A 55,436-nucleotide genomic window follows, 5' to 3' on the forward strand; every position below is an offset into this window, starting at 1 on the left:
GTCGTTCGACGAGGCGTCCAGCAGGCTGTTAGCGGTATCGGTATTAGAGGTGCTCGAGGCGACCAAGAGGGATCCTTCCACAGACCTTCAGGCTTGTCCTGCGCTTCCGCACCGCCGGCACCCCGAATGGGGTCCGGACATCACCTGGATCCGCTATATGATCCTTGCCCGCCGCACGATCTGCAGTTAAACACAGATAGGGCGTGGCGAAGCCCACCGCTATATGAAGGCCAAAGGTTTTGAGGGAAGACGCAAATACTTAGTGTACGGCACCGCGTCGCGGCTTGTCCAACATGCCGGGCAGGCACCAGTCACCGCTCCCCCGCCATCGGGATTCGAGCGGCCTGCGGTGCGAAACGCGGTGCGAAAGGGGCGTCTTCGCGGTTGTCTTCCCCGGGACAACGCCACCAGCATATACCGGCCCGCCCGCAATTTCCGGCCCGCGCTCCAGGCGAGTTGCCCAAACACGGGTAATCTGTGAAGCAGATCATACCCACGGCAGCAGCCATGTGGCCCCTGCTTGCGCAGGCCACAGGCGCGGAAAAGAGGCATCGACACCATGGCCGAGAACAACAGCAGCCGCGACGACGTCGTCATCCTGAACGGCGCACGCACGCCCACGGGACGACTGAACGGCCAGCTCGCGTCCTTCACCGCCGTCCAACTCGGCGGCAAAGCGATCGCCGCGGCGCTGGACCGCTCCGGCGTCGCCCCCGAACAGGTGGACGCGGTCATCATGGGGCACGTCATCCAGGCGGGCGCCGGCCAGAACCCCGCCCGGCAGGCGGCCATCGCCGCCGGACTGGGCTGGAACGTGCCGACCGTGACGATCAACAAGGTTTGCCTCTCCGGGCTGGCCGCCGTCACCGACGCCGCCCGGCTGATCCGCTGCGGCGAGGCGCAGGTGGTGGTGGCCGGCGGGCAGGAGTCGATGACCAACGGCCCGCACCTGCTGCCCGGTTCCCGCCAGGGCTGGACCTACGGCAGCCTGACCGCCCTCGATGCCACCGCCCACGACGGCCTCACCGATGCTTTCGACCACGAGTCGATGGGCGTCTCCACCGAGCGCCGGAACGCCGAGCTGGGCATTCCCCGCGAAGCGCAGGACGAAGTGGCCGCCGCCTCCCACCAGCGCGCCGCCGCCGCCGCCAAGAACGGGGTCTTCGACGACGAGATCGTCCCCGTCGCGGTGCCGCAGCGCAAGGGCGAGGACCTGGTGGTCGACAGCGACGAGGGTGTCCGCCCGCAGACCAGCGTGGAAAGCCTGGCCCCGCTGCGCCCGGCGTTTGCCAAGGACGGCACCATCACCGCCGGCAACTCCTCCCCCCTGTCCGACGGCGCGGCCGCCGTCGTGGTCGCGACCCGCGGCTTTGCCGAGGACAACGGCCTGGACTGGCTCGCCGTCGTCGGCCGTCCGGGGCAGGTGGCCGGACCGGACACCTCGTTGCAGTCGCAGCCGTCCAACGCAATCACCCAGGCGCTCAAGCGTGCGGGCTGGACCACGGCCGACCTGGACTTCATCGAGATCAACGAAGCCTTCGGGGCCGTGGCGGTGCAGTCGCTGCAGGACCTGGACTACCCGCTGGAGAAGTGCAACATCCACGGCGGGGCCATCGCATTGGGCCATCCGATCGGCGCCTCCGGCACCCGGCTGGCGCTGACGGCCGCCTTGGAACTGCGCCGGCGCGGCACCGGCAAGGCCGCGGTCTCCCTGTGCGGCGGCGGCGGCCAGGGCGAGGCGCTGCTGCTCTACCGGGACTAGCGGTTCCGGGCGGCCCCCGGCGGCCCGGCCGGGAATACCGGGCGGGCGCCGGGGCTTGAACCGGGCATGAGCAACGACTCCGGTGCACCTGCCCTGCCGGCCGGCCTGCAGCGTTTCCTGGCCGGCGCCCAAGCCCACTCCCTGAAGGTCGACGTCGCCGAACGCGCCGGCGCCCGCAGCCTCGCGGAGGCCGCGCAGCTGCTGGGCATCGCCGAGGCCGACATCGTCAAGACCCTGGTCATCAAGCACAAGGACGGCTCGTTCCTGTTCGCCCTCATTCCCGGCGACCGGCAGATCTCCTGGCCCAAGCTCCGCTCGCTGCTGGGGGTCAACAAACTTTCGCTGCCGCACGCCGATGTTGCCTACACGGCGACGGGATACCGGCGCGGCACCATCACCCCGCTGGGCAGCAGCACGGCCTGGCCCGTGTACGCCGACGAGTCCATCCGCGGCCGGCGGATATCGCTGGGCGCCGGGGAACACGGTTACTCCGCCTTCGTCGACGCCGATGCGCTGACCTCCGCGCTCGGCGCCACCGTCGCCGACATCTCCGACCCGGCCTGAGCCCGCCGGGCCCGCTGAGCCGCCGGGGCACCGGCTGCTGGTTCCGGCCCGCACAGCACAAAGCCCCGCCGCCCGGTGGGGCGGCGGGGCTTTGCGGAAGCTAAAGAGAGCTTACTTGAGGGTGACGGTCGCGCCGGCAGCCTCGAGAACTTCCTTGGCCTTGTCGGCGGCTTCCTTGGTGGCGCCTTCGAGGACGGCCTTCGGAGCACTGTCGACCAGGTCCTTGGCTTCCTTGAGGCCCAGGGAGGTCAGCGCGCGGACTTCCTTGATCACTGCGATCTTCTTGTCGCCGGCAGCTTCGAGGACGACGTCGAACTCGGTCTGCTCCTCAGCAGCGGCTTCGCCGGCGCCGCCGGCTGCGGGGCCCGCAACGGCAACGGCTGCAGCGGTGACGTCGAAGGTCTCCTCGAACAGCTTGACGAACTCGGAGAGCTCGATGATGGTCAGTTCCTTGAAAGCTTCAATGAGCTCTTCGTTGGTGAGCTTCGCCATGGTTGGCGTCCTTCCTGATAGGTGATGCGGCTGGTGTGTCCGCACCAAGAGTTGGTTGGTGAAGAGTCTTACTGCTCTTCGGCGGCAGCCTCGGCCGGGGCCTCGGTTGCTTCGGCAGCGGGAGCTTCGGCTTCGGCAGCTTCGGCCGGAGCTTCGGCAGCGGCGCCGCCGTTCTCCTCCTGCTTGATGCGCAGCGCATCGAGGGTGCGGGCCAGTGCGGACATCGGCGCCTTGAGGACACCGGCGACGCGGGCCAGCTGGTGCTCGCGGGATTCGAGAGCGGCCAGCGCAGCAACGGCGGTTGCATCCAGGGCCTTGCCCTCGAAGATACCGGTCTTGATGATGAGCTGCGGGTTGGACTTTGCGAAATCCGTCAGGGACTTGGCGGCTGCAACGGCGTCACCCTTGATGAAGGCGATAGCAGTGGGTCCGGAAAGCTGGCCTTCGAACGCGTCGATGCCGGCTTCCTTGGCTGCAATGCCAGTCAGGGTGTTCTTGACGACCGAGAACTTGGTGTCCTGGCCGAGAGAAACACGCAGCTCCTTGAGCTGTGCAACGGTAAGCCCGCGGTATTCGGTTAGGACTGCAGCGCTGGATTCCTTGAAATCGCTGGTGATTTCTTCAACGGCTGCCACCTTGGTTGGCGTTGCCATAACCCTCCTTCCGGGGAATAGTGCCGGTGGTTCGGGTCGCACGCATAAAAAACGCCCCATGCAGGCGCACGGGGCTTGGTTCCCGCACCGGAGTTACGGCGGCGGGGCAATGCTTCGTTCACCTGCGCAGGCCGTCCCAGGCATGGGACTTTCGGTTGAAAACGTGGAGGATTTCAACGACCGACGGTCTTTGGTTCTTCAAGGTTACGGGATCCTGCCGCCGGACGCCAAATCGGCGGCCCGGAGCCGCGCCCACGACTGCACCCCCGGACGGATCAGCCGGCGGCCGACCGCAGCGCGGAGGCTCTCGCCGGGCCGGCGGCATTGGCGTCGAGGTCGTCCTGGACCTGGTCCACGTGATCCTCCATCGCCTCGCGGGCTCCATGGGCGTCCCCGCTTTCGACGGCGGCGAGCACCCTGCGGTGCATGGCGAGGGTGCGGGTGCGCACAGCCTGCGCCCCAAACGCTTCCCGCCGCGCGTCGGCCAGCACCCGACCCATCGGCACGAAGACCGCCGGAAAGAGGATATTGCCGGACGCCTTGAGGACCACCGTGTGGAACAGCCGGTCGGCTTCGACGAAGGCATCCGCGTCGCCCGCGGCGTCCGCGGCGGCCATCGACTCCAGCTCCCCGCGCAGCAACTCCAGGTCCGCAGCGGTGCGGCGGAGCGCAGCCAGCGCGGCGGCCCCGGACTCGACCAGGCGCCGCACTTCGAGCAACTGCCGCGAGGCGGCGGAGTCGCTCATGCTGTGCGCCGCGGCGCGGACGACGGCCTCGACCGAGGTCCACTTCCCGGGCGGATTGATAAACGTGCCGCGGCCCCGCTGGATGCTGATCACGTTCATCGCCCGCAGCATGGTGAGGGCTTCCCGGACGGTCAGCCGGCTGACCTGCGACCGGGCGGCGATCTCGGCTTCGGTGGGCAGCGCGTCGCCGGGCGCCATCCGGCCGGCGATGATCTGCTCCAGCAGGTCTTCCGCCACCGTGTCAACCAGCGTCCTGCGTTCCATCGGCCCTCCCGCCACACCCGGCAGCATGCCGGCGCGCTGACATCGTAACCGCCGCTGCCGGTTACCGGCGCGTAGCATGACGCTCCGGCGACACGTGTACGAACACGCCCGGTACGCCGTCACGCGGCGCCGGCCGGGCGGGTCTCCCCGGCCTGCGGCCCCGGACGCAGCTTCTTCTGCCAGGCGGCCTCGTACCCGGCCGGAGCGAAGCCGAGGGCGGTGTTGATGTCCAGCATGTGGCTGTTTTCGTCGGCGTTCCAGGTGTAGAGCCGGCGCCCCTGCGGCCACGCCTCCGCCACCCGCTGCAGGTTGCGGGCCTTGATCCACAGGCCCAGGCCGTTGCCACGGTGGGCCTGCAGCACCAGCGTGTCCTCCTGGAAGACCACCTCGGGCTGCTCCGGGAAGAATTCCAGCACGGTGTGGCCCACCAGCCGGCCGCTGGGCACATGCCCGGCCGCGACCACCAGGCAGCGGCCGCCCTTGCGCCGCAGCTCCTCCTCATGGTGGCGGACCCGGGCGGCATCCCACGCCTCTTCCTCGTAGTCCAGGTCACCCAGCGGGACGTCGGTGCTCATCCGCTGCCGCAGGGCCGCGTACTGGTCCACCCAGTCCGGCGGGCAACTGTCGGCCCACTCGACCAAGCGGTAGTCCGCGCCGGCCTTCCCCGCAGCCGCCGACGCGCGGGCCGCCAGACTGTCCTGGTCGGCGGGGAGCGGCATCCTGCTGCACCGCTCCACCTGTTCGAGCCGGAATCCGCCGGCCAGCGCGAAGCGCACGGCCGGCGCGGAGGCCGGCAGGGCCCCGGCCCCGGTCCCCGGCCGGAGCATGTCCGGGCCTCCTGGATCAAATCCGGCGGGATGTTCGCTCCAGGCCTGAAGCGTGGTCCGGCCCCGGCGGGCGGCACAGGCCTCGGCTTCGGCCAGCAGTCTGCTTCCCACGCCCCGCCGCCGGTAGTCGGGATGTACGGCCACAAAAACGTACCCGTTGCGCGGGTTGTCTTGCAGCGACAGCTCGAGCAGTGCACGCCCGACGTGCCGGTCCCCGTCCCTGGCCGCCCAGAGATACGTCACCGAGTAGTCGTTCGGCCGCGCCCCCTCGAGCCGCACCGCCGGGCTCACCCAAAAATCGTTGTTGCCCCAGATCAGCCCGTTGACCAGGTTGGCCAGCTCGGCGGAGGCGGCAAAGTCCGCGCCGCCCGGGCCCTGAAGGGCGGGCGGGATCGGCAGCGGCGCGATCGTGATCGAGGTCTTGGGCATGCGTGCTCCTCGGCAGCGAGGCAGTGATTGAGTAGTGCCAATCACATTACTGCATCCCGCCGCGCCGGACTATCTCCCGCTTAAGCCGCACTACCTTCCGCTTAAACGGGCTATGGCCGCAGCATGTGCTGCGGCCATAGCCTAAGTGTGCGCCGTTGCCGGCGAACCTGAAGTCCCGGTTAGGCCTCCACGGCCACCTTGGTGACGTTCGGGTCCACGGAGATGCCAGGGCCGAAGGTGGTGGTGATGGTGGCCTTCGCGATGTACCGGCCCTTGGAGGCCGACGGCTTCAGGCGCAGCACCTCTTCCAGGGCGGCGGCGTAGTTCTCCACCAGCTTGTTGGCGTCGAAGGACACCTTGCCGATGATGAAGTGGAGGTTGGCGTGCTTGTCGACGCGGAAGTCGATCTTGCCGCCCTTGATGTCGTTGACGGCCTTGGTAACGTCCGGGGTCACCGTTCCGGTCTTCGGGTTCGGCATCAGGTTGCGGGGGCCGAGGACCTTGCCCAGGCGGCCGACCTTGCCCATCAGTTCCGGGGTCGCCACGGCGGCGTCGAAGTCGGTCCAGCCGCCCTGGATCTTTTCGATCAGGTCGTCAGAGCCAACGAAGTCGGCGCCCGCGGCGATAGCGGCCTCGGCCTTGTCGCCGGTGGCGAAGACCAGCACGCGGGCGGTCTTGCCGGTGCCGTGCGGCAGGTTCACCGTGCCGCGGACCATCTGGTCTGCCTTGCGCGGGTCGACGCTGAGGCGGAAAGCCACCTCGACGGTCGCGTCGAACTTGGACGGGTTGGTCTCCTTGGCGAGAGTGATTGCCTCGACCGGGGCGTAAACCTTGTCCGCCTCGATCTTGGCTACAGCTGCCTCATATGCTTTGCTGCGCTTTGCCATCTGCTTTTTCTCCTTGTGCAGTTGTGGTCTGCGGACCGCGCCCGGCCCTGCCACAACGACGGCTGTGTTCCCACCTGTGGCGAGCTGTGTCGCCGTCGTTTTGTGAATTGTCTTGGTGAAGGCCTTGCTGGACATCTGTCCTTCGGCCTCCGGGTTGAGGGTGTTTAGCCCTCCACCTCGATGCCCATGGAACGGGCGGTGCCGGCGATGATCTTGGCGGCAGCCTTGATGTCGTTGGCGTTGAGGTCAGCCATCTTGGTGCCGGCGATCTCATCGACCTGCGCCTGGGTCAGCTTCGCAACCTTGTTGGTGTGCGGGGTAGCCGAACCCTTCTGCACGCCTGCGGCCTTCTTGATCAGCTCGGCGGCCGGCGGGGTCTTGGTGATAAAGGTGAAGGAACGGTCTTCGTAGACCGTGATTTCAACCGGGATCACGTTTCCGCGCTGGGATTCCGTGGCGGCGTTGTACGCCTTGCAGAATTCCATGATGTTGACACCGTGCTGACCAAGCGCCGGACCGATAGGCGGGGCCGGGTTGGCGGCGCCTGCCTGGATCTGGAGCTTGATGAGGCCGGTGACCTTTTTCTTGGGGGCCATATCGGGTCCTTCTCTCACATTACGTACCGGCGGCACAGGAGCGTGCCGGCGGTGGTTGGCCGCCATGGCTTGGCGGCCGGCCGTGCGGATTCGGACAAAGCGGGTCCGTATCCGCACGAAGTCTTGGTTAGTGGATCTTGGTGACCTGGCTGAACGAGAGCGTCACCGGGGTTTCGCGCTCAAAGATGGTCACCAGCACCACCAGCTGCTGGGATTCCGGCTTGATTTCCGAAATCGTTGCCGGCAGCGTCTCGAACGGCCCGTCATTGACGGTGACGGACTCGCCGACCTCGAAGTTGACGGTGATCGGCGTGCTCGGTGCCGCCGACTTGCCCGCAGCCTTGCCGCCGGCTTCCGTCTTGGTGCCCGTGATGGTGTGCTCCAGCATGGAAGCAACTTCCTTCAGGCTCAGCGGCACCGGGTTGTGGGCGTTGCCGACGAACCCGGTCACGCCGGGGGTGTGGCGGACGGCGCCCCACGAGGCGTCGGTCAGGTCCATCCGGACCAGCACGTAACCCGGGATGCGCACGCGCTTGACCAGCTTGCGCGTGGTGTTCTTGATCTCCACGACCTCTTCCATCGGGACCTGGATCTCGTAGATGAAGTCTTCCATGTTCAGGGTCTGGATGCGGGTCTCCAGGTTGACCTTCACACGGTTTTCGTAGCCGGCGTAGGAGTGGATGACGTACCAGTCGCCGGGCTGGCGGCGCAGCTTGGCACGGAATGCTTCGAGGGCTTCCTCTTCGGTCTGCTCAACCTCTTCGGCTTCTTCGGCCGGCCCGGTCTCCTCCGGGGCCCCGTCGGCGGCCTCGGCTTCGGTCAGGTCCGCCTCGGCGGCGGCTTCGGCGGCCTCGTCGAGGACGGGGGCGTCGTCGGCGGCCTGGTCAAGCTCGCTCGCCAGATCGGCACCGGCAGCCTCTTCTGCGGCGTCAACGCCAAAAGCCGGCACCTCGTCGGCGCCGGTCCCGGTAACCTGCTCGTCGGCTTCCAGCTCCGCGTTCTCTTCGGAGTTCTGGGCTTCGAGTTCCTGGTCGGACACTTAGCTTCCTGCTTTCTTCTTCAGCTCACTTGACTCGCGGCGGCTTTGCGCCGTCGTCGTATCCATCCGTACGGCTGCCGCAACGCGGACGTTACTGTTCGGGTATGCCGTCTCCGAAGACGAAGAACGCGCCCTGGCCGAAAACCAGATCCAGTGCCGTGACGATCAACATCATGACCGCCACAAAAGCGATCACCACCAGCGTGTAGTTCAGCAATTCCTTGCGGGTCGGCGTGACGACCTTTTTGAGTTCGGCAACGACCTGGCGGACAAACAAAATGATCCGGGCGAAGAGACCGCGCTTCTCGGTCTTTCGTCCGGTGGGGCGTCCCTGGGGACTGCTGGAAGACGTATCGGTCAACCTGGCCTCACTCATTCTGTCCGGTGTCCGGCCTCCGGACGGCCTCGGCCGGCCTGGACCGCTGCTTCGTGCTGGGATGCTGAACTGCTGCAGTTTATGCCTGCGGCGGTTCTGCGCAGGGCAGACAGGACTCGAACCTGCAACCTGCGGTTTTGGAGACCGCTGCGCTACCAATTGCGCCACTACCCTATGGAGCCGAATACTGCCGGATGCCCCCGCCGCGCGGGCATGGAACATCATGGCGTTTTCAACACCGAAGATCCAGTTTACGCCAGCGATGCGCCGACGTCGAACCGAACCCCGTTTGCCGCCCACAAGGCGACTGATCCATTATGCAACATTTCCGCCGGCCCGCTGACCAAGGGGCCGGGCGGGCACCGGCAACGGGCCGTACCCCCGACGGGCTGCACCCGGACTCGGCCTGCACCTAGACTAAGGAACAGTCCTACACGCTACTGAAGACGGGAACACCATGCCTGCCAACGCCCGCGTCTCCCGGCGCATTGCGTCCATCGCCGAATCCGCCACCCTCGCCGTCGATGCCAAGGCAAAAGCGCTGAAGGCTGCCGGGCGGCCGGTGATCGGCTTCGGGGCGGGCGAACCGGACTTCCCGACCCCGGACTACATCGTGGAGGCCGCCATCGAGGCCGCCCGCCAGCCGCGCTTCCACCGCTACTCCCCCGCCGGCGGCCTGCCCGAACTGAAGCAGGCCATCGCGGACAAGACGCTGCGCGATTCCGGCTACCGGGTGGACCCCGCCCAGGTGCTGGTGACCAACGGCGGCAAGCAGGCCGTGTACGAATCCTTCGCCACCTTGTTGGATCCGGGCGACGAGGTCCTGGTCCCCACGCCGTTCTGGACCACCTACCCCGAGGCGATCCGGCTGGCCGGCGGCGTCCCGGTGGAGGTCTTCGCCGGGCCGGAGCAGGGCTATCTGGTCACCGTCGACCAGCTCGAAGGCGCGCTGACCGACAAAACCAAGGTGCTGCTCTTCGTCTCCCCGTCCAACCCGACCGGTGCCGTCTACCAGCCGGAACAGGTTGCCGAGATCGGCCGGTGGGCCGCGTCCAAGGGCCTGTGGGTCATCACCGACGAGATCTACGAGCACCTCACCTACGACGGCGTGCCCTTCACCTCCATCGCGACGGCCGCGCCGGAGCTGGGCGACAAGGTCGTCATCCTCAACGGCGTGGCCAAGACCTACGCCATGACCGGCTGGCGGGTGGGCTGGATGATCGGCCCGAAGGACGTGGTCAAGGCCGCCACCAATATGCAGTCCCACGCCACCTCCAACGTGGCCAACGTGTCCCAGATGGCGGCGCTGGCCGCCGTGTCCGGACCGCTGACCGCGGTGGACGAGATGAAGGTTGCCTTCGACCGGCGCCGCAAGGCCATGGTCGAGGGCCTGAACGCCATAGCCGGCGTCGAATGCCCGACGCCGGAGGGCGCGTTCTACGCCTACGCCGACGTCCGCGGGCTGCTGGGCAAGGAATTCCCGACGGCGGACGGCACCATCCGTCCGGCGACCTCCGCCGAGCTCGCCGCGCTGATCCTCGACGAGGTCGAGGTCGCCGTCGTTCCCGGCGAGGCCTTCGGGCCGTCCGGCTTCGTGCGGTTGTCCTACGCCCTCGGCGACGAAGACCTGGCTACCGGCGTCGGTCGGCTGCAGGATTTCCTGGCGAAAGCCAAGTAGCCGCCGGATACGCTCCCGGCCGGACTGCCGAGGGGCAGCCCGGCCGGGTGGCGTTCCGGCTACTTTTCCGGCTGGGACTGGTGGGCCGGATTGCCGTGGAACGGCGGCACGACCCGTGGGCCCGAGGTTTCCGGCTGCGCCGCGGAGCCGCCTTGGCTTCCGCCGACCTCGGGCATGTCCGGCACCGTGGTCCCGCTTGGCTCTGCTCCGGCGCGCAACTCCTCGAGCCGGCGCTCAAGGACCTGGACGACCGGGAGCCGGTTTCCATGCTCCCGCTCGTAGGTCAGGAGCTCCGTCATTCCCTGCTCGTCCAGCCCGGTGATCCGGGTCGGGAGCGTGCCCAGGGGTATGTGGTCGTAGTCCGGCAGCGGAAGTTCGTCGTGCCGTGGGGAGTCGGTCATGAATCCTCCTGCGCTCGTCGGTCCTGACAGTTCCCCCAAGCTACCACCGGCGCCTGGGGGTACGACAGGGCCCGGTGCCCCTGCTATAGGATCCGGCGGTCAACAGCCCAGCGGGTCAGTTCGTGCCGGGAGGACAGCTGGAGCTTGCGCAGCACGGACGAGACGTGCGTTTCGACGGTCTTGATGGAGATGAACAGTTCCTTGGCTACTTCCTTGTACTGGTAGCCGCGGGCGATGAGCCGCATGACCTCCAGTTCGCGCGCGGAGAGCTTGTCCAGTTCGTCGTCAACGTTGGCTACGGCTGCGGTGCCGAAGGCGTCCAGGACGAACCCGGCCAGCCGCGGCGAGAACGCAGCGTCGCCTCCGGCCACGCGCTCCACGGCGTCGGATATTTCGGCGCCGGAGATTGTCTTGGTGACGTACCCGCGGGCGCCGGCCCGGATGACGGTGACGACGTCTTCGGCGGAGTCGGACACGCTCAGCGCCAGGAATTTGGTCTCCGCCAGCAGGTCGGCGCAGCCCGCGACAACCTCGGCCCCGCCGCCGCCCCTGCCTCCGGGCAGGTGCACGTCCAGGAGGACGACCGCGGGCCGCTGCTCGTGGATGGCCGCGATCGCTTGCTCCACGGTCGCGGCCTCGGCGACCACCTCGATCCGCCCGTCCAGGTCCGCTTTCAAGCCGGAACGGAAGATGGCGTGGTCGTCGACGACGACCACGCGGATGGGTTCGGTCACGATGCGGTTCCTTCCTGGGGGTGCTGCAGGCTGAGATGGACTTCGGTGCCGCTGCCGGTGTTGCGGATTTTTGCCTGGCCGCCGTGCCGCTCCATCCGGCCGATCAGTGATTCGCGCACGCCCATCCGGTCCGGCGGCACGGCGGCGGGCTCGAACCCGGGACCGCGGTCCCGGACGAAGATTTCGCTGCTGCCCGGCGTGCATTCAACGTAGACGGAGATGGGGCCGCCGGCGTGCTTCGCCGCGTTCTGCACCGCCTCCCGGGTGGCGTGCACCAGGACCTCGTGCCGGTCGGTCATGTCGCTGTCGCCCACGGCGACCACGTCCACGGGATGCCCGTAGGCGTCTTCGATTTCCGCGGCCACCGCCTTCACGCGGTCCACCAGGTTGCCCTCTTCCTGCCGCCTGTCCCGGTAGAGCCATTCGCGCAGTTCCCGTTCCTGGGCGCGGGCCAACCGGGTGACGTCGTGTTCCGAACCGGCGCGGTTCTGGATCAGGGCGAGCGTCTGCAGCACCGAATCGTGCAGGTGCGCGGCGATCTCCGCGCGTTCGGTTTCCCGGATCCGGCCGGAGCGTTCCGTCTCCAGGTCCCGCCAGTACTTCAGCACCCACGGCGCCAAAACCAGCAGGACCCCGGCCAGGACGGCCAGCGAGGCAAACAGCGTGGGCCACATGGCCTCCCAGGTAATCGAACCGGACACCATGGTGACGATGCCGGCCACCACTAGGACCAGCCCGGCCAGCAACCGCACGGCGCCTTGCGCCCCGGTCGCCCCGGCGCGGTCCATCAGGCCGCTGCGCCGGGAATCATCCAGCTGCATCCAAGCGATCACCGCGCCGGCCGCGATGGCGAGGACCGGCAGCCAGGTCCCCCACGGCAGGTTGATGCCCGCCAGTTGGGCGACGACGGCGCCGCCCGCGAGGACCAGGGCCGCGCCGATCAGGATTTCCTTGCCGCCGCGCTGCATCAGCCGCGGGGCGCCGGCGGCCTGTGGAAGCGCTCCGGGTTGCCCGCCCGGGCGGTGCGGGGGCGGGCCGGGCTGAGCGACGGGGCGGCCCGCAGGCAGGCCGGCCGCCTGCACGACCGGTCGGCCGTTCCCCTCCTGGCCGGGACGCGGCGGGCCGAATCCCCGTGCAAAATTCTCCGCGATGCCGCGGGGATTAAAGGCGCGCTCGGCTGCCAGGGCCTCGTCGGCCGCGGTCGGCACCAGCAGCCAAAGCCAGACATAGAGCAGCACACCCGCTCCCCCGGCGATCGCCAGGACCACCATGCCGACCCGGACGATCCCGACCGAGGTGTCCAGGTGCCGGGCCAGGCCGGTACACACGCCCGCGATGATGCGGTCCTCGGTGGAGCGGACGAGCGGTTCTCTCATGGGTCAATCCAAGCACGCGTGGGCGCACCCGACCTACCGCCGGGCGCCGAATCAGGGGAACCCGGCCGGCCGGTCAGGGAAGGGTCAGGGTGGCACCCCATAGAGGAGAGGGCTGCCGGTTGGAATGATCAAACCATGACCTCACACGCACCGAGCCCGTCGGATAACGACGGCACCGACCGAACAGACGAACCGGACCAGCAACCGGCAGTTCCCGAATCCGGGCAGGAATCCGCCCCGGCAGCGCCCCAGGCGCCCGCTTCCGCAGAGCCCCGGACCGTCCAGGCGGCAGAGGACGACGACGCACCCGCCAATCCGACCCAGCCCATCCTTCCGGGCACCAACCCCACCCTGCCGCTGGGCGCCGGCTACCACGATCCCGGCTACGCAAACGCGGCCGGGGCCGACGGGACCGGCTACGCCGGCCATGACGGAGGCGGCGGTAACTTCCCGCCGCCGCCTCCGGGCAGCGCCGGCGCTTACCCGCCGCCGCCCGCCGGCGGCTTCCCGGCGCAGAGCAACGCGTTCTTCAGCTGGTTCCGCAACCTCGGGGTTTCCCGCGGGCAGGACCGCTGGATCGGCGGGGTGGCCTCCGGCGTCGCGCACCGGATCGGGCTGGACCCGATCCTGGTCCGCGGGCTGTTCATCCTGCTCGCCGTCTTCGGCGGCATCGGCGTGCTGCTCTACGGCGTGGCCTGGGCCCTGCTGCCCGAGCCGGACGGCCGGATCCATGCCGAAGAAGCCGGCCGCAGCAACTGGACGGCAGGCATGACCGGCGCGGTGATCTTCACGGTCCTCGGCGTGTTCAGCCGCCCGTTCAGCTGGATCTTCGGGTTCAACAACGACGGCGGCTGGGGCTTCGGCGGCTTCGTCTGGGCCGTGATCTGGCTGGGCGCGGTGGGGTTCTTCATCTACTGGCTCGCCACGCGCAACAAGGCAGGCGCACCGGATTCGGCACCGACCGGAGCGGACGGCTTCCCGCCCGCACCGGCCACCGGCAGCGGTACCTCCGCCTACTACGGTGCCCCCGGCACCTCCGGCACCACCGGCACTGCCTACGGTTCGACGCCGGCTTCCGCGACCGGATACGGTAACGCGGGCCACGGCGGCCACCAGGGCCCGCCGCGGCAGGCCTATCCGCAGCCGCGCCCGTATCCCCAGCCCGCGCCGCGGCCCTACAAGCCCGCCCCCCGCGGCCCCTCGGGTGCGGCCATCGCCCTGACCCTGGGCGCCGCCATGCTGGCCGCCGGCGTGGTCCTGGGGCTCAACGCGCTGGAATTCGTTGAGCTGGGCCGGAATGTCGTGCCCGTCGCCATCGCCGCGGCGCTGGTCGTGATCGGCATCGGCGTCGTGGTGCTGGGCGCCGTCGGCCGCACCTCCGGCGTCCTCGGTTTCCTGGCCGCTGTGGGACTGGTCCTGGCGCTGGCCTTCTTCGCGGGAACGCAGTGGACGGCCTCCAACTACGCCATCGCCTCGAGCCGGACCTGGACCTCGGCCGCGACCCCGGCCCAGGGTGACGGCTACAGCGTCGTGGCCGGCGACGGCACCGTGGACCTGCGCGCCGTCTCCGGTTCCCGTTTCGGCGGCCCGGCCCTCGTCCCGGTCAACGCCGTGGCCTCCTCCATCACCGTCATCATCCCCGACGACGTCCCGGTGAAGGTGGAAACGCAGATGGCGCTGGGCAACGTCGAATACGTCACCGGCGCGGACAGCGGACGGCAGTCCGGGTTCTGGCAGCCGGGAAGCTACACCATCAACGACGACGGCGGGGCGCCGGAAATCGTCCTGGCCGTCCGGGGCGTGGCCAGCAACGTCGACATCGTGACCGTCAGCGAACTGGAGGAAATCCGATGAGCAGCCAACTGAACCGCGACCAGGACCGCCGTCCCCGCGTCGGCACCATCATCTGGGGCTTGATCGCCGTGGCCGTCGGCCTGCTGGTGCTCGCCGGGACCTGGTGGGACATCAGCTTCAACTGGGCCTATGTGATGATCGCCCTGCTGATCGGCTCCGGCATCGCCCTGGTGGTCGCCGGCGTCCTGAGCGCCACCCGCAACCGGGACCGCTAGCCCGGGACCGACAGGACCGCACCCCACCCAGACCGACAACCAAGGCGGCCCGCGCCACCCGCGCGGGCCGCCTTCGACGAACCGGCAGTGACAATAGCTCCCGAACACGAAAGCATGGTGCCATGGATACCTTTTACCGAGTGCTCCGCTCCAGCCCCGTCCGTCGCGGCCCCGACCGCTGGGTCGCCGGCATTTGCGGCGGCATTGCCGCCAAGTTCGGCTGGGACGTGATGTGGGTGCGGATCGCCACCCTGCTGGTCTTCCTCTTCCCCGGCGTCGGCATCGGCACCTATCTCGTGTTGTGGCTGCTGCTGCCGAAGTACGACGGCAGCATCGCGCTGGAGAAGCTGCTCGCCCGCAAATCCTGATCCGCTGTCCACCGGCCGGAGGACAAGAGAGTCGGCAGGACGGACGTGCCGGCCACGGCCCCGGGCGGAGCATGCTGGAAGCATGAGAACACCCGCCACCGCCCGCGCCGCGCAGGACGCCCCGGGCGCACCGGCCCCCGGCCGCCCGGAGCCAGCCGCCTCCGATCCTGCCCCGCCGGGCGCCGCCGTCGTCCTCGACCGGTTGGTGAAGGAGTACCCCCGTGCCGGCGGCGGAACCTTCCGCGCCGTGGACGGCATCACGCTGCAGATCCGCACGGGCGAAACGTACGCGCTGCTCGGGCCCAACGGGGCCGGCAAATCCACCACCATCGAGATGATGGAGGGCCACCGGAAGCCGACTTCCGGCCGCGCCGCCGTGCTCGGCGTCGACCCGTACCGGGCGGCGCCATCGTTCCGTGCACGCATCGGAGTCGTGCTGCAAGAGGCCACCGATGCCGGCGAGCTGAAGGTGGCCGAATCGCTGCGCGCCCTCGCCGCCTACTACCCCGCCCCGCGCCCGGTCGACGAGGTGATCGCCGCCGTCGGGCTGGAGGAAAAGGCCGGCGCGCGGATCGGCGCCCTCTCCGGCGGCCAGCGCCGGCGGCTGGACGTGGCCATGGGCCTGATCGGCAATCCCGACCTGTTGTTCCTGGACGAACCGACGACCGGCTTCGACCCGGAGGCCAGGCGGTCCTTCTGGGAGCTGATCCGCCGCCTGGGTTCCGACGGCACCACGATCGTGCTCACGACGCACTACCTCGACGAAGCCGAGCAGCTGGCGGACCGGCTGGGCGTCATCGCCGCGGGACGGCTGGTGGCCGAAGGCACGCCCGCAACGATCGGCGGGGCGGCACTGCGCCGGCCCAGGGTCAGCTGGACGGACGAGGCCGGCGACCACCTTGAGACCACCGACGAGCCGGCGGCGCTGGTGCACCGGCTCAGCGGCGGCGGGCGGCACGAGCCGGCCAACCTGCAGGTGCGCGTGCCGCACCTCGAGGACATCTACCTGCAGTTGCTGCAGCAGCACGGCACGGACAGGACCGACGCCGCATGAACGCCCCGTCCCCCTCGACATCCGGCCCCTCAACGTCCGCCCCCTCGACACCCGGCCGCCCCGGGGCAGGCCGGGCCTGGCGGCCGAACGCCGTGCTGCTGGGCTGGAAACGGACGCTGCTGGAGGTGCGGATGTTCTCGCGCGACCCGGCCGCGGTGGTCTTCACCCTGCTGTTCCCGCTGATCATGATGGCCCTGTTCAGCACCGTCTTCGGCGAGGACGCGTCGATGGGCGATCCGGCGCGGCCGGAGTCGCTGCTGCGCCCGGCCGAGTACTTCCTGCCCGCGATGCTGGCGCTGGGCACGGTCCTGAGCGGCTTCCAAAACCTCAGCGCCTACGTGACCACCGAACGGTTCAACGGCAGCATCAAGCGGCTGGCCGGAACGCCGCTGCCCAGCCTGTCCTACTTCCTGGGCAAGACCGGCATGACGCTGGTCCTGATCCTGACGCAATCGGCCCTGCTGTTGCTGGGCGCGCGGTTCCTGTTCGACGTGCCCCTGCCGGCGACGGCGGACGCCTGGCTGACGTTCGCGTGGCTGCTCCTGGGCTCCACGGCGGCCTGGTCGGCGGCGGGGATCGCCTTCGCCTGCCTGGCCAGGTCCGGGCCCTCCGCCTCCACCATGGCCGCCGTGCCGCCGCTGCTGCTGTCCTTCATCTCCGGCATCTATTTCCCGTTCCCGCAGATCCCGGACTGGCTGCGCGGCCTCGCGGACCTGACGCCGCTGCGCTGGACGGCCAGCGGCATGCGCTCGGTGTTCCTGCCGGAGGGCTGGGAGGCCGTGGAGCCCGGCGGGAGCTGGAACCTGGGGATGTCCGCCGTCGTGATCCTCAGCTGGCTGGCCGCCGGCCTGGTGCTGACCCGGCTGATGTTCCGTTGGCCGCCGCAGAAGTAGTCCCCCGCGGCAGGGCGCCGCGCCGGCCGGGCGGCGGGGCCGTCGTAAGGTGATGCCATGAGTGAATCAGCGGTCCCGCCGGCGACTGCCCCGCCGTCCGTTGGGGACTCGATCTGGTTCCGGGGCCTGAAGTGGTGGCACCTCGGGTTTTACGTGGCGCTGGCGACCGTCGCCGTCATCGTCTGGGTCAGCGCCGAGGCGGGGAATCCCGCCAAGGCATCGGCGGTGGCGTCCCTCGTTCTGCTCGGGGCCGCCTACCCGTTCCTGACCCGGGCGAAGGACCTGCACACCTGGAAGCCGAAGCTGTACGTGGTGCTGCTGATCGCCGTGGTGACCTACCTGGCGTTCCTCTCCGGCGCCGGCTCGATCATCCTCTTCATCGCGTTCCCGCAGGTGTGGATGTTCGCGGGGTCGGAGCGCAACGGCGTTGCCGCCTCCGCGCTGATCTGCGTGCTCGTGGCCGCCGGCCAGCTGCACCTGTACGGCACCGGCGCCGCCGGATTGCTGGCCGCCGGGCTGCAGGCGGTGATCTCCTTCCTGGCCAGCACGCTCCTGGGCCTGTGGATCTACAAGATCATCGAACAGAGCGAGCAGCGGGCGGACCTGATCGCGGAGCTCAACGCCGCCCGGGCGGAACTGGGGGCCGCGCACGAGCGCCAGGGCGCCATGGCCGAGCGGGAGCGGATGGCCCGCGAGATCCACGACACGCTGGCGCAGGGCTTCACCTCGATCGTGATGCTCTCGGAGGCGGCCCAGGCGCAGCTGCGCAAGGCCGGCACCCCGGTCCCGGCGGTGCTTGCGTCCTCCCTGGCCGGGATCCGGGACACCGCACGGGACAACCTGCAGGAAGCGCGGGCCCTCATCGCGGCCTCCGGCCCCACGCAGCTGGCCGGCGGCGACCTGCTCGGCGCGCTGCGGCGGCTCGAGGCCACCGGCCTGGACGGCGCCCGGCTGAGCGTGGAGCTGCCGGCGGCGCTGCCGGAACTGACGCCGGCGCAGCAGGTGGTGGTGCTGCGGGCCGCGCAGGAGGCCCTGAACAATGTCCGCCGGCACGCCGGGGCGGGCTCCGCGCGGCTGCGGCTGCACCTCGACGGAGCGTCCCTGGTGCTCTCCGTGGACGACGACGGCGCCGGCTTCGTCCCCGCGGCGCGGACCTCAGGCGACAGCTACGGGCTGCGCGCCATGGCCGAGCGGCTGTCCGAAATCGGCGGCAGCCTCGACGTGCGCTCGGCGCCGGGCGTCGGCACCCGGCTGACCATGAACATCCCGCTGCAGCTGCAAGGAGCCGGCAATGTCCGCTGAACCCCGACCGGACAGCCCTGGCAACGACACCGGGGCCGCCACCGAAGCCCCGCGCATCCGGGTCGTCATCGCCGACGATCACCCCGTGGTCCGCGCCGGGCTGGCCGGCCTGCTGGGCACCGAGGACCGGCTGGAGGTGGTGGCCCAGGCTCCCGACGGCGCCGCGGCGGTGAGTGCCGCGCTGGAGGTGGGCGCCGACGTCGTGCTGATGGACCTGCGGATGCCGCGGCTGGACGGCGCCGACGCCACGGCGCGGATCGTTGCCGCCCGGCCGGGCACCAAGGTGCTGATCCTGACCACCTACGACGGCGACGCCGACATCGTCCGCGCGGTGGAGGCCGGCGCGGTGGGCTACCTGCTCAAGGACACCCCCGGCGAGGCGCTGATCGCCGCGGTCTTCGCCGCCGCCCGGGGCGAAACGGTCCTGGCCCCGCCGATCGCGGCCAAGCTGGTCTCCCGGCTGCGCTCGCCCGCGCCGCCGGCGCTGTCGGCCCGGGAGACCGAGGTGCTGGGGGCCGTGGCCGACGGCCTGAGCAACCCGGAAATCGCCGCCCGGCTGTTCATCGCCGAGACCACGGTGAAGACGCACCTGCTGCGGATCTTCGCCAAGCTCGACGTCGACGACCGCACGCGCGCCGTCGTCGTCGCCATGCAGCACGGCCTGCTGCCCGCCTGAGGCGCCGTCCCGCCCGGCAGGGCTCCCCGCCGCCGGAGCCGCTCACGGCCGGAATGACTCGGGCCCCGGTTCCTGCATAGGATTGAGGCGGGCTCAATGGGGTGCTCGCGCCGACCGGCCAGCAACCGAGAAGGAGTACCCATGAGGATTGGCATCATGACCAGCGGCGGGGATTGCCCCGGCCTGAATGCGGTGATCCGCGGCATCGTGCTCAAGGGCATCACCGCGCACGGGCACGAGTTTGTCGGCTTCCGCGACGGCTGGCGCGGCGTGCTGGAGGGCGACATCATGGAACTGCCGCGGCACCAGGTGCGCGGCATCTCCAAGCAGGGCGGCACGATCCTGGGCACCTCGCGCACCAACCCGTTCGAGGGCCCCAACGGCGGGCCGGAGAAGATCCAGCAGACGCTGGACCGGCTGGGCGTGGACGCGGTGATCGTGATCGGCGGCGAGGGCACCCTGGCCGGCGCCTACCGGCTCACCCAAAGCGGGCTGAAGATCGTCGGCGTGCCCAAGACCATCGACAACGACCTGGAAGCCACCGACTACACCTTCGGTTTCGACACCGCGGTGCAGATCGCCACCGAGGCGATCGACCGGCTGCGCACCACCGGCGAATCGCACCACCGCTGCATGATCGCCGAGGTGATGGGCCGCAACGTGGGCTGGATCGCGCTGCACGCGGGCATGGCCACCGGCGCGCACGCCATCCTGATCCCCGAGCAGAGCGTGAGCATGGATCAGGTATCCGACTGGGTGCTGCACGCGCAGAAGCGCGGCCGCGCGCCGCTGGTGGTGGTGGCCGAGGGCTGGGTCCCCGACGGCGAACTGGGCCCGCATGCCGAGCGCGGCGTGGACAGCTTCGGGCGGCCGAGGCTCGGCGGCATCGGCGAGCGGCTGGCCCCCGAACTTGAGGCGCGCACCGGGATCGAAACGCGCGCCACCACGCTGGGGCACATCCAGCGCGGCGGGGTCCCCTCCGGCTACGACCGCGTGCTGGCCACCCGCCTGGGCATGGCGGCCGTGGACTCGGTGGTGGAGAAGCGCTGGGGCTCCATGGTGGCCCTGAAGGGCACGGACGTCGTGCATGTGGGCTTCGAGTCGGCGCTGAACAATCTAAAAACCGTCCCCCAGCATCGTTACGACGAGGCAAGGGTTCTCTTCGGCTAAGCGTTCAGTAGTGTGGCAGGTATGCGATTGGACGCAGGGACGGCTGACATTGTGCTGCTGGCGTGGGCGCGGTTGCTCGGATTCTCCGACAACGCCTTCACCGCGGCCGGCGACCGGCTGACCAGGATCAACGAGGACGCCGGGACGCTCACCTTCGTGCGCTTGTTCGGCCGCTCAGCGCTGGTGGGGCCGGAATGGGCCGTCGCCGCGGCCGCCCGGTACTCGGACGACGACCTGGCCGAACACCAGACGCTGATGCTGCTGAGCCGGGAGCACGGCGGGCACGGTCTGGGCAAGGCCGTGCTGTCCTACGCCGAAGACCTGCCGGTGGTCCAGCCCGAACGGGAGGCCCTGGTGTCCACGGCGGGCAGCGACGTCGCCCGGCTCGAAGACAGGTGCCCGCCCGATGACACGCACGAAGCGGGGCTGGCCGGCATGGACAAGTCGTTCGTGCTGCTGGACGGCAGCACCCCGATGGCCGGCGCCGGCTACCAGGAGTGGCAGCAGATCCTCGGCCACGTTGGCGTGCTGACCGCCCCCGCCTACCGGCGCCGCGGAGCCGGCGCGTTGATCGCGGCGATCGCCGGCCACGAGGCGCTCTCCTCCGGACTCATTCCGCAGTGGCGCTCGCACGAAGAGAACAGGGCCTCCCGCGCGCTGGCCGCGAGCCTGGGATTCTGGGACGCGGGCACCCAGACCTCAGTGATCCTGCAGAAGCGGAGCTGACCGCGGCGCAGCGCATGCGCACCTGCGGGCCGCGACGCGGCTGGGTGCGCGCCGACGCGGCTCAGCGCGGCGGGCGCAGGAACCCGGTCTGGCGGCCGACCACCTGGCCGGCATCGGGAGTGACAATCACTTCCTGGGCGGCGTCGTAGCTCTCGCCGTCGTCCAGCACGGTCAGCTGCGCCTGCGGATCGACCGAGCGCTTGACCACGGCCAGCGCAATCGGTCCCATCTCGTAGTGTTGAGCCGCGGACGTGACCGCCCCGACGCGCTTGTCGCCGAGCATCACGTCGCTGCCCGGGACCGGCAGCGTGTGCTGCGAACCGTCCAGCTGCAGGAACACCAGCCGGCGCGGCGGGCGGCCCAGGTTGTGCACGCGGGCGATGGTTTCCTGGCCCTTGTAGCAGCCCTTCTCCAGGTGCACGGCGGTACGGATGAGGTCCAGTTCGTGCGGAATGGTCTTCTCGTCGGTCTCGGCCCCGACCCTTGGCCGCCACGCCGCAATCCGCAGCGCCTCGGCGGCCCAGACCCCGGCCAACTGCAGCCCGGAGACGGCCGATTCCAGGTCGGCTGCCGGCAGCAGGTATTCGTACCAAGACCGTTCCAAGCCGGGGTGCTTGGGTTCCTCGATGCCGGTGTAGGCATAGCCGCCGGCACCGATCTGCGGCCACGGATCCTGCCACACGAGGCGGCCCTCGAAGGCCGGGACCGGCCTGACCGACCCCACCACGGCCCAGTCGGCGGAGACATCGGCAACCTCTACCCGCAGCATGAACTTCATTCTGTCCAGCCATGCGGCCAGCGGCGCCGCCTCGAAGGATTCGACGATCAGCCAGGTGCGTTCGCCGTCGTCGATAATGCGGGCGTCGTATTCGATCCGGCCCTGCACGGTGAGCAGCAGCGCTTCGCTGGACTGGCCCGGCTTCAGGTTCAGCAGCAACTGCGAGGAGAGCGTGTTCAGCCAGCTCAGCCGGTCTTCGCCGGCCACCGTCACCACCCCGCGGTGGGAAAGGTCCGTGACGGCCTCGCCGCGGGCCAGGGCGCGCTGTTCGCGCAGCGGGTCGGAGTAGTGGGCGGCGACGCCCGCGTCGGCCCCGGAGGCTTCGACGGCGCCGTGTTGCAGGAGCAAAGGGCTGCGGTAGGTCATACCGGCGTCAACTCCCGGCGGCCGTGCCAAATTCCCTCCCCGGTCAGGCGCGCTTGGCCAGGATCGCCGAGGCGTGCGGGGCCAGGTCCTTGCCCTTGGCCTCGGCAACGTCCCAGCGCCAGTAAAGATCGTTGTTGACCAGGCCGAAGATGCGCGTGGCCGCGCTGTAGTCCTTGGACTGCGAACCGCGCATCACCATGTCGGTGCTCAGCTGCACGCGGGGACCCTTGATCTGCCCGTAATAGAGCTCGGAGATACCGCCCGGGTGCACGATGGTCGCGGTGATATCGAAGCCGCCGTCGGCGTTGCGCAGCTCTTCGACCTCGTCCGCCGACCTCAGGGCCGGCACGATTTCGGCGGGGACCAAGCCCGGGCCGACGTCGGCGTCGTTGAGCTTGCGGTCCAGCGCCCAGAAGCCGGTTTCCACGGACAGCGGGCGCAGCCGGTTGCCATCCTCGTCGGTCAGCCAGCTCTCGGCGGTGTACTGCAGGTAGGGCAGGCCGTTCTGCGTGAACGTGGCCTTCTGGACGAAATGTTCGTCCCCCTCCTCGCCCGCACCCAACCGGCCGGCACCTTCCCAGGTACCCAGCAGCCAGGACAGCGGCACCAGTTCCGGGGTCAGCTCCGTCGGGAGTTCAATCGGCATCGTTAAGCTTTGGTCGCTTACTTCTGGCCCTTGAACAGGCGGTAAACCACCAGCGAGGCAAAGCCCGCGATGCCAAGGCCGGCGAGGACCAGCAGGGACAGGTAGAAAATTTCAAGACCGAGATACGACATGGCTCCATAGTAACGGCCCCGGCCGCAGGATGCCTGCCCGTGACGCCGGCCCGCACTGTGACCTCGCTCATTCGGCCCCGCTCATTTCAGCGCAGCAGCATCCGCTCCAGGAAGTAGACCAGCGATCCGGCGGCCATGACCGGGGCGGCGCCGACGGCGAGCATCGCCGGCAGCCGGGTGGGACCGCCGTCGGCCAGCACGAGCCGGCGGAAACTGACCAGGATGATGCCGGCGACGGCGCCCACCGCCGCGGCGGGCAGCATGTGGACGGTGGAGAACAAGGGGGCGGCCAGGGCCCCTGCCAGCGGGGCCAGGACCACGCCCAGCGGCGCGACGATCCGGTCGGGCCAGGGCAGCAGGCAGACGCCGATGGCCACCAGCATGCTGATCCCGGTCACCAGCATCATTCCGCCGTTGTTTGCATTGGCCGAGAGCCGGTCGGCGGCCACCCAGCCGGCGCCCAGCGAGGTGAGCACCAGGCCGGCGCTGGCGCCGAAGGTCGATTCGAGCCGCCGGGGCTGGCCGGTGCCGCGGAGCAGCTGGATCAGGAAGACGGCCATCACGCCGAGCGCAATCACCACGGCCATCCAGAGCAGCGGCATGCCGGCGGGCGCGATCCCGGCGAGCACCGCCGTCGCAATCCCGGCCAGGGAGATGACAGCGGCAAGGGTCTTCTTGGCGGGCACGCCCAGCAACACCGGCCAGCCGATCCCGATCACTACCGCGGCGACGCACACCGCCGCCGTCAGCACCGGGAGGGAGAGGTAGGAGGCGCCGATGACGGCGCACAGTACGGCGGCAGCGGCTGCGGCGACGATCCACGTTTTCACGCTAGTCATACTGCCCTATGACGCAGGGGCGGGGCGAGAAACCGCGGCCCGGCGGGGCGCGGCGCTATACTTATGCCACCGTCCGGCAGGCTGCGCCTGCGTGTGTGAGGACCTGCCGGGCCCGGCCCGATGATGTGCGCCGCGAAACCCCTGGAGGAACCATGCCGCACATTCTGCTGTTGACCAACAGTTCCGGCTCGTCGATCGACGTCCTGCCCGCCCTCGAGCTGCTGAACCACAAGGTCCACATCCTGCCGGCCGAACCGACCGCCCTGCTGGAGACCGGCCCGGCCGACGTGGTCATGGTTGACGCCCGCAAGGACCTGGCCGGGGCGCGCTCGCTCACTCAGTTGCTGAAGGCCACCGGCCTGGGGGCACCGCTGATGCTTGTGCTCACCGAAGGCGGCATGGCCGCCGTCAGCGCCAACTGGCTTGCCGACGACGTGGTGCTGGCAACCGCCGGACCGGCCGAAGTCGAGGCGCGGCTGCGGTTGGTCATCGCCCGCGCCCGTGCCGGCGACCAGGACACCCGCACGGAGATCCACGCCTCCGGCGTGGTGATCGACGAGGCCAGCTACAGCGCGCGCGTCGGCGGACAGCCGCTGAACCTGACCTACAAGGAATTCGAACTGCTCAAGTACCTGGCCCAGCACCCCGGCCGGGTGTTCACCCGCGACCAGCTGCTGCACGAGGTCTGGGGCTACGACTACTACGGCGGCACGCGCACGGTCGACGTGCATGTGCGGCGGCTGCGGGCGAAGCTGGGCCCGGACCACGAGCAGCTGATCGGCACGGTCCGCAACGTCGGCTACCGGTTCACGCTGGTGCGCGAGGCGGAAGAAGAACCCAGCGGCGTCGGCTGAGGCGGCCGGGTCTGCACCGGACCCCGGCGCCCTCCCGCCGCCGGAGGCCGCTCGGATAGTCTGTGCTCATGACTGCATCGGATTCGGACCTCTGGCCCGTGCTGACCATCAAGGGCGCCCCCGACGCCGAGACCCTCGCGGACATCAAGGCGCTGGCCGCCGCCGCCGAGGAGGCCGACGGCAATCCCCCGCTCTCCGAGCAGACGTGGGTGAACCTGCGGGCCGCGGAGTCGGCCGACGTGCTGGTGCTGGCGACCTACGCGGGCGAAGAGCGCTCCGATCCCGCCACCGCGACGGCGATGGCCGGCGTCGCCGTCGTCAGCCTTGCCACCGCTGCCGGCACCGACAACGTCCTGGAACTGGTGGTGCACCCCTCCTACCGGGCCGAAGGGGTGGGGACCCGGCTGGTCGAGGCCGTCCGGCAACACACCGAGCTGACGGGCCTCAAGGCCTGGTCGCACGGCGGCCACGAGGCCGCGGGGCGGCTGGCCGCGCGCTTCGGTTTCGCCCCGGTCCGGGAACTGTGGCGCATGCGCCTGACCCACCCGACCGGATTGCCCGCCGTCGAAATGCCGCCCGGCGTGGCCATCCGTTCCTTCGTGCCCGGCAGGGATGAGGAGGCGTGGCTGGCCGCCAACGCCGCTGCCTTCGCCGACCACCCCGAACAGGGCGCGATGACGCTCTCCGACCTGAAGGCGCGGATGGCCGAGGACTGGTTCGACCCGGCCGGCTTCCTGCTGGCCGAGCGCGAGGACGGCGGCGGCCTGGTCGGGTTCCACTGGACCAAGGTCCACCCGCGCTCCGGCAGCCACCCGTCCATCGGCGAAGTGTACGTCGTGGGCGTCACGCCGCAGGCGCAGGGCACCGGGCTGGGCAAGGCGCTGACCATCGCCGGCATCAAGCACCTGCAGGACGCCGGCGAGCACGCCATCATGCTCTACGTCGACGCGGACAACGAGCCCGCCGTCGGGCTTTACCGCAAGCTGGGTTTCACCCGTTGGGACGCGGATGTGATGTACGCACCGCAGGAAGAGGCCGGCGGGCAACAGTCGGTAACCTTGTAGCTACCGGAGGCCTCTACGATGAGGTGAGTCCGGCCCACCCCAACGCCCCAGGAGAGAGCATGGTCATCGAACCCGAAGCCGCAGCCATTCCCCGGCTGGGTTCCTCGGAAATGGTCCCTGCCCGCGCCACCCAGGACCGCATCGACATTCCGGAATTCGCGCCCTCGCTGGCGCCCGACGGGGACTTCACGCTGGAACGCTTCCTCGACCGGGAAATCAGCTGGCTGGACTTCAACGCACGGGTCTTGGAACTGGCCGAGGACGAGGACCTCTACCTGCTGGAGCGGCTGAACTTCCTCTCCATCTTTGCCTCCAACCTGGACGAGTTCTTCATGGTCCGGGTGGCGGGCCTGAAGCGCCGGATCGCCACCGGGCTGGCCGTGCCGTCCGCCGCCGGGCTCTCCCCGATCGAGCAGCTCGAACAAATCAAGGTCGCCGCGCACAAGCTGCAGCAGCGCCACGCCCGGATCTTCGCCGAGCAGATCCGCCCGGCGCTGGCCTACGAACACATCCACATCGTGCGCTGGGACGAACTGGACGAGGGGGCGCGGACCGAACTGTCCGTGATGTTCCGGGAGCGGGTGTTCCCGATCCTGACGCCGCTGGCCGTGGACCCGGCCCACCCCTTCCCCTACATCTCCGGGCTCTCGCTGAACCTGGCCGTGATCGTGCGCAATCCGGTGAGCGAAAAGGAACTCTTTGCCCGCCTCAAGGTCCCGGACCAGCTCTCGCGGCTGATCCCCGTGGACGGCCCCCGCGCCGGCTCGATCCCCGGCCGCACGGCCCGGTTCATCACCCTGGAAGACGTCATCGCCCAGCACCTGGACCTGCTCTTCCAGGGCATGGAAGTGCTGGAGCACCACACGTTCCGGGTGACCCGCAACGAGGACCTGGAAGTCGAAGAGGACGACGCCGAGAACTTGCTCCAGGCGCTGGAGAAGGAACTGCTGCGCCGCCGGTTCGGGCCGCCCGTGCGGCTGGAAGTGGCCACGGACATCAACCCCAGCGTGCGCGAGCTGCTGGTGCGCGAACTCGGCGTCGAAGAATCCGAGGTGTACGCGCTGCCCGCGCCGCTGGACCTTCGCGGGCTGGAGGCGATCTACCAGATCGACCGGCCGGACATGAAGTATCCGAAGCAGCTGGCGCACACCAGCCGCCACCTGAACGAAAGCGAAACGTCCAAGGCCGCCAACGTCTTCGCGGCCATGCGCCGGCGCGACATCCTGCTGCACCACCCGTACGACTCGTTCTCCACCTCCGTGCAGGCCTTCCTCGAGCAGGCCGCCGCCGACCCGAAGGTGCAGGCGATCAAGCAGACGCTGTACCGGACCTCGGGTGACTCGCCGATCGTGGACGCGCTGATCGACGCCGCCGAAGCCGGCAAGCAGGTGCTGGCGCTGGTGGAGATCAAGGCCCGGTTCGACGAGCAGGCCAACATCGACTGGGCGCGGAAGCTGGAACAGGCCGGCGTCCACGTGGTCTACGGCATCGTGGGCCTGAAGACGCACTGCAAGCTCTCGCTGGTCGTCCGCCAGGAAGGCGACGGGCTGCGCCGCTACTGCCACATCGGCACCGGCAACTACCACCCGCGCACCGCCCGCTATTACGAGGACCTGGGCCTGCTGACGGCGAACTACCAGGTGGGCGAGGACCTGTCCAAGCTGTTCAACCAGCTCTCCGGCTACGCCCCGAAATCCACGTTCAAGCGGCTGCTGGTGGCCCCGCGGTCGGTGCGCTCCGGCCTGATCGACCGGATCGAGAAGGAGATCGCCAACAGCAAGGCCGGCCGCGCCGCGCGCGTGGTGATCAAGGTGAACTCGATGGTGGACGAGGCCGTCATCGACTCGCTCTACCGCGCCTCGCAGGCCGGCGTGCGGGTCGACGTGATCGTCCGCGGGATCTGCGCGGTGCGTCCGGGCGTCCCCGGGCTGAGCGAAAACATCCGGGTCCGCTCCGTCCTCGGCCGGTTCCTGGAGCATTCGCGCGTGTTCGGGTTTGCCAACGGCGGCGAACCGGTGGTCTACATCGGCTCCGCCGACATGATGCACCGCAACCTCGACCGCCGCGTGGAGGCGCTGGTGCAACTGAACTCCCGCGAGGACATCAACGACCTGCTGTCCCTGATGGACCGCTACATGGACCCCGGAACCGCCAGCTGGCACCTGGACAGCGACGGCGCGTGGACCAGGCACCACAAGGACGACGACGGCAACCCGCTCTCGGATATCCAGTCCTGGCTGCTCGCCTCCCGCTCCCGCCAGCGCACCGCCACCCGCCGCTGATGACGCAGAGCAAGACCAGCGACGCCGGCGCTCCCCCGGGCGCCAGGATCACCGCCGCCGGGGCTTTGTGCTGGCGCGTCCGCCAGGGCCGGCTGGAAGTGCTGCTCATCCACCGGCCGCGCTACGACGACTGGTCCTGGCCCAAGGGCAAGCTGGACAGGGGCGAAACCACGCCCGAGTGCGCGGTCCGCGAGGTCCACGAGGAAATCGGCGTCCAGGTGCGCCTGGGCATCCCGCTGCCCACCATCCGCTACCGGGTCAGCGCCGGACTCAAGCAGGTGGTGTACTGGGCCGCCAAGCTGGAGAAACAGGACCCCGTGCCCGACGGCGACGAGGTGGACCGCGTGCTGTGGTGTCCGCCCGCCCGGGCCCGTGAACTCTTGACCAACCGTTCCGACGTGGAACCGCTGGACGCGTTGGAGGCCGCGCACCGGCGGGACGAACTCGATACCTATCCGTTCGTCGTCGTCCGCCATGCCAAGGCCAAACCGCGGTCTGCCTGGTCGCAGGCCGAGGGCGAGCGCCCGCTGGTCGCCACCGGGCGGCGGCAGGCGCTGGCCGTGTGCCGAATGCTGTCCGTGTGGAAGCCCAAACGGATCGTCTCGAGCCCCTGGCTGCGCTGCGTCCAGACCGTCACCCCGTACGTGCTGCACACCCAGACCAAGCTGCGGACCGTCGAGGCCATCACCGAACACAACAACGAGCGCAACCCGAAGAAGGCCCGGGCCGCCCTCATCCAGATGCTCGACAAGGGTAAGCCCACCGCCGTCTGCAGCCACCGGCCGGTGCTGCCGAACCTGTTCCAGGTGCTGGCGGACCGGATGGATCCCGAACTCGCCGCGCAGCTGCCCACGGACGATCCCTACCTGCGGCCGGGAGCCGTGCTGGTCTGCCACATCGCCAAGCACCGGGGCGGGCGGATCGTCGCGCTCGAAATACTCGACGCCTACGACGACTAGCGGCACCTGACGAGTGCTCGTGCCGCCGCCCGGCAACCCCCACCCTTGACCCCTTGCCGCTTTGTATCAAATACTTGATCCATTGATACAGCACGAGGGGGATCGTGGACTTACTGACCAGCACCATCACCGGCCTGCTGTTCGGCGCCGTCATCATCTACGGCGTGCTGCGGATCATCGCTGGCAGGGCCGGCGCCAGTGCAGCCATCCTCGCGGAGGCGGGCTCCGGCGTGGACACCGATCCATCGGACGGGGCCGGACTGGACGCCGCCCGGATGCATGCGTTCTGGACGGCCCTCATCGCGTTCTTCGCCAGCGGGCTGTCTGCGGCCTCGAAGGTCGGCGATATTCCGGCCGCCTACTACGCCGGACATACACCGGCGCCTTCCTGGCCGGCTGACCTGCTGACCGTCCTGGTGCCGCTGGTCAGCCTGGCCGGAATCTACATCATCGGCCAATACACCTGGCCCAAGCCCCGCGGCAGGGTCCGCCGCGCCGACATCACTATCCGGCGCATCCGCGACTACATCCCCTCGGCGCTGCTCTCAGTCATGATTTCGGCGGCCGTGCTGGCCGTGATCGCGGCGATCGTCGTCCGGGAGTTGCCGGGCATCGACGGATTCAGCGGTTCCCAATCCTTCGCCGGTGTTGAGGTCTCCGGCGGGCACAACGGCCGCCAGCCCGGCAGCTACTTTGCCCCGATCCTGCTGATCGGCATCCTGACGCTCGCGGCCGGCGTCGCCGCGGCGACGGCGGTCATCGTGCGCAGACGCTCCGTGGACTCGCTCAACCGCGAGGACAACGACATCTTGCGGCGCATCCTCATCAATCGATTGTTCCGCACGGCCACCTTGCTCTTCGCCACGCTCGGCACCATGGCAGTCAGCTTCGCCAATCACCAGGCGCCGGCCCTCATCCTCGACGGACCGGCACCGGCCACCGGCTGGGAACCCGCCCAGCAACTGGCAGGCTGGCTCACGGTCACGCTGATGATCGCCATGGCCCTGTGGCGCCCTCCCCAGCTGGCCCCCGACGGCACTCCGGGCCGTCCGGTCATCTACCGCGGCAGCTATGCCGCGGGGCAGGAGATCACGGAGTCCATGCATACCGTCGCGATGGTCTTCACCGCAGTTGCGCTGGTTGCTGTCGGTGGGTGGGCCGGTTTCGCGGTCCAGCCGGCCACCGTCTCCGACGACGGGAACCCCATCTTCCCTGCTTCGCCCTTACTATTGCTGCCTCTGGCGTTTGCGGTGCCGGTGGCCGTGTTTTTGGCCGTTGTCGCAGCCGGGGAAGTTCGGCTCTGGCGCGGCCACACCAGATCGTCCGACCAAGCCACTTCCGGCCCGCCCTCTTACGACCGGATGATGCCTGCGACCCGGCTGGTTCCGCGCCCGCTCCTTGCCGCCGTTGCCGCCGGCGCGGTGCTGCTGGCCGTCGCCATCGGCTTCAACGCCGCCGCCCCGGGCCGACAGCCCGACCTGCTGGCAGCCTTCGCCGTGGCCGGTCTTGCCCTGCCCATGCTCGGGGCAGCGGCCGTCCTGTTGGTGCACCGCCGTCCCCCGCTGTTCGAGGCAACGCCGGAGGCGGACAACTTGCTCCGCTGCGTTTCCGGCTTCCGCGTTGCGCGGATGACCGCCGGCGGGCTGTTCGCCCTGACCGCCCAACTGCTCAACGCCCATCCGGCGGCCTGGGGCTGGTTCCTGGACGGCGGCATCTCGTCCTACCTCCACCAGCTTTCCCCCGGCCTGCATACAGCGCTCCGCATCACCACGGCCGTGCTCTACCTGGCCGCCATCGTGCTGGCGCTTCTACCGGGAGCATCGCGGCCGCGCCGTTCGATGGCCAGCTATGTCGGCCACCCCGTCACGCAGCCCTCCGGCAACGCCGTCGGCGGGCCGCGCGACCTCGGCCGGGACCGCGACGAGCCCGCTGTTCGCCAGGACCGCACACCGTGAGCACCCAGATCCGGGTGGATCTGGCGGCACCGACTCCCCCGTACGAACAGATCCGCAGCCAGGTCGCCTCGCTCATCGCCGTCGGCACCTTGGCTGCCGGACAACGCCTGCCCCCGGTGCGCAGCCTGGCCGCAGATCTGGGTGTGGCCGCCGGCACCGTGGCCCGTGCGTACAAGGAGCTTGAGGCCGCGGGCCTGCTCGTCAGCCGCCGGCGCCATGGCACTACCGTGGCTGACACGGCAGCCGCCACGCACCAAACCGCAGCGGGATCCGCCGAGGTGGGCCTCGCCGTCGTACATTTGGTGCGCGCCGCCCGCGACGCGGGACTGGACGATGAGACGGTCCTGAACCTGGTTCGCGGCCAGTTGCGGCGCCCGCGCGGGTTCGCACCGGACGCACCGGACGCACCGTGAGCCTGCCGTCCCTCGGCAGCCGCCGCAGCACCCCTCAACTACACTGGACGCTGTGAACGCGATTCCCACCCCGTACGAGGACCTGCTGCGCGACGTCATGGCCAACGGCCGGGCCAAATTCGACCGCACCGGCACCGGCACCCGCAGCGTCTTCGGCCGCCAGCTCCGTTACGACCTGGCCCAGGGGTTCCCGCTGATCACCACCAAGCGCGTGCACTTCAAGTCCGTGGCGCTGGAGCTGCTGTGGTTCCTGCGCGGCGACTCGAACGTGAAATGGCTGCAGGAGCGCGGGGTCAAGATCTGGAACGAATGGGCGGACGCCGACGGCGAGCTCGGCCCGGTCTACGGGGTGCAGTGGCGGTCCTGGCCCACGCCCGACGGCGGACACATCGACCAGATCGCCCAGCTGGTCGATGACCTGAAGAACAATCCGGATTCGCGCCGCCACATCGTATCCGCGTGGAACGTGGCCGAGATCAAGAACATGGCCTTGCCGCCGTGCCACGCGTTCTTCCAGTTCTACGTGGCGGACGGCCGGCTGTCCTGCCAGCTGTACCAGCGCAGCGCCGACATGTTCCTGGGCGTGCCGTTCAACATCGCCTCCTACGCGCTGCTCACCCTGATGCTGGCCCAGCAGGTGGGCCTGGAACCGGGCGACTTCGTGTGGACCGGCGGCGACGTGCACGTCTACGACGACCACGTGGACCAGGTCCGCGAGCAGCTGTCGCGCGCCCCGTACCCCTACCCCACGCTCAACATCCTGCGGAAGCCCGAGAGCATCTTCGACTACTCGCTGGAGGACTTCGAGGTGGCCGGCTACCAGCACCACCCGGCCATTAAGGCACCGGTGGCCGTATGAGCGCCGACCACCCAGCCGCGCGCCCGTACCCGGACAGCGTCGCCGAAGCCGTACTCGGGGCCGGACGGACCGGGGCGCTCTCCGCTCCGGTGGTCGGGATGATCTGGGCACAGACCAGCAACGGCGTCATCGGCCGCGACGGCGGCATGCCCTGGCACCTGCCCGAGGACCTGGCACACTTCAAGCGGACCACGCTGAACCATCCGGTGATCATGGGACGCAAGACCTGGGAGTCATTTCCCGACAAGTACCGGCCGCTGCCGGGGCGCACCAACATCGTGGTCAGCCGGAGGCCGGAACTGCGCGGGCAGCTGGCCGCTGCGGGCGCCGTCGTCGTCGAAACCATCGAAGACGCCCTGGCGGAGGCGGCGGCCAGCCCGGGCAGCGACCAAATCTGGATCCTGGGCGGCGGCGAGATCTTCAACCTCGCCAGGCAGCACGCGAACGCGGCCTCGGTGACGGTCATCGACCTGGAGACGGACGGCGACACGTACGCCCCCCAGCTCGGCCCGGAATGGAAGTTCGAGGGCGTCAGCCCCACCGAGGACTGGCACACCGCGGCCAACGGCACCCGCTACCGCATCTCGCTCTGGGTCCGCGGCCCGGAGTAGGAGCGCTAAGGCCCTACGTGTAGGCCCGGCCGGAGCGGACAGGCCGGGCCTATGGAATTGCCGGCGCCGGGCAACGCCGTCGTCATGGTGACGCTTGCGCTCCACCCACTCTGTGCAACTCACAGCGCCACCTCGTGTAAGCCGCCGCGCCTACTTTGTGTAACCCGCAGCGCCTACCTTGTGTAACTCACAGCGCTTAAATTGACCCGGTCCGTAAAATGGAATGCATGACTTCCCCAGCAGCCACTTCATCTGCCCAGTCCGTCGGCCTGATCGGTTGGCGCGGCATGGTCGGCTCCGTCCTCATGCAGCGCATGCAGGATGAAGGCGACTTCGACCTCATCAACCCCGTGTTTTTCTCCACGTCGAACGCCGGCGGCGACGCTCCGTCCTTCGCCGCGGGTGCGGGCAAGCTGCAGGACGCGTACGACATCGAGACGCTGGCAAAGCTGCCGATCATCCTGACGGCGCAGGGCGGCGACTACACCGCCGAGGTGTACCCGAAGCTGCGCGACGCCGGCTGGGACGGCCTGTGGATAGACGCGGCGTCCACCCTGCGGATGCAGGACAGCTCCATCATCGTGCTGGACCCGGTCAACCGCGACGTGATCGACGCCGGCCTGGCGCGGGGCGTGAAGGAATTCATCGGCGGCAACTGCACCGTCTCCTGCATGCTCATGGGCCTGGGCGGACTGTTCAAGAACGGCCTCGTCGAGTGGGGCACGTCCATGACCTATCAGGCGGCCTCCGGCGGCGGCGCCCGGCACATGCGCGAACTGCTGAACCAGTTCGGTACGCTGAACGCCGCGGTGGCCGACGAGCTGGCGCAGCCCTCCTCCGCCATCTTGGAAATCGACCGCAAGATCCTCGCCCAGCAGCGCAGCCCCGAACTGGATGCTTCCCAGTTCGGCGTGCCGCTGGCCGGTTCCGTGATCCCGTGGATCGACAAGGACCTGGGCAACGGACAGTCCAAGGAAGAATGGAAAGCCCCCGCCGAGACCAACAAGATCCTGGGCTTGAGCGACGACAAGCGGATCCCGTTCGACGGCCTGTGCGTCCGTATCGGCGCCATGCGGTCGCACTCGCAGGCCCTGACATTGAAGCTCACCGAGGACCTGCCGGTGGCCGAAATCGAGCGGATCATCGACGCCGACAACGAGTGGTCCCGCGTGGTTCCCAATACCAAGGAAGCCACCATGGAGCACCTGACGCCGGTGGCGGCCAGCGGCACGCTCGAGATCCCGGTAGGCCGTATCCGCAAGCTGGAAATGGGTCCCGAGTACATCAGCGCCTTTACCGTGGGCGACCAGCTCCTGTGGGGCGCGGCGGAGCCGTTGCGCCGCATGCTGCGCATCGCCACCGGCAACCTTTAGGACCTGCCGCCCGAGGCCGGCGGAAGCCATGAGCCACGAGGAGCCCGTCCCTTTGGGGACGGGCTCCTGCTGTTGTAGGGGTGGGCTCCCGCTGGTGGCAGTTCGCTTTTCCGGCGGCGCAGGCTGCCCATGGAAGTCCCGCTACGCCGTATCCTGAGCTGTCCACATCAGGACACTATGCAGGGGACGCCGTCCTCCACAGGCAGTGGACGGCTCCGCTTCGAATCGTTCGCCTTCCGACTTGTCCTGCACGGGCAAGGTCGGCTCCGCGTTCAGCCGTCCACCTACTCAGTTGTCCTACACAGGGCAGGACGGTCCCCCGTTCAGCTGTCCGCCTGCTCAGTGTCCTACACAGGGGAATGACGGTTCCCCGTTCAGCCATTCGCCGGCTGAGTTGTCCTACACAGGCAGGTGTCGGGGGCAGGGCATGCACTTTCCTCGAAGACCCGTTCTACCCGGGGCGTGGGCTGCGTAGCGTTGAAGTATGGCAGCGGAACCGTTGGACGATGCGCAGGAGCCGGAGGAATCCTCCGGCACCCCTGCCGCGTCCGACGACGGTGCCGCGCCGGACAATGGTGCCGCGCCCGACAATGGTGCCGCCGAACCGGTACCGGTGCGGCGGGGGTGGGTGGACGACTGGCGGGAGCTGGGACCGGCGGAACTGGCAGGCCTGCTCGCCGGCACCGACCCCGCGGCTTTGGACGATTGGTCGACCCTCGACTACCTTCAGGCGGTGCGCAAACACGAGGTCTGGACCCAGTCCCGCAGGCTGCGGGCCGTGCACCGCCTGGCGGTGCTCCGCCCGGCAACCGGGCCCGACGCCGGGGCACCGGATGGGATCTGCCGGCACGCCGCCGCCGAGCTCGCACCCATCCTGGCCGTGCCCCGCCAACGCGCGGCAGCGGAACTGGCCGACGCACACCAGATCGCCACCTGCCTGCCCGCCACCCTCGCCGCCCTCGACGCCGGCGACCTCGACCTGCTCCGCGCCACCGCCATCGCTCGCAAAGGCGCCGGTCTGTCGCCCGAGGTCCTGGCCGGCTATGAAGCCCGCGTTGTTCCCGGCGCCGGGACCATCACCCTGGAATCCGTGCAGGCCCGGGCCCGCACCGCCCGCGACCGGCTGCACCCCGAACCCCTCGAGACCCGGCACCGGGCCGCGATGGAACGCCGCACCGTCCACTACCAGCCCCAGGACGACGGGATGGCCGAACTCTACATCCGCACCAGCGCCGACAAAGCCCTGCTCGCCTACAACCTGATGCAGGCCCACGCCCGCAAACTCCAAACCGCGGACGAAACCCGCACCCTGGGCCAACTCCGCGCCGACGTGTTCACCGACATGCTCCTGCGCTACCCAGGCCACGCCTACCAGCCCGCCACAGCCACAGACACAGACACCGGAACCGCAGCCGGCGACACAACCGCCACCCAGACGGCCACCGACAACTGCGGAACAGCGGCCACCCAAGCATCAACCGGACCGAGAGCAGCAACCCGTTCCGGAACTGCTGCCGGATCCGGGACCGCGCTCGGCTCTGTAACGAACGCAACGGCAATGACAACGGCAGCCGCTCCACCTGGCGCCCCCGAGAAAACCGGCCCAGAAATCCCGGACGCGGACGTTGCGGCGTGCACCGCACCGAAACACGGCAGCCGGAGGGACGGCAGGGCAGGGTCCCTGTACCTGCGGTGCCGGGAACGTGACCGCCTCGGTCGCCGTCACCGCGCCCCTGCACACCCTGCTCCGGCTCGCCGAAGAACCCGGCGACCTCACCGGCTACGGGCCGATCCCGCCCGGCATGACCGGCGACCTTGCCGCGCTCGCCAAGTCCTGGTTGATCGTGCTCACCGATGACTATGGCAAGGCAGCCGCCGTCGCCAAAGACCTGCGCACCCCGCCCGAATGGCTCAAACGCCTCGTCCGGCTACGCGACCGCCGCTGCCGCGACTACGGCTGCACCGTCCCCGCCGACCACTGCGACATCGACCACACCATCGCCTGGGAAGACGGCGGCACAACAGTCATCGAAAATCTCAGCGCCAGATGCAAACCCGGGCACAAAACCAAACACCACGGCGGCGGAACCGTCAGCCAAGACAGCGACGGGACCCTCCACTTCACCACCCGCTCCGGCCACACCCACACCACCACCCCCGACGAAGGCTGGACGCTCACGCTCCCTTCGGCACCCGGCGCAGAAGAAGCCACGGAAAACGGAGCCAACGGGGCAAACAGTCCGCGGAATGAGACCAGCGGTGATGGCGACGAAGCCACGGACGGCCCATGGGACAACACCCCGCCACCGTTCTAGACGCCCCACTGCTCCAACCGACATGAAGCGAAACCCATAGCAAGAGGATTCAACAGTGACCAGGTATGCGAGGCCCAAGGCGCGAGTCGACGACGTGCTACGGGAGTTCTTCGTCCAACAACGTCAGGTAAGACCAATCCAGCTCGACCGCTCACTCAGGTTGGAGGCTCACCTTCGGCGCTTCCTGGAGACCTGCGGCCCTGCCTACCTCTCAGAAGAATGGTGGATGATGCTTCAGTTGGAACAGTGCTTCCAACCGCAGGGTGCCTTCGCGCGGTTACTGCCCGCCGATTATTTGCTGCCACCGATGCATGAGTTCTTGTCACCTGACTGGCTCATGGATCACGGTACAGACCGGTTGGTTCAGGTGAACCACAGCTACCGTCTGGTCTGCTGGCTTTGCGGCAGCGGGCTGGTCAATCTTCGTGCGCTTCGCCCGAGCATCATCCGCTTCATGATTCGGCATGACGAGCTTTCCGCACACTCCAAGCGCCGCGCCGAACGGCAGCGCATTCCACGACCGGCAGGAGCACCGCAGGTCGAGGACCCGCAGGCTGACGCGACAATCAGACGGGAAGACCTTCCCTAGGAGCATGCCGCGTCAGACAGGGTCGCCGAATGTCCGAAGACCTCCCGCTCGGCGCGGCCTGGACGCACGACGCCGAGTCCGCACACACCTCTTGGTGATCGCCAGCGAAGTGAGGCGAGGTTCGGTTGCCGCTGTGGACCGCCCGGCTTCCCGCACGTACTCTTGGTGAGCCCGGCTAAGCAGCGGCATCCCGGCCGTCACCCTCAACACAAGCCCGGCGAAAGGTGGTTGCATGCGCACTTTCGGTGTCGAAGAGGAGCTACTGCTGGTCGACCCCGCCACGGGCCTGTCTGTGCCGCGTGCGGCAGCCGTCATGGACCAGTACCGCCTCACAGCGGGAGAAGCCCAGCAACCCGGGCAAACGGACGTCGCTGCTGCCTCTGCCTCAACCGGCCCGACGCTCGCAACCGAACTCCAGCAGGAACAGATCGAGGTCATCTCCCCGCCCCGCGCAACCTTGTCCGATCTGGCAGCCGAGATTCTGGCCGGACGAGCCTTGGCCGACACTTGTGCCCGCGCGTCAGGAGCAAGGGCCGTTGCGCTGGCCACATCGCCGTCGCCGGCCGCACCGCATCCAGCTCCTGATACCCGTGTCCAGGCACTGAGGGCGCAGTTCGGGCTGACCGCAGAAGAGTCCTTGACCTCCAGCTGCCATGTCCACGTCAGCGTGGATTCTGAGGAGGAGGGCGTAGCTGTGCTGGACCGCATTCGGATTTGGCTTCCCGTACTCGCCGCCCTCAGCAGCAATTCCCCGTTCTGGCAGGGCCGCGACACCGGGTACGCCGGTTTCAGAACCCAGGCTTGGTTGCGCTGGCCGGGCACCGGGCCTTCGGAAATATTCGGGTCGGCTGCCGCCTACCACCGCTCGCTCCGGCGTGCCTTGGACAGCGGCGTCGTACTCGACCACGCCATGCTTTATCTCGACGCGCGGCTATCCCACAAGCACCCGACGGTCGAGATCCGGGTGGCCGATGTCTGCCTTCAGGCCAGCGACACCGTGTTGATCGCCGGTTTGTCGAGGGCACTCGTGGAGACGGCGGCGAGAGAGTGGAGGTCCGGGTTGCCCCCGGCACCGGTTCCGGCGTCGGTACTCCGGTTGTCCGCTTGGCAAGCCAGCCGCTGGGGCATCGCCGGCAATCTCCTGCATCCACTCACCGGCGTTCCTTGCCCTGCCGACACCGTGATCTCCCTGCTCTTCGAGCACACCCGGCAGGCCCTTGCCGACGCCGGGGACGAGACCGGCATCGGGCTCCTATGCCAGGAGGTCCAGGCGCGAGGCACGGGCTCCCGGCAGCAGCGCGAGGCCTTCGCACGCGGAGGCCTCGTGGCCTTGGCAAGCACAGCGGCCTACTTCACCCACCTCACGCGGCAGGAACCTGCGCTGGCGGACGAGGCCCTCGTGTCTGAAGCGGCCGGGCATTCATAGGCGCACTCATGCGGGCACCGGGCACCCGGTGTGCGGAGGACCAAGAGGCCTCCCGCTACAGACTGCAGCCGATCAGAAGCGGCTCAGGCTGAAGCCGGATCCCGAAGGATTGTGCGACTCCGTCCCGGACTACGCGTGCAATCGCGAGGATATCTTCGGCGCTGGCGCCGCCGCGATTGGTAATTGCCAACGTGTGTTTGGTCGAAAGCGAGGCGCGGCCGCCCGCCACCTCATAGCCGCTGAGGGGACCGTTTGACGTTCCCGAAAGCCCAAAGCCCTTCGAAAAGCCCGCGTGGTCAATCAGCCAGGCAGCACTTAGCTTGGCCTTGTCCTCCGCCGGCCAGCGTGGCGCATCAGCCGGCAGTTTCGCCGCCGTGTCCATGTCGACGATGGGGTTCGTGAAGAACGAGCCCGTGCTGAACGTATCCCGGTCGGCTAAATCGTGAACCATGCCCTTGGAGGCGCGGAGCCGGAGTACCTCACGGCGAACGTCGGCGGCCTTGGCCACGCCTCCGACGTCGACACCCAGCACGCGTGCCAGCTCGGCGTAACGGACCGGAAGGCTCTGACGGCTGGGGGCCAGGCGAAACTCGACTTCCAGTACCACGAAGCGTGGAGATCCGTTGGACGTGCTTTGTTTCAGGACCGAATCCCGATAGCCGAAGGTGAGGTCGCGGTTCGCGAATTCCCGGACGGACCCGGTCTTACGATCCCAGGTGCGCACCCGGACGATGGTCTGCGAGACATCGGATCCGTAAGCGCCGACGTTCTGAACGGGCGTTGCCCCGGTCAGTCCGGGAATGCCGGAGAGGGCCTCCAGCCCGGCCCACCCGTTGTCGACCGTCAGCGCCACCAGCTCGTCCCATGGGTGGCCCGCCTGCACCGTTAGTCCGACGGCGCCGTCTTCCTCGCGGACGCTGTAGCCGCGGTTGGCGATGGCCACCACGGTGCCGGGGTATCCGTCGTCGGAGATCACGAGGTTGGACCCGCCGCCAATGACGAGCAGGTGGTCTCCGGACTCGTCGGCGGCACGGACAGCCTCGATGATCTCGGACTCGGAGCCTGCTTCAATGAATTGCCGGGCGGGACCGCCCACACCGACCGTAGTCAGCGGCGCAAGAATCGTTTCAGTCACGGTGCCGGCCTCTCACCCGCCGTGGGGGCGGTGCGGTTTACCAAATCTTGACGACCGCCTGGGCTTTGACCAGTACCTTCACCCCTGCAGCGGTTACGGTGAGGTCGACCCGTGCCGTGCCGTTGTCCTGGTCGATGGCCCCGATGGCGCCGCTGACGTCGATCGTGGCGCCGGGTCCGTCGAGATCTTCCACGAGGACCGGCTTCGTGAAGCGCGTCTGGTAGTCGACGACGGCGGCCGGGTTGCCGATCCAGTCCGTCACCAGCTGCACCGCGGCGCCCATGGTGAACATGCCGTGCGCGATGACGCCGGGGAGGCCTACCTGCTCGGCGAAGCGTCCGTTCCAGTGGATCGGGTTGAAGTCGCCGGACGCTCCCGCGTACCTGACCAGGTCCGCGCGGGAAACCTCAATGCTCCGTGAGCCAATGTCCTGTCCAACAGTCAGTTCGTTCAGTTCAACGCTCACTGGCCTTCCCCTCTCACCAGGATCGACGACGTGGTGGTGGCCGTTTTCTCGCCGGCGACGGTGCTGATTTCCGCCCGGGTGGTGATCATGGCGCCGCCGCCCATCGCTCGCACTTGGTCAACGTGCAACTCGGCCACCAGTTCGTCGCCGGCGACGATCGGCCGGTGGTGCACGAACCGCTGGTCAGCATGGACCACACGGGAGAAATCGATCCCGGAATCCGGGTCCTCGATCAGCCGGGCGTCCGCACGCTGGGCCACGATGATGGCGAAGGTGGGCGGAGCCACCAGATCGACATAGCCCAGTTCCTGCGCGGCTTCGACGTTGAAGTGCGCTGGATGCGTGGCCTTGACCGCCGATGCGAACTCCCGGATCTTCTCGCGGCCCACGGTATAGGCGGGGCCGGCCGGGTAGGTGCGGCCGGCGAGGTCGGGGTTGACCCCGGCATGTTCGGACATGGATCTCCTTCAGATGGAGTGGATGGGACTATCGACGCTTCGCTGGCCGTGTGCCCCGCGGGTGGGCGGCTGCCTGCCGGGCCCGGGCGTCGCGGAACCGGACCAGCAGCCCGGCCAGGTGGGTCAGCAAACCCGTGATGATGGCGGCCAGTGCAGCCCAGATCAGCCATTGGATGCTCGCCGACGCGGCGATGACAGACAGGAGGATCCCGACGCCGATCAGCACCATGGCAGAGATGACCAGCTTGCGGTACAGCGGCGAGCCAAGGTCCCAAGGATTCATACCTCAAGGTTACCGGCCACGCCCCTGCCAGCCGAACCGCGGAGCCGTGCGGGACTGCGGGCTCCGGCAACGCCTGCCGTTCGCCTAGAACAGCTGTTCCTGGATGACGGGCTGCTCCGAGACGAAGTCGCCGACGGCGATCCGGCGGCCCTTCACCCCGCCCAGGTCCACCAGGAAGAGCGGTCCGCCGTCCTGCAGCCGCGCGGCCGCGACGCTGCCCAGGAGGCCCTCCACGATGAACCCGTGGTCGCCCGAGGCAAAGCTACCCGGATAGCCCCTTTTGATGCCCTCCTCCAGCACCGGTGCCGCCAGCTCCGGGACCTGCCATTGTTCGTCGACGACGTCGAAGCCCTCCAGTTGAACGGCAGGCAGCAGTTCGCGCACGGCGGCAGCATGGCCGGAGTTGAGCCGGTCCACCTCGGGCACCGGCAGCGGGGCCAGCAGCCCGGCGAACTTGGCGGCGCTGCGCACGGCTTGCGTCAGGGCGGTATTGCCCGAGACCGCGTCCTCGAGTACCCGCACCACCCGTCCATCGCGCGCCCGCGCGACGTAACGGGCGGCCACTGCGCCTTGTTCGGCCAGCCGCAACGCTTTCCGCACGTGGGCCGCCGTGCCCACCTTGCTGGCACCGTTGGCAAACGTCGCCACGTACAGCCAATGGGGTTGGGCGAGGTAAGCCAGCAACCCCTCGGGGGCCCGGCCGCTGCGGTGGCTGTCATGCATGAAGCGCAGGTCGTCATTGAGGAAGCAGTTCACACATTGGTGACCCCGCTCCGCCGGAGCCTGCAGCCGGCACGGCACATGCGTGCGCTCCGCGGTGGAAAGTACCCGGTGGCTGCCCAGGCAGTAGCGCTGGGGGTCCATCACGCGGAAGCCCAGCCTCGACCCCTGCGTCACGGGCAGGTCTTTCGGCGTGCCGTCCGGAGTTGCCAGGCGCAGCCGGGGGCCCGCGGGGGTCCAGGCGATGCCGTGGGCGAGATACAGGGCGGGCATGGCGTCCACTCGACGTGAGAGTTCCCCTGACCCGCCGGCTGCGGTCGCGGGCCGGCCTTCGGGGTCAGCGGGGGCGTTTAATAGCCGAGGGGCCCGGCCGGAACCAAAGTTCCGATCGGGCCCCTCAGGGTCTTGGTAGCGGTGCCCGGACTCGATCCGGGGACCTCACGATTATGAGTCGTGCGCTCTAACCAGCTGAGCTACACCGCCACGAATGGGAGCGCCCGCGCTGCGTCTCGCGACGCAGACGCGGGCTTTGCCATTCCGAGCCCCCCACCGGAATCGATCCGGTGACCTCGTTCTTACCAAGAACGCGCTCTACCACTGAGCTAGGGGGGCAACGGAGAAATACATTACCAGCAATTCGCCCCTGAAAGAAATCGGAATCGCGCCCCGTGGTGAAGGCCACACCTCCGACGGCGGCCTCCTCCGCGCACAGCTCCGGGCGGCCTGTCCCCGGTGACGTTTCGGGTGGATGGACTGCAGCCAAGATCACACCAAGGCAACCACCGGACGCGGACGAAAGGGTACTCTGGCGTCATTCGAAAGGACTCGACATGCAGGTTTCCCAGCCATGGGGCCGGGACGACATCGCCTCCCGGCTGCGCGCGGCAGGCTGCGTCTTCGCCGAGGAAGAGGCCGACCTGCTGCTCGCCGAGGGCGGTCCCCGGGAAGAAATTTCCGCCAGGGTGGAACAGCGGGCAGCCGGGACGCCCCTGGAACAAGTCCTGGGCTGGGCCGGGTTCTGTGGCCTGCGCATTCGCGTTGCCCCCGGGGTTTTCGTCCCCCGGCGGAAGACCGAGTTCCTGGTCCGGCAGGCCGCGGCCTTGGCCCCTGTGCCCCCCGCCGTCGTCGTCGATTTGTGCTGTGGTTCGGGGGCCGTGGCGGCGGCACTGGCCGCACTGCTCAGGCCCAGCGAACTGCACGCCGCAGATGTGGATCCGGCGGCGGTGGCGTGCGCGCGCGCGAACCTGCCGGGGGCACAGGTGCACGCGGGCGACCTGTACGCGGCCCTGCCCGCGGCATTGCGCGGCCGCGTCGACGTGCTGGCGGCGAACGTCCCCTACGTGCCCACAGAGGAGATCACGTTGCTGCCGCCCGAAGCCCGCCTCCACGAAGCACCGTGGGCGCTCGACGGCGGCCCTGACGGCCTGGCTGTCATGCGGCGGGTCGCGGAGGGGGCGCCGGACTGGCTCGCGCCGGGCGGGTCTGTGCTGGTGGAAACGAGTGAGCGGCAGGCGGAGGCAGCGGCCGGGGCCTTCGAAGCGCGCGGACTGGTTCCGGCCATCGCCCGTTCCGAGGAGCACGCCTCCACGGTGGTTTCCGGCACCCGGCCGGCTGGTTGAACGTGGCGGGGCCGTTGCGTGAAAGCGGCAGGAACGTTAAATGCCTCCGGGGCACCTGTCCAATGACAAGTGCCCCGGAGGGGTTCCTGGCTGAAAGCCAATCCGGCCAGGCTAGCCGCGGGTGTGGCGCGGCCTGCGCGGAGGCTAGCCGCGGGTGTGGCGCGGCTTGCGTGCGGCGCCAAAGCCGCGGTCGCTGCGCTCCCCGCCGAATCCACGGTCGGAGCGGTCGCCACCGAAGCTGCGGTCCCCGCTGAAGCTGCGTTCGCCGTCGGTCTTGTACGGACGGTCGCCCTCAAACTTCTTCTTGTAGGGGCGGTCGCTTTCGAACTTCTTCTTGAACGGCCGGTCGCCCCGGTCGCTGCGGAAGCCGCCGCGGTGTCCGCCGGCGACGTCGTCGCGGTCCCGGCGCGGCTTGCGGCCGCCATCCAGCTCCAGGTGGATCAGCTCGCCGCCGATGCGGGTCTTGGACAGCGCGCGCAGCTGGTCCTTGCTCAGGTCCGCGGGCAGCTCGACCAGCGAGTGGTCCGAGCGGATGTCGATGCCGCCGATCTGCGCGGCGGACAGGCCGCCCTCGTTGGCGATGGCGCCGACGATGGACCCGGGCATCACGCGGTTCCGGCGCCCCACGGCAATCCGGTAGGTAGCGTTACCCTCGGTCAGCGTGCGGGACGGGCCGCGTGAATTCATGGCGTCGCGTCCGCCGCCGGCACGCTCGCGCTGGCCCTTGGGTGCCTCGGGCAGGTCCTGGACCAGCAGCGGGCGACCGCCCTGGGCCATAACCGCCAGCGCGGCCGCGATCTCGGCGGCCGGCACGTCGTGCTCGGTCTCGTAGTTCGCGATCAGGTCGCGGAAGATCGAGACGTCCTCGGACGCCAGGGTCTCGGTGATCTGTTCCGCGAACTTGCGCATCCGCAGGTTGTTGATGGTCTCGGCCGAGGGCAGGTGCATCTGCTCGACGGGCTGGCGCGTGGCCTTCTCGATCGCACGCAGCAGGTACTTCTCGCGCGGGGTCATGAACAGGATGGCGTCGCCCGAGCGGCCCGCACGGCCGGTGCGGCCGATGCGGTGCACGTAGGACTCGGTGTCGTGCGGGATGTCGTAGTTGACCACGAGGGTGATGCGCTCGACGTCGAGCCCGCGGGCGGCGACGTCCGTGGCCACCAAAATGTCGATCTTGCCGTCGCGCAGGGCCTCGACGGTGCGCTCACGCTGCTGCTGCGGGATGTCGCCGTTGATGGCGGCGGCCCGGTAGCCGCGGGCCTTGAGCTTGTCGGCCAGGTCCTCGGTAGCCATCTTGGTGCGCACGAAGGCGATGACGCCGTCGAAATCTTCGGCTTCCAAGATACGGGTCATGGCATCCAGCTTGTGCGGGCCCATGACCTGCAGGTACCGCTGGCGGGTGTTGGTGCCCGTGGTGGTCTTGGCCTTGACCGTGATCTCGGCCGGGTCCTTCAGGTACTTCTTCGCGATCCGGCGGATGGCGGTCGGCATGGTCGCCGAGAACAGGGCAACCTGCTTGCTTTCCGGGGTCTTGGAGAGGATCTGGTCGACCTCTTCGGCGAAGCCCATGCGCAGCATCTCGTCGGCCTCGTCCAGCACCAGGTACTGGAGTTCGGACAGGTCCAGCGAGCCCTTTTCGATGTGGTCGATCACGCGGCCGGGGGTACCGACAACCACCTGGGCGCCGCGGCGCAGGCCGGCCAGCTGGGGCCCGTACGCGGAGCCGCCGTAGACGGGCAGCACGGTGAAGTCGTCCATGTGGGCGGCGTAGGAGGAAAAGGCCTCGGCCACCTGCAGGGCCAGCTCACGGGTGGGGGCCAGCACCAGGATCTGGGTGTTCTTGGTCGGCGGCAGTTCGGCCATCCGGGAGAGGGCGGGAACAGCGAAGGCTGCGGTCTTGCCCGTGCCGGTCTGCGCCAGGCCGACGACGTCGCGGCCTTCGAGCAGGACGGGAATGGTGGCGGCCTGGATGGGCGAGGGCTTCTCGTAGCCGACGTCGGTCAGTGCGGCCAGGACACGGCCGTCGAGGCCGAAGTCGGTGAAGAGTACGGTGTTCTCGTCTTCGACGGCCGGGGCGGCGTCGGTGTTTTCGGGCAGGGTGTTAACAGTGTTTTCGGACACGGGGCAGTTCCTCGTATTCAGCTGGGGACCGGTGGCCGCGGCACATTGATGTCCGCGGTCCTCTGACTCAAAGCCCGGCGCTATTACAATCCCGTGGCAGGGCTTTCCGCCGCTTCGCTGGCCACCCGCAAGCTGCGGAGAGACCTGGCGGCGTTTTCTTTAGCCGGCGCTCCCAAACATGAAACTGCCCGCCGCATAGAGGCGGGCCCACACACAATCAGACGCTTCGACAAGACCGTAAACGGCATTATCGCGCAGAACTAAGGGAATACCGACAGTGGGGGATGTATCCAGTGTACGGCACGCTCCGGGTGGGCGGGGACGGGGAGCACGACGGCGGGCGGTGACCTTTGGCACAGCGGGGCACCCGGCGCCGAGCCCCGGGTCGTGCTCCTACTCCCCCTGCAGGGTCTGCTCGGCCCACTCGATCCAGGCCTGCTCGAACATGATGCCTGCCTGCAGCACGGCCCGCTGCAGCCGGTTGGCGTCGGTCCAGGTGCCCCGCTGGTCGAGCTGGCGGTAGGCCGCGAGTTGCGCGCGGTGCAGGCCCAGATGCCGCTCGATTTCGCCGTGGATCGGGACGTCTCCGAGCACCGAGGAGGCGCGGAGGCGGATCATCAGCTCTTCCCGGACGGGGCGGGGGTTCTGCTGTTCGTCGGTCCAGCGCCGCAGTTCCTCCCGGCCGACGGCAAGGACCTGGTACTCCCTGGCGCGCCCGCGGCTGGAGTCGCGGCCCGTTGATTCGACCAGGCCGTTCTGTTCCAGCTTGGCGAGCTCGCGGTAGATCTGCTGGTGCGTCGCCGGCCAGAAGAAGCCGAACGACTTGTCGAAGCGGCGGGCCAGTTCCGCCCCGGACCCGGGCCGCTCCAGCAGGGCGGTGAGGATGGCGTGCGGCAAGGACATGAGGGCTCGCTCCGTTACAGCGCCGCGGCCAGACGGGTCGCCTGGTTGATGGCGCGTTTGGCGTCGAGTTCGGCCGCCACGTCGGCGCCGCCGACCAGGTGGACCGGCAGCCCCGCAGCTTCGAGCGCCTCCTGCAGCTCCCGCTGCGGCTCCTGGCCGGTGCAGAGCACCACGTTGTCGACGGCGAGCACCGTGTCGGTGCCGTCGACGGTCAGGTGCAGTCCGTCGTCGTCGATCCTGCGGTAGGTCACGGCCGGGATCATCTGCACCCCGCGGCTCTTGAGCTCGGCCCGGTGTATCCACCCGGTCGTCTTGCCCAGCCCGGCGCCGAGCTTGGATTCCTTGCGCTGCAGCAGGTAAACGCTGCGGGCCGGGCGTTCGGGCCGCGGAGCGGCCAGGCCGCCGCGCGCCGCGGGGTCGTCGTCGACCCCCCAGTGCTCGCGGAACCGGCCCGGATCCAGGGTGGCGCTGGGACCGGCCTGCGTGATGTACGCGCTGACGTCGAAGCCGATGCCGCCGGCGCCCAGCACCGCCACGGTTTCACCGAGCTGCCGGTGGTCGCGCAGCACGTCCAGGTAGCCGAGCACGCTCGGGTGGTCCACGCCGTCCAGGTCAGGGACCCGCGGCAGCACGCCGGTGGCGAGGACGACCTCGTCAAACCCGCCTTCGGCCAGGGCCGCCGCGGTGGCCCGGGTCTTCAGCCGCACCTCCACGCCGAGCAGTTCCAGCTGGCGGCTGAAATAGCGGATGGTCTCGTGGAACTCTTCCTTGCCCGGAATCTGCTTGGCCAGGTTGAACTGGCCGCCGATGCCGTCCGCCGCTTCAAAGAGGGTGACGCGGTGCCCGCGCCTGGCCGCAGTGACGGCACAGGCCAGCCCGGCCGGCCCGGCCCCGACCACGGCCAGCGATTTGGGCGCGGCGGCGGGCACGATCAGCAGTTCGGTCTCATGGCAGGCCTGCGGATTGACCAGGCAGGAGGTGGTCTTGCCGACGAAGGTGTGGTCCAGGCAGGCCTGGTTGCAGGCGATGCAAGTGTTGATCTCGTCGGCCTGTCCGCGCGAGGCCTTGAGCACGAATGCCGGGTCGGCGAGCAACGGGCGGGCCATGGACACCATGTCGGCGTATCCGTCGGCCAGCAACTGTTCGGCGGTATCGGGGCTGTTGATCCTGTTGGTGGCTACCAACGGAATTCCGACGGCGCCCATCAGCCGGCGGGTGACCCAGGAGAAGCCGGCGCGCGGGACCGAGGTGGCGATGGTCGGCACGCGGGATTCGTGCCAGCCAATGCCGGTATTGATGATGGTGGCCCCCGCCGCTTCGACTCCGCGGGCCAGTTCGGCGACTTCCTCGAAGGTGGAGCCGCCTTCCACCAAATCCAGCATGGACAGGCGGTAGATGATGATGAAATCCCCGCCCACCCGTTCGCGGGTCCGGCGGACAACCTCCAGCGGGAAGCGGATCCGGTTCCGGTAGCTGCCGCCCCAGCCGTCGGTCCGCCGGTTGGTGCGGGCGGCGATGAACTCGTTGATCAGGTAGCCCTCGGACCCCATGATTTCGACGCCGTCGTATCCTGCTGCGCGGGCCAGCGCGGCCGCGTCCGCGAAGTCCTCGATGGTCTGCGCGATCTCCGGTTCGCTGAGCCCGCGGGGCGTAAACGGGCTGATCGGGGCCTGCAGCGGGCTGGGCGCTACCGGCTCGGGATGCGCGGCGTAACGTCCGGCGTGCAGCAATTGCAGCGCTATCCGCCCACCTGCGGCGTGGACGGCGCCGGTGACGATCGTGTGGCGGGCGGCCTCCTCCGCCGTCGTCATCATGGCGCCGCCGGGCTGCAGCCGGCCGGCCGCGTTGGGGGCGAAGCCGCCCGTCACGATCAGCCCGACGCCGCCGCGCGCGCGTTCGGCGTAGAAGGCGGCCATGCGCTCGAAGCCGCCGGGCAGTTCCTCCAGCCCGACGTGCATGGACCCCATCAGCACCCGGTTGGGCAGGACCGTGAAGCCGAGGTCCAGCGGTTCGAACAACTTCGGGTAGGCCACGGCCACGATGCACTCCTTTGCACAACAAGTTGCATAAAGCCTACGGCCTGGGGCGGCGCCGGACAACCGGGGTCCGAGGAGCGCGGCCTGCGTCCTCAGGCGTAGAGCCTGCCCCGATCCAGAACCCTCCGGACGGCCTTGGCGACGTTGCCGTGCAGCGCAATCTCCCCACTGGTCTCGGAGGCCCGCAGCGCCTGCGCCTGCCCGGGGCTGAGCCCCAGCGAGGAGTCGGCCACGCTGACGCCGTGCGCCGGGCGGAAAAAGACCTCGATGCTGTCACCGGCCGCCAGCGAGCCGGTGGCGATGACCTTGAGATAGGCGCCGGGCAACCCCTTGTGCAGGAAACGCTTGGCCCACCGGGGCTCGCCCATGTGGCGGGCAAAGGTGGCGCACGGTATCCGCGGCATCGTCACTTCGACGACGACGTCGGGGCCCACCTGCCACCGCTCCCCCACCAGCGCCCCGCTGACGTCCAGGCCGGTGGTCCGCAGGTTCTCGCCGAACAGCCCCGGCGCGATGTCGCGCCCGAGCTCGGCCGACCACGCGTCGGCATCCTCCTGGGCATAGGCGTAGAGAGCCTTGAGCTCTCCGCCGTGGTTTTTGCGATCCGCCTGGACATCGGCGCGCAGCCCCATCGGGTGGACCGGCACCCGTCCGTCGACCGGGCGCTTGTCGATCCCGGTGATTCCCACCTTGCTGGCATCGGGCTTCAAGGCGTGCAGCCGGCAGAGGGCCAGCAGGGATCCGGATTTCATGGGGCAATCATAAGTGCGTCCGGTGCTGGCTCAGGCGTGGCCCTCGTAGCTGACGTCCTGTTCCTTGGCCGAGTCGGCAGGCAGCGGTTGCCCTCGGTATTTTCCGATGGCCCACAGATTTCCGTCCGGGTCGTTGATGCCAAAGCCTCGGTCGCCGTAGTCGGTGTCCTGCAGGTCCCGGATGATCGACGCCCCGGCCGCCTTCATGCGCTCGTACGCACCGTCCGGGTCGCGGGTGTAGACGTTCAGCTGGGCCGAACCGGGTTCCCGGGCCCACAGGGTCCCCTCCGCGTGGCTGGAGACCATCACCATCCCGCCCTCGGGCCAGAGCAACTCGGCGTGCACCACCAGGCCATGCTCCTCGAACCGTGCATGCTCGATGAATCCCATGGCCCCGGTCAGGAACTCGATCAGTTCGTGGGCCTTGCGCGACTGCAGACCGGCGACGACGCTGGCCGGAGGGTACTGCTTGTTCGCATCCATGGACACAGTATTCTCTTCCGGCCCCGGACGCGCCAGAGGCGGCGGACCGGCCTGCCGGTACCGCCGCCTCCATGGGTGACTAGAGCTGGCCGAAGGCCTTTTCCAGGTCCGCGATCAGGTCATCGATGTCCTCGATGCCCACCGACAGCCGGATCAGGTTCTCCGGCACCGCCAGTTCGGTGCCCTTCACCGAGGCATGGGTCATCTCCGCAGGGTAGTTGACCAGCGACTCGATGCCGCCCAGCGATTCCGCCAGCGTGAACACCTCGGTGGACTCGGCCACCTTGCGGGCCGCCGCCTCGCCGCCCGTGAAGGAAACGGAGACCATGCCGCCGAAGCCGCGCATCTGTTTTTTGGCCAGCTCGTGGCCGGGGTGGTCGGGCAGGCCAGGATAGTAGACCGCCTCGACTTCGGCCCGGCCCTGCAGCCATTCGGCCACGGCCTGGGCGTTCGCCGAGTGCCGGTCCATCCGCACGCCCAGCGTCTTCAGCCCGCGGGTGGTCAGGAAAGCGTCCAGCGGCGCGGAGACGGCCCCCACCGCGAACTGCACAAAACCAACCTTCTCGGCGAGCGCGTCGTCGTTGAGCACCACGGCCCCGCCGATCACGTCCGAATGTCCGCCGATGTACTTGGTGGTCGAATGCACCACGACGTCGGCGCCGAAGGCCAGCGGGTTCTGCAGATACGGAGAGGCGAAGGTGTTGTCCACGACCAGCAGCGCGCCGGCGGCGTGGGCCAGCTCGGCGAGGGCGGCGATGTCGGTGACCTTCATCATCGGGTTGGACGGGGTCTCTACCCAGAGGAACCGGGCCTTGTGCTCGTTGACCGCGGCGGCCACGGCCGACTCGTCGGACATATCGACCACGGTATGTCCGATCCCCCAGGCACCGAGCACGCGGTCAATGAGCCGGTAGGTTCCGCCGTAGGCGTCGTTGCCCAGCACGATGTGGTCGCCCGGGGACAGCAGGGCACGGATCAGCGCATCTTCGGCTGCCAGCCCGGAGGCGAAGGAGAAGGCGTGCTTGCCGCCCTCCACCGCCGCCAGCTGCACCTGCAGGGAATCGCGGGTCGGGTTGGTGCCGCGGCCGTATTCGTAGCCGTTGCGCAGCCCGCCGATGCCGTCCTGCGCGTAGGTCGAAGACTGGTAGATCGCCGGCACCACCGCGCCGGTGGCCTCGTCCGGCACCTGGCCGGCATGCACGGCGCGGGTGTTAAAGCCCTGGTTGTTCTCTGCGCTCATTCTTCTCTCCTTCAGCTCGTCAGGTAGGACAGCAGGTCGTGGCGGGTCAGCACGCCCACCGGGGCGCCGGCCAACGTCACCAGCACGCCGTCGACCGCCTGCAGCTTCTCGCGGGCGGCCGAGACCGGTTCCAGCGCCCCGACCAGCGGCATCGCCGCGCCCAGATGGTCGCCGACCTTGTCTGTCAGCTTCGCTTCGTTCTTGAACAGCTTGGCCGTCAGTTCGCGTTCGTTCACGGCGCCGACCACCTCGCCCATGACCACCGGCGGCTCCTGCGAGAGCACCGGCAGGGTCGAGACGCCGAACTCGTTCATGATCCCGATGACGTCGCGCACCGTCTCGTAGGGATGGGTGTGGACCAGGTCGGGCAGCGTGCCGCTCTTGCCCCGCAGCACCTCGCCCACGGTCGCTTCGTCTCCGCCGGCGATAAAGCCGTAGGACTTCATCCAGTCGTCGTTGAAGATCTTGCCCAGGTAGCCGCGTCCGGAGTCCGGCAGGATCACTACCACGATGTCGTCCGGCCCCAGCCCCTCGGCCACCTTGAGCGCTGCCACCACGGCCATGCCGGAGGAACCGCCGACCAGCAGCCCCTCTTCCTGGGCCAGCCGCCGGGTCATCGCGAAGGCCTCGGCGTCGTTGACGGCCAGCACTTCGTCCGGAACCGACTTGTCGTAGTTGTCCGGCCACATGTCCTCGCCGACGCCCTCGACGAAGTACGGCCGTCCGCTGCCACCCGAGTAGACCGAGCCCTCGGGGTCGGCGCCGATGATCTTCACGGGACCGCCGGGGCGGTCGGCGGAAATTTCCTTGAGGTAGCGGCCGGTTCCCGTGATGGTTCCGCCGGTGCCGGCGCCGATCACCACGTGGGTCACCCGGCCGTCCGTGTCGCGCCAGATCTCCGGGCCGGTGGACTCGTAGTGGCTGGCCGGCGCGGCCGGGTTGTTGAACTGGTCCGGCTTGTAGCCGCCGTCGACCTCGGTCACCAGCCGGTCGGAGACGCCGTAGTAGGACTCCGGGCTGTCCGGCGCCACGGAGGTCGGGGTGACGACGACGTCGGCGCCGTAGGCCCTGAGCACGTCGCGCTTTTCCAGGCCCACCTTGTCCGGGGTCACGAAGATGGACTTGTAGCCCTTCTGCTGCGCCACCAGGGCCAGACCCACCCCGGTGTTGCCGCTGGTGGGTTCGATGACCGTGCCGCCGGGCTTGAGCCGCCCGTCCTTTTCGGCTTCTTCGATCATCTTCACCGCGATGCGGTCCTTGATCGAACCGCCCGGGTTGAAATACTCCACCTTCGCCAGGACGGTGGCGGCAAGACCTTCGGTCACTTTGTTCAGCTTGACCAACGGGGTGTTGCCGATCAGGTCCAGAACAGAATTGGCATATTTCATGGGCCCAAATCTACCCGCCAGCGTATCCGGGGGCACATCCGGCGTAAGACGGGTTCATGCCCGGGGCCCGCCTGCGGCCGCCGTGTGCCGCGCCTGCGCGGCTGCTTGCCCGAAAAGGGTCTTGCCCGAACAGGCCCGGGTGAAAGAACTGTCCGGAGCGCGTGGGACGATTAATCCATGCTGTCCACCGCCACCGCGCCCGGCACCGGGCTCACCGCACTGGTGGAGTTTCCGGAGCCGTATGACCTGCGCGGAACGCTGTCCATCCTGTCCCGCGGCACGCAGGATCCCACCGCCCGGGTTGACGACGCCGGTGCCTGGCTGACGCTGAACACCTCCTCCGGCGCGGCAACCCTGCGCCTCACCCGCGGTCCGGGAGGGCACGACGGCAGCCGGGGCATCGCCGTCGTCATGGGACGGGCCTGGGGGCCGGGTGCCGAGGAAGCGCTGGCCGGGCTCCCCGCGCTGCTGGGGGCGGACGATGACTGGTCGGGGTTCGACACCCCGGATTTCCATACCGGCCTGCCCCGGCTGGTGCGTGAGCCGCGCCGGCGGCATCCCGGGCTGCGGCTGCCGGCGACGGGGCGGATGATCGATGCGCTCGTGCCGGTGATCCTGGAGCAGAAGATCACGACCATCGAGGCACGCTACTCCTACAAATACCTCGTCCGCCGGCACGGGTCTCCGGCGCCGGGGCCCGCACCGAGCGGGCTCATGGTCCCGCCGACGGCGCAGGGATGGCGGCGCATCCCGTCCTGGGACTGGCACCGGGCGGGGGTGGACTCGAAGCGCTCCGGCACCATCATGCGGATTTGTTCCTCGGCCGGCGCCCTGGAACGGCTGGCGTCGCTGCCGGCCGGCGAAGAACTGGCCCGCAAGCTGTGCACCGTCCCGGGGATCGGACCGTGGACCGCGGCCGAGACCGCGCAGCGCACGCACGGGGATCCGGACTCGGTGTCGGTGGGCGACTTCCATCTGGCGGCGTTCGTCGGCTACGCCCTCACCGGACGCAAGACGGACGACGCCGGCATGCTCGAGCTCCTGGAACCGTGGCGGGGCCACCGCCAGCGGGTGGTGCGGATGCTGGTGCTGAGCGGTTTCCGCAAGCCCGCCTTCGGGCCGCGGCTGGCGCCGCAGGACCACCGCCGGCACTAACGCGGCACTGACGCGGCACTGACGCCGGAAACACCGCTCGCCTTAAAGCCCGAGGGAGCAGGTCATGCGCCCCGCCCCCTCTGGAGTCCTGACCGTTGTAGCTATTCGGAGGCCTGGCCGTCCTGCGCCGCCTGCTGCTGGGCGGCCACCTGGGCGTGGACTTCCTGCATGTCCAGTCCCTTGACCGCGTCCACCAACTGCCCGAACTGGCTGGAGTTCAGGGCGCCGGGCTGGGAGAACACCAGCACCTTTTCGCGGAAGGCCATGAGGGTCGGAATCGAGGTGATGCCGGCCGCCGCAGCCAGGCCCTGCTCGGCTTCGGTGTCCACCTTGGCGAAGACGATGTCGCCGTGTTCCTCGGACGCGGCATCGTAGACGGGGGCAAACTGCTTGCACGGGCCGCACCAGTCGGCCCAGAAGTCAACGAACACAATGTCGTTCTCTTCGATGGTCTGCGGAAACTGGGCCTCGGTGAGATCGATGGTTGCCATACCTCCACGCTAACGCGCGGGGTTGCGGCCTGTCGCCCCCTGTTCGCTCAGCGCATGAGCCGGCGCCCCGGGGTTATCCACAATCCCCCGCAGGGGCTACCGGCCGCCGTGGCCCGATCCCTAAGGTCGATTCCACAGAAACCGCGACCGGAGGATTCGACATGAACCGCTTCACCGTCCTGATTGTCACCGACGGACTGGAACTCGACGCCGCCATTTCCAAGAGCCTCGCCGTGATGGACGAATTGGAGGAGCACCTGCCGTTTGCCCACGACCCGTCACGGAACGAGCTGTACGCCGTGGGCGAGGGCGCCGCGCTGAAGGGCAGGATCGGGCTGCCGCACGGCAGGCCCGGCGCCGGCCCGGCGGCCACCTATGTGGGCGACCTGCACTGCATCTGGAGCGAAGGGCGGTGGTACACGCCAGCCGACTGTCCACCTGCTCCGGCAGACCATAACGGCGCCACTGCCTGGCAGTGGCTGTACTACAACGTGATGCACCATTCCGGGCCGAAAACGTACTGCTTCCTCTGGGACATCCACCCGCTGCCGCTGGCCGAAGCGGCCTGAACACTCGCTGTCCGGGCGGTTACAGGGCGGGCGGGCTGTTGCGAAGTGCCGGCGCTCGGGCCGGCGGCGCCGCTCAGTAGAAGGGCTGGTGGCGGCGGCGCACGTAGAGCCCGCGGGCAATCTTTTCCCCGGCAGCGGACCACAGTTTGTACTTCAACGGGGAGATCACCTGGTCATAGCAGCCGACGAAGTCGGTGATGGTCTTGGTGAAGCTGGTCTTGAACAGGCCCAGCCCGTAGTACTCATGTTCGGGGTTCTTCAGTTCCGACGACGGCGGAGTCCCGCACAGGTCGTAACTGGTAATGCCCAGCTCCTTGAGCTGGTTCATGGCCGTCCACTGGATCAGGTGGGAGTCGCCGTACTGCTTCCGGCGCGGCAGCGACCCGCCGTCTTTGTAGGTGCCCTTGCGTCCGTAGTTGACCACGAACGCGCCCACCGACGGCTTGCCGTCTTCGTACGTGAACAGCAGCCGGCCCTGCCCGGCGGCAATAAAGTTGCCCCAGAACGCCTTGAAGTACTCGAAAGAGCGGACCTGCACGTTCTTCTGGCCCTGCTGCACCTGTCCCATCAGGTTGAACATCGCCCGGAAGTTCTCTTCCGTCGGTTCGGCAGTCACCACTTCGGCGCCCTCTCGGATGGCGCGGCGCACGGCGTTGCGCCCGCGGGACGAGAAGCTCTTGAGGACGACGTCCGGCTCCGGGGAGATGTCGACGATTGCGGTGTGGTCATTCGGCTGCAGGTCGGGCATCTTGACCAAACCTTCGCGCGCTAGAAGCGCGCGGGTTCCGTCCGTGGCCTCGACATCCGGCTCGACCCGGATCGCGAAGACGCCGCGTGCCTGCTCCCGGCAGAAGTTGCGGTTGGCCTCGAAGATGCCGGGCAGGTCCTCGGGCGAGGCGACGTCGGGACCCTTGATCATGTACCAGTAGTTGCCCAGCAGCGGAACGTGCTTTTCCAACACCAGGTTGTAGCTGGTGTAGTCCTCGGTCTCATACGCCAGGTACAGCGGCTTCCACCCGTGGTCCGCCTTGACCTGGGCGTAGGCCTTGGCTTGGAGCATGTTGCCGCCGTTAGG

57 protein-coding genes and 3 tRNA genes (1 of these 60 running past the window's edge) are annotated in these 55,436 nt (G+C 68.9%); 29 read left to right on the forward strand and 31 right to left on the reverse strand.

The features are described 5' to 3' along the window. The 3 genes from AC5RW2_RS31130 to AC5RW2_RS31140 form a co-directional block, all read left to right on the forward strand. A partial coding sequence (locus AC5RW2_RS31130) for a hypothetical protein (protein WP_494074879.1) occupies positions 1-190 on the forward strand: 190 nt, incomplete at its 5' end. Between the two features lie 369 nt (positions 191-559). Then, positions 560-1,762 (forward strand): acetyl-CoA C-acetyltransferase, encoded by a 1,203-nt coding sequence (locus tag AC5RW2_RS31135; RefSeq protein ID WP_494012734.1) that lies wholly within the window; start codon positions 560-562, stop codon positions 1,760-1,762. 66 nt (positions 1,763-1,828) lie between these two features. Beyond that, positions 1,829-2,326 (forward strand): aminoacyl-tRNA deacylase, encoded by a 498-nt coding sequence (locus tag AC5RW2_RS31140; RefSeq protein ID WP_494000501.1) that lies wholly within the window; start codon positions 1,829-1,831, stop codon positions 2,324-2,326. Between the two features lie 111 nt (positions 2,327-2,437). Here AC5RW2_RS31140 and rplL read toward each other — a convergent pair whose 3' ends face one another. The 9 genes from rplL to AC5RW2_RS31185 all read right to left on the reverse strand — a co-directional run bounded on the left by rplL (position 2,438) and on the right by AC5RW2_RS31185 (position 8,809). Continuing rightward, complete coding sequence (gene rplL / locus AC5RW2_RS31145) at positions 2,438-2,818, reverse strand: 50S ribosomal protein L7/L12 (protein ID WP_494000502.1); 381 nt, start codon at positions 2,816-2,818, stop codon at positions 2,438-2,440. A 68-nt stretch (positions 2,819-2,886) separates the two neighbouring features. Next, positions 2,887-3,471, reverse strand: a complete 585-nt coding sequence (gene rplJ, locus AC5RW2_RS31150) for a 50S ribosomal protein L10 (RefSeq protein WP_494012736.1) — start codon at positions 3,469-3,471, stop codon at positions 2,887-2,889. Between the two features lie 275 nt (positions 3,472-3,746). Then, the gene (locus tag AC5RW2_RS31155; RefSeq protein ID WP_494074880.1) at positions 3,747-4,481 is read right to left on the reverse strand and encodes a FadR/GntR family transcriptional regulator; all 735 of its coding nucleotides are present in this window, start codon (positions 4,479-4,481) and stop codon (positions 3,747-3,749) included. A 119-nt stretch (positions 4,482-4,600) separates the two neighbouring features. Next, positions 4,601-5,737 (reverse strand): GNAT family N-acetyltransferase, encoded by a 1,137-nt coding sequence (locus AC5RW2_RS31160; protein ID WP_494074881.1) that lies wholly within the window; start codon positions 5,735-5,737, stop codon positions 4,601-4,603. A gap of 179 nt (positions 5,738-5,916) precedes the next feature. Further along, positions 5,917-6,624, reverse strand: a complete 708-nt coding sequence (gene rplA, locus AC5RW2_RS31165) for a 50S ribosomal protein L1 (protein WP_494000506.1) — start codon at positions 6,622-6,624, stop codon at positions 5,917-5,919. 164 nt (positions 6,625-6,788) lie between these two features. Then, a complete protein-coding gene (gene rplK / locus AC5RW2_RS31170) occupies positions 6,789-7,220 on the reverse strand; it encodes a 50S ribosomal protein L11 (protein WP_493979247.1) in 432 nt (143 codons plus the stop codon). A 127-nt stretch (positions 7,221-7,347) separates the two neighbouring features. Beyond that, positions 7,348-8,259, reverse strand: coding sequence for a transcription termination/antitermination protein NusG (gene nusG, locus AC5RW2_RS31175; RefSeq protein WP_494074882.1), 912 nt, complete (start codon positions 8,257-8,259; stop codon positions 7,348-7,350). Positions 8,260-8,350: 91 nt separating this feature from the next. Further along, positions 8,351-8,635: a preprotein translocase subunit SecE gene (gene secE / locus AC5RW2_RS31180; RefSeq protein ID WP_494025431.1), complete on the reverse strand. Its 285-nt coding sequence runs from the start codon at positions 8,633-8,635 to the stop codon at positions 8,351-8,353. Between the two features lie 101 nt (positions 8,636-8,736). After that, positions 8,737-8,809: transfer RNA gene (locus AC5RW2_RS31185), tRNA-Trp, on the reverse strand. Positions 8,810-9,092: 283 nt separating this feature from the next. On the opposite strand from AC5RW2_RS31185, the gene AC5RW2_RS31190 reads away from it, so the two are divergent. After that, the gene (locus AC5RW2_RS31190; protein WP_494022477.1) at positions 9,093-10,313 is read left to right on the forward strand and encodes a pyridoxal phosphate-dependent aminotransferase; all 1,221 of its coding nucleotides are present in this window, start codon (positions 9,093-9,095) and stop codon (positions 10,311-10,313) included. Positions 10,314-10,372: 59 nt separating this feature from the next. Here AC5RW2_RS31190 and AC5RW2_RS31195 read toward each other — a convergent pair whose 3' ends face one another. From AC5RW2_RS31195 to AC5RW2_RS31205, 3 genes are all read right to left on the reverse strand, one after another. After that, positions 10,373-10,714, reverse strand: a complete 342-nt coding sequence (locus AC5RW2_RS31195; RefSeq protein ID WP_494012740.1) for a DUF8129 domain-containing protein — start codon at positions 10,712-10,714, stop codon at positions 10,373-10,375. An 83-nt stretch (positions 10,715-10,797) separates the two neighbouring features. After that, positions 10,798-11,448, reverse strand: a complete 651-nt coding sequence (locus AC5RW2_RS31200) for a LuxR C-terminal-related transcriptional regulator (RefSeq protein WP_494000511.1) — start codon at positions 11,446-11,448, stop codon at positions 10,798-10,800. Next, positions 11,445-12,824 carry an ATP-binding protein gene (locus AC5RW2_RS31205; RefSeq protein ID WP_494074883.1) on the reverse strand — a complete coding sequence of 460 codons (1,380 nt, stop codon included), beginning with the start codon at positions 12,822-12,824 and terminating at the stop codon, positions 11,445-11,447. The genes AC5RW2_RS31200 and AC5RW2_RS31205 overlap by 4 nt, the downstream gene beginning before the upstream one ends. Before the next feature lie 135 nt (positions 12,825-12,959). Between AC5RW2_RS31205 and AC5RW2_RS31210 the strand changes: the two genes are divergently transcribed. The 9 genes from AC5RW2_RS31210 to AC5RW2_RS31250 all read left to right on the forward strand — a co-directional run bounded on the left by AC5RW2_RS31210 (position 12,960) and on the right by AC5RW2_RS31250 (position 21,082). Then, positions 12,960-14,678: a PspC domain-containing protein gene (locus AC5RW2_RS31210; RefSeq protein WP_494074884.1), complete on the forward strand. Its 1,719-nt coding sequence runs from the start codon at positions 12,960-12,962 to the stop codon at positions 14,676-14,678. After that, positions 14,675-14,893: a hypothetical protein gene (locus tag AC5RW2_RS31215; RefSeq protein ID WP_493980168.1), complete on the forward strand. Its 219-nt coding sequence runs from the start codon at positions 14,675-14,677 to the stop codon at positions 14,891-14,893. Before AC5RW2_RS31210 ends, AC5RW2_RS31215 begins: the two co-directional genes overlap by 4 nt. A 122-nt stretch (positions 14,894-15,015) precedes the next feature. Next, positions 15,016-15,261, forward strand: a complete 246-nt coding sequence (locus AC5RW2_RS31220) for a PspC domain-containing protein (protein ID WP_494074885.1) — start codon at positions 15,016-15,018, stop codon at positions 15,259-15,261. Positions 15,262-15,343: 82 nt separating this feature from the next. Then, complete coding sequence (locus AC5RW2_RS31225) at positions 15,344-16,315, forward strand: ABC transporter ATP-binding protein (RefSeq protein WP_494074886.1); 972 nt, start codon at positions 15,344-15,346, stop codon at positions 16,313-16,315. Further along, positions 16,312-17,208: an ABC transporter permease gene (locus AC5RW2_RS31230; protein WP_494074887.1), complete on the forward strand. Its 897-nt coding sequence runs from the start codon at positions 16,312-16,314 to the stop codon at positions 17,206-17,208. The genes AC5RW2_RS31225 and AC5RW2_RS31230 overlap by 4 nt, the downstream gene beginning before the upstream one ends. Positions 17,209-17,265: 57 nt before the next feature. After that, positions 17,266-18,510: a sensor histidine kinase gene (locus AC5RW2_RS31235; RefSeq protein ID WP_494074888.1), complete on the forward strand. Its 1,245-nt coding sequence runs from the start codon at positions 17,266-17,268 to the stop codon at positions 18,508-18,510. Next, positions 18,500-19,186 carry a response regulator gene (locus AC5RW2_RS31240; RefSeq protein ID WP_494074889.1) on the forward strand — a complete coding sequence of 229 codons (687 nt, stop codon included), beginning with the start codon at positions 18,500-18,502 and terminating at the stop codon, positions 19,184-19,186. The genes AC5RW2_RS31235 and AC5RW2_RS31240 overlap by 11 nt, the downstream gene beginning before the upstream one ends. Before the next feature lie 141 nt (positions 19,187-19,327). Continuing rightward, complete coding sequence (locus AC5RW2_RS31245) at positions 19,328-20,356, forward strand: 6-phosphofructokinase (protein WP_494000520.1); 1,029 nt, start codon at positions 19,328-19,330, stop codon at positions 20,354-20,356. A 21-nt stretch (positions 20,357-20,377) separates the two neighbouring features. Beyond that, positions 20,378-21,082 carry a GNAT family N-acetyltransferase gene (locus AC5RW2_RS31250; RefSeq protein ID WP_494074890.1) on the forward strand — a complete coding sequence of 235 codons (705 nt, stop codon included), beginning with the start codon at positions 20,378-20,380 and terminating at the stop codon, positions 21,080-21,082. A 61-nt stretch (positions 21,083-21,143) separates the two neighbouring features. Here the strand turns inward: AC5RW2_RS31250 and ygfZ are convergent, their stop codons facing one another. The 3 genes from ygfZ to AC5RW2_RS31265 all read right to left on the reverse strand — a co-directional run bounded on the left by ygfZ (position 21,144) and on the right by AC5RW2_RS31265 (position 23,833). Then, a complete protein-coding gene (ygfZ, locus tag AC5RW2_RS31255; RefSeq protein ID WP_494000522.1) occupies positions 21,144-22,226 on the reverse strand; it encodes a CAF17-like 4Fe-4S cluster assembly/insertion protein YgfZ in 1,083 nt (360 codons plus the stop codon). Positions 22,227-22,269: 43 nt separating this feature from the next. Next, positions 22,270-22,872, reverse strand: coding sequence for a nitrobindin family protein (locus AC5RW2_RS31260; RefSeq protein WP_493980177.1), 603 nt, complete (start codon positions 22,870-22,872; stop codon positions 22,270-22,272). 217 nt (positions 22,873-23,089) lie between these two features. After that, complete coding sequence (locus AC5RW2_RS31265; protein ID WP_494074891.1) at positions 23,090-23,833, reverse strand: hypothetical protein; 744 nt, start codon at positions 23,831-23,833, stop codon at positions 23,090-23,092. Between the two features lie 161 nt (positions 23,834-23,994). On the opposite strand from AC5RW2_RS31265, the gene AC5RW2_RS31270 reads away from it, so the two are divergent. The 13 genes from AC5RW2_RS31270 (at position 23,995) to AC5RW2_RS31330 (ending at position 38,542) form a co-directional block, all read left to right on the forward strand. Beyond that, complete coding sequence (locus AC5RW2_RS31270) at positions 23,995-24,696, forward strand: winged helix-turn-helix transcriptional regulator (protein ID WP_494074892.1); 702 nt, start codon at positions 23,995-23,997, stop codon at positions 24,694-24,696. A 68-nt stretch (positions 24,697-24,764) separates the two neighbouring features. Next, complete coding sequence (gene mshD / locus AC5RW2_RS31275) at positions 24,765-25,760, forward strand: mycothiol synthase (protein WP_494074893.1); 996 nt, start codon at positions 24,765-24,767, stop codon at positions 25,758-25,760. Positions 25,761-25,819: 59 nt separating this feature from the next. Beyond that, on the forward strand, positions 25,820-28,042 hold the full coding sequence (locus tag AC5RW2_RS31280) for an RNA degradosome polyphosphate kinase (protein WP_494074894.1): 2,223 nt from the start codon (positions 25,820-25,822) through the stop codon (positions 28,040-28,042). Continuing rightward, a complete protein-coding gene (locus AC5RW2_RS31285; protein WP_494000527.1) occupies positions 28,042-29,001 on the forward strand; it encodes an NUDIX hydrolase in 960 nt (319 codons plus the stop codon). Before AC5RW2_RS31280 ends, AC5RW2_RS31285 begins: the two co-directional genes overlap by 1 nt. Before the next feature lie 104 nt (positions 29,002-29,105). Next, positions 29,106-30,956 carry a hypothetical protein gene (locus AC5RW2_RS31290; protein WP_494074895.1) on the forward strand — a complete coding sequence of 617 codons (1,851 nt, stop codon included), beginning with the start codon at positions 29,106-29,108 and terminating at the stop codon, positions 30,954-30,956. Continuing rightward, the gene (locus AC5RW2_RS31295) at positions 30,953-31,369 is read left to right on the forward strand and encodes a GntR family transcriptional regulator (RefSeq protein WP_494012753.1); all 417 of its coding nucleotides are present in this window, start codon (positions 30,953-30,955) and stop codon (positions 31,367-31,369) included. Before AC5RW2_RS31290 ends, AC5RW2_RS31295 begins: the two co-directional genes overlap by 4 nt. A gap of 97 nt (positions 31,370-31,466) precedes the next feature. Next, on the forward strand, positions 31,467-32,228 hold the full coding sequence (locus tag AC5RW2_RS31300) for a thymidylate synthase (protein WP_494074922.1): 762 nt from the start codon (positions 31,467-31,469) through the stop codon (positions 32,226-32,228). After that, entirely contained in the window at positions 32,225-32,839 is a 615-nt protein-coding gene (locus tag AC5RW2_RS31305) for a dihydrofolate reductase (RefSeq protein ID WP_494012754.1), read from the forward strand. The genes AC5RW2_RS31300 and AC5RW2_RS31305 overlap by 4 nt, the downstream gene beginning before the upstream one ends. Positions 32,840-33,066: 227 nt before the next feature. Further along, on the forward strand, positions 33,067-34,212 hold the full coding sequence (gene asd, locus AC5RW2_RS31310; protein WP_494000531.1) for an aspartate-semialdehyde dehydrogenase: 1,146 nt from the start codon (positions 33,067-33,069) through the stop codon (positions 34,210-34,212). A gap of 484 nt (positions 34,213-34,696) precedes the next feature. Further along, positions 34,697-36,070, forward strand: coding sequence for a DUF222 domain-containing protein (locus tag AC5RW2_RS31315; RefSeq protein WP_494074896.1), 1,374 nt, complete (start codon positions 34,697-34,699; stop codon positions 36,068-36,070). Further along, the gene (locus AC5RW2_RS31320; protein ID WP_494074897.1) at positions 36,015-36,527 is read left to right on the forward strand and encodes an HNH endonuclease signature motif containing protein; all 513 of its coding nucleotides are present in this window, start codon (positions 36,015-36,017) and stop codon (positions 36,525-36,527) included. Before AC5RW2_RS31315 ends, AC5RW2_RS31320 begins: the two co-directional genes overlap by 56 nt. Before the next feature lie 226 nt (positions 36,528-36,753). Beyond that, entirely contained in the window at positions 36,754-37,116 is a 363-nt protein-coding gene (locus tag AC5RW2_RS31325) for a hypothetical protein (RefSeq protein WP_494074898.1), read from the forward strand. A gap of 232 nt (positions 37,117-37,348) precedes the next feature. Then, the gene (locus AC5RW2_RS31330; RefSeq protein ID WP_494074899.1) at positions 37,349-38,542 is read left to right on the forward strand and encodes a carboxylate-amine ligase; all 1,194 of its coding nucleotides are present in this window, start codon (positions 37,349-37,351) and stop codon (positions 38,540-38,542) included. 55 nt (positions 38,543-38,597) lie between these two features. On the opposite strand, the gene AC5RW2_RS31335 is transcribed toward AC5RW2_RS31330, so the two are convergent. The 7 genes from AC5RW2_RS31335 to AC5RW2_RS31365 all read right to left on the reverse strand — a co-directional run bounded on the left by AC5RW2_RS31335 (position 38,598) and on the right by AC5RW2_RS31365 (position 42,216). Then, positions 38,598-39,677 (reverse strand): UDP-N-acetylmuramate dehydrogenase, encoded by a 1,080-nt coding sequence (locus AC5RW2_RS31335; RefSeq protein WP_494074900.1) that lies wholly within the window; start codon positions 39,675-39,677, stop codon positions 38,598-38,600. 37 nt (positions 39,678-39,714) lie between these two features. Then, on the reverse strand, positions 39,715-40,143 hold the full coding sequence (locus AC5RW2_RS31340) for a MaoC family dehydratase (RefSeq protein WP_494000536.1): 429 nt from the start codon (positions 40,141-40,143) through the stop codon (positions 39,715-39,717). Then, positions 40,140-40,601 (reverse strand): FAS1-like dehydratase domain-containing protein, encoded by a 462-nt coding sequence (locus AC5RW2_RS31345; RefSeq protein ID WP_494025411.1) that lies wholly within the window; start codon positions 40,599-40,601, stop codon positions 40,140-40,142. The genes AC5RW2_RS31340 and AC5RW2_RS31345 overlap by 4 nt, the downstream gene beginning before the upstream one ends. A 28-nt stretch (positions 40,602-40,629) precedes the next feature. Then, a complete protein-coding gene (locus AC5RW2_RS31350) occupies positions 40,630-40,884 on the reverse strand; it encodes a hypothetical protein (protein ID WP_494000538.1) in 255 nt (84 codons plus the stop codon). Positions 40,885-40,968: 84 nt separating this feature from the next. Then, on the reverse strand, positions 40,969-41,877 hold the full coding sequence (locus tag AC5RW2_RS31355; protein WP_494074901.1) for a DUF2797 domain-containing protein: 909 nt from the start codon (positions 41,875-41,877) through the stop codon (positions 40,969-40,971). A gap of 133 nt (positions 41,878-42,010) precedes the next feature. After that, positions 42,011-42,087: transfer RNA gene (locus AC5RW2_RS31360), tRNA-Met, on the reverse strand. A 57-nt stretch (positions 42,088-42,144) separates the two neighbouring features. Beyond that, a tRNA-Thr gene (locus AC5RW2_RS31365) sits at positions 42,145-42,216 on the reverse strand. 218 nt (positions 42,217-42,434) lie between these two features. On the opposite strand from AC5RW2_RS31365, the gene AC5RW2_RS31370 reads away from it, so the two are divergent. Then, positions 42,435-43,223 carry a putative protein N(5)-glutamine methyltransferase gene (locus AC5RW2_RS31370; protein WP_494074902.1) on the forward strand — a complete coding sequence of 263 codons (789 nt, stop codon included), beginning with the start codon at positions 42,435-42,437 and terminating at the stop codon, positions 43,221-43,223. 144 nt (positions 43,224-43,367) lie between these two features. Here the strand turns inward: AC5RW2_RS31370 and AC5RW2_RS31375 are convergent, their stop codons facing one another. The 7 genes from AC5RW2_RS31375 to AC5RW2_RS31405 form a co-directional block, all read right to left on the reverse strand. Continuing rightward, the gene (locus tag AC5RW2_RS31375; protein ID WP_494025408.1) at positions 43,368-45,344 is read right to left on the reverse strand and encodes a DEAD/DEAH box helicase; all 1,977 of its coding nucleotides are present in this window, start codon (positions 45,342-45,344) and stop codon (positions 43,368-43,370) included. Between the two features lie 393 nt (positions 45,345-45,737). Continuing rightward, a complete protein-coding gene (locus tag AC5RW2_RS31380) occupies positions 45,738-46,247 on the reverse strand; it encodes a PadR family transcriptional regulator (RefSeq protein ID WP_494074903.1) in 510 nt (169 codons plus the stop codon). Between the two features lie 14 nt (positions 46,248-46,261). Beyond that, positions 46,262-48,286 carry an FAD-dependent oxidoreductase gene (locus tag AC5RW2_RS31385; protein ID WP_494074904.1) on the reverse strand — a complete coding sequence of 675 codons (2,025 nt, stop codon included), beginning with the start codon at positions 48,284-48,286 and terminating at the stop codon, positions 46,262-46,264. A gap of 89 nt (positions 48,287-48,375) precedes the next feature. Beyond that, positions 48,376-49,035 (reverse strand): MOSC domain-containing protein, encoded by a 660-nt coding sequence (locus AC5RW2_RS31390; protein ID WP_494074905.1) that lies wholly within the window; start codon positions 49,033-49,035, stop codon positions 48,376-48,378. Between the two features lie 30 nt (positions 49,036-49,065). Continuing rightward, a complete protein-coding gene (locus AC5RW2_RS31395) occupies positions 49,066-49,518 on the reverse strand; it encodes a VOC family protein (protein WP_494000545.1) in 453 nt (150 codons plus the stop codon). 79 nt (positions 49,519-49,597) lie between these two features. Beyond that, positions 49,598-50,758: a cystathionine gamma-synthase gene (locus tag AC5RW2_RS31400; protein WP_494074906.1), complete on the reverse strand. Its 1,161-nt coding sequence runs from the start codon at positions 50,756-50,758 to the stop codon at positions 49,598-49,600. Positions 50,759-50,769: 11 nt separating this feature from the next. Beyond that, complete coding sequence (locus AC5RW2_RS31405) at positions 50,770-52,146, reverse strand: cystathionine beta-synthase (RefSeq protein WP_494074907.1); 1,377 nt, start codon at positions 52,144-52,146, stop codon at positions 50,770-50,772. A 177-nt stretch (positions 52,147-52,323) separates the two neighbouring features. Between AC5RW2_RS31405 and AC5RW2_RS31410 the strand changes: the two genes are divergently transcribed. Then, positions 52,324-53,301, forward strand: coding sequence for a DNA-3-methyladenine glycosylase family protein (locus AC5RW2_RS31410; RefSeq protein WP_494074908.1), 978 nt, complete (start codon positions 52,324-52,326; stop codon positions 53,299-53,301). Between the two features lie 101 nt (positions 53,302-53,402). Here the strand turns inward: AC5RW2_RS31410 and AC5RW2_RS31415 are convergent, their stop codons facing one another. Continuing rightward, complete coding sequence (locus AC5RW2_RS31415) at positions 53,403-53,792, reverse strand: thioredoxin family protein (protein ID WP_493989424.1); 390 nt, start codon at positions 53,790-53,792, stop codon at positions 53,403-53,405. Positions 53,793-53,953: 161 nt separating this feature from the next. Between AC5RW2_RS31415 and AC5RW2_RS31420 the strand changes: the two genes are divergently transcribed. Further along, positions 53,954-54,361: a hypothetical protein gene (locus tag AC5RW2_RS31420; RefSeq protein WP_494012769.1), complete on the forward strand. Its 408-nt coding sequence runs from the start codon at positions 53,954-53,956 to the stop codon at positions 54,359-54,361. Positions 54,362-54,434: 73 nt separating this feature from the next. On the opposite strand, the gene AC5RW2_RS31425 is transcribed toward AC5RW2_RS31420, so the two are convergent. Further along, positions 54,435-55,436, reverse strand: partial view of a lipid II:glycine glycyltransferase FemX gene (locus AC5RW2_RS31425; protein ID WP_494074909.1) — the 3' portion only. It continues 72 nt past the right edge of the window; only the last 1,002 of its 1,074 coding nucleotides appear in the window; the start codon falls outside the window, past its right edge; the stop codon is at positions 54,435-54,437.

Source organism: Arthrobacter sp. B0316-1-20, assembly GCF_059091865.1.

Coding starts and splice junctions, on each gene's coding strand:
- AC5RW2_RS31140 (WP_494000501.1), top strand. CDS start 1,829: ATGAGCAACGACTCCGGTGCACCTGCCCTGCCGGCCGGCCTGCAGCGT.
- AC5RW2_RS31345 (WP_494025411.1), bottom strand. CDS start 40,601: ATGTCCGAACATGCCGGGGTCAACCCCGACCTCGCCGGCCGCACCTAC.
- AC5RW2_RS31235 (WP_494074888.1), top strand. CDS start 17,266: ATGAGTGAATCAGCGGTCCCGCCGGCGACTGCCCCGCCGTCCGTTGGG.
- AC5RW2_RS31410 (WP_494074908.1), top strand. CDS start 52,324: ATGCTGTCCACCGCCACCGCGCCCGGCACCGGGCTCACCGCACTGGTG.
- AC5RW2_RS31330 (WP_494074899.1), top strand. CDS start 37,349: ATGCGCACTTTCGGTGTCGAAGAGGAGCTACTGCTGGTCGACCCCGCC.
- AC5RW2_RS31350 (WP_494000538.1), bottom strand. CDS start 40,884: ATGAATCCTTGGGACCTTGGCTCGCCGCTGTACCGCAAGCTGGTCATC.
- rplJ (WP_494012736.1), bottom strand. CDS start 3,471: ATGGCAACGCCAACCAAGGTGGCAGCCGTTGAAGAAATCACCAGCGAT.
- AC5RW2_RS31285 (WP_494000527.1), top strand. CDS start 28,042: ATGACGCAGAGCAAGACCAGCGACGCCGGCGCTCCCCCGGGCGCCAGG.
- rplL (WP_494000502.1), bottom strand. CDS start 2,818: ATGGCGAAGCTCACCAACGAAGAGCTCATTGAAGCTTTCAAGGAACTG.
- mshD (WP_494074893.1), top strand. CDS start 24,765: ATGACTGCATCGGATTCGGACCTCTGGCCCGTGCTGACCATCAAGGGC.
- AC5RW2_RS31395 (WP_494000545.1), bottom strand. CDS start 49,518: ATGGATGCGAACAAGCAGTACCCTCCGGCCAGCGTCGTCGCCGGTCTG.
- AC5RW2_RS31320 (WP_494074897.1), top strand. CDS start 36,015: ATGACCGGCGACCTTGCCGCGCTCGCCAAGTCCTGGTTGATCGTGCTC.
- AC5RW2_RS31420 (WP_494012769.1), top strand. CDS start 53,954: ATGAACCGCTTCACCGTCCTGATTGTCACCGACGGACTGGAACTCGAC.
- AC5RW2_RS31225 (WP_494074886.1), top strand. CDS start 15,344: ATGAGAACACCCGCCACCGCCCGCGCCGCGCAGGACGCCCCGGGCGCA.
- AC5RW2_RS31380 (WP_494074903.1), bottom strand. CDS start 46,247: ATGTCCTTGCCGCACGCCATCCTCACCGCCCTGCTGGAGCGGCCCGGG.
- AC5RW2_RS31315 (WP_494074896.1), top strand. CDS start 34,697: ATGGCAGCGGAACCGTTGGACGATGCGCAGGAGCCGGAGGAATCCTCC.
- AC5RW2_RS31280 (WP_494074894.1), top strand. CDS start 25,820: ATGGTCATCGAACCCGAAGCCGCAGCCATTCCCCGGCTGGGTTCCTCG.
- AC5RW2_RS31415 (WP_493989424.1), bottom strand. CDS start 53,792: ATGGCAACCATCGATCTCACCGAGGCCCAGTTTCCGCAGACCATCGAA.
- AC5RW2_RS31325 (WP_494074898.1), top strand. CDS start 36,754: ATGATGCTTCAGTTGGAACAGTGCTTCCAACCGCAGGGTGCCTTCGCG.
- AC5RW2_RS31250 (WP_494074890.1), top strand. CDS start 20,378: ATGCGATTGGACGCAGGGACGGCTGACATTGTGCTGCTGGCGTGGGCG.
- AC5RW2_RS31195 (WP_494012740.1), bottom strand. CDS start 10,714: ATGACCGACTCCCCACGGCACGACGAACTTCCGCTGCCGGACTACGAC.
- AC5RW2_RS31400 (WP_494074906.1), bottom strand. CDS start 50,758: ATGAGCGCAGAGAACAACCAGGGCTTTAACACCCGCGCCGTGCATGCC.
- ygfZ (WP_494000522.1), bottom strand. CDS start 22,226: ATGACCTACCGCAGCCCTTTGCTCCTGCAACACGGCGCCGTCGAAGCC.
- AC5RW2_RS31405 (WP_494074907.1), bottom strand. CDS start 52,146: ATGAAATATGCCAATTCTGTTCTGGACCTGATCGGCAACACCCCGTTG.
- AC5RW2_RS31230 (WP_494074887.1), top strand. CDS start 16,312: ATGAACGCCCCGTCCCCCTCGACATCCGGCCCCTCAACGTCCGCCCCC.
- rplA (WP_494000506.1), bottom strand. CDS start 6,624: ATGGCAAAGCGCAGCAAAGCATATGAGGCAGCTGTAGCCAAGATCGAG.
- AC5RW2_RS31300 (WP_494074922.1), top strand. CDS start 31,467: ATGGCCAACGGCCGGGCCAAATTCGACCGCACCGGCACCGGCACCCGC.
- rplK (WP_493979247.1), bottom strand. CDS start 7,220: ATGGCCCCCAAGAAAAAGGTCACCGGCCTCATCAAGCTCCAGATCCAG.
- AC5RW2_RS31305 (WP_494012754.1), top strand. CDS start 32,225: ATGAGCGCCGACCACCCAGCCGCGCGCCCGTACCCGGACAGCGTCGCC.
- AC5RW2_RS31220 (WP_494074885.1), top strand. CDS start 15,016: ATGGATACCTTTTACCGAGTGCTCCGCTCCAGCCCCGTCCGTCGCGGC.
- AC5RW2_RS31205 (WP_494074883.1), bottom strand. CDS start 12,824: ATGAGAGAACCGCTCGTCCGCTCCACCGAGGACCGCATCATCGCGGGC.
- secE (WP_494025431.1), bottom strand. CDS start 8,635: ATGAGTGAGGCCAGGTTGACCGATACGTCTTCCAGCAGTCCCCAGGGA.
- AC5RW2_RS31370 (WP_494074902.1), top strand. CDS start 42,435: ATGCAGGTTTCCCAGCCATGGGGCCGGGACGACATCGCCTCCCGGCTG.
- AC5RW2_RS31355 (WP_494074901.1), bottom strand. CDS start 41,877: ATGCCCGCCCTGTATCTCGCCCACGGCATCGCCTGGACCCCCGCGGGC.
- AC5RW2_RS31210 (WP_494074884.1), top strand. CDS start 12,960: ATGACCTCACACGCACCGAGCCCGTCGGATAACGACGGCACCGACCGA.
- AC5RW2_RS31240 (WP_494074889.1), top strand. CDS start 18,500: ATGTCCGCTGAACCCCGACCGGACAGCCCTGGCAACGACACCGGGGCC.
- AC5RW2_RS31270 (WP_494074892.1), top strand. CDS start 23,995: ATGCCGCACATTCTGCTGTTGACCAACAGTTCCGGCTCGTCGATCGAC.
- AC5RW2_RS31190 (WP_494022477.1), top strand. CDS start 9,093: ATGCCTGCCAACGCCCGCGTCTCCCGGCGCATTGCGTCCATCGCCGAA.
- asd (WP_494000531.1), top strand. CDS start 33,067: ATGACTTCCCCAGCAGCCACTTCATCTGCCCAGTCCGTCGGCCTGATC.
- AC5RW2_RS31390 (WP_494074905.1), bottom strand. CDS start 49,035: ATGAAATCCGGATCCCTGCTGGCCCTCTGCCGGCTGCACGCCTTGAAG.
- AC5RW2_RS31160 (WP_494074881.1), bottom strand. CDS start 5,737: ATGCCCAAGACCTCGATCACGATCGCGCCGCTGCCGATCCCGCCCGCC.
- AC5RW2_RS31155 (WP_494074880.1), bottom strand. CDS start 4,481: ATGGAACGCAGGACGCTGGTTGACACGGTGGCGGAAGACCTGCTGGAG.
- AC5RW2_RS31245 (WP_494000520.1), top strand. CDS start 19,328: ATGAGGATTGGCATCATGACCAGCGGCGGGGATTGCCCCGGCCTGAAT.
- AC5RW2_RS31215 (WP_493980168.1), top strand. CDS start 14,675: ATGAGCAGCCAACTGAACCGCGACCAGGACCGCCGTCCCCGCGTCGGC.
- AC5RW2_RS31260 (WP_493980177.1), bottom strand. CDS start 22,872: ATGCCGATTGAACTCCCGACGGAGCTGACCCCGGAACTGGTGCCGCTG.
- AC5RW2_RS31135 (WP_494012734.1), top strand. CDS start 560: ATGGCCGAGAACAACAGCAGCCGCGACGACGTCGTCATCCTGAACGGC.